This window comes from Saccharopolyspora spinosa NRRL 18395, assembly GCF_000194155.1.
Lineage (GTDB): Bacteria > Actinomycetota > Actinomycetes > Mycobacteriales > Pseudonocardiaceae > Saccharopolyspora > Saccharopolyspora spinosa.
Window position 1 is genome coordinate 118,596 of record NZ_GL877880.1, and the last position, 51,905, is coordinate 170,500.

Here is a 51,905-nt window from a genome sequence, read left to right on the forward strand (position 1 = left end):
TGCGGCCGGCGGACTTGAGGTTCTCGCAGGCGTGGGCCACGCGGGCGGCCATCGCCTGCTCCGCCACCTTCAGGTAGCTGCGCGGGTCGTAGGCCTTCTTGTTGCCGACCTCGCCGTCGATCTTCAGCACGCCGTCGTAGTTCTTGAACATGTGGTCCGCGACGGGCCGGGTGAAGGCGTACTGGGTGTCGGTGTCGATGTTCATCTTCACCACGCCGTAGGAGACCGCCTCGTGGATCTCCTCCAGCAGCGAACCGGAGCCGCCGTGGAAGACCAGGTCGAACGGCTTCGAGCCGGCCGGCAGGCCCAGCTTCTCGGTCACCACGTCCTGACCCTGCTTGAGGATCTCCGGGCGCAGCTTGACGTTGCCCGGCTTGTAGACGCCGTGCACGTTGCCGAACGTGGCGGCCAGCAGGTAGCGGCCCTTCTCGCCGGCGCCGAGGGCGTCCACGGTCTTCTCGTAGTCGCCGGGCGCGGTGTAGAGCTTCTCGTTGATGTCGTTGGCGACGCCGTCTTCTTCGCCGCCGACGACGCCGACCTCCAACTCCAGGATGATCTTGGCCTGGGCGGCGGCGGCCAGCAGTTCCTGGGCGATCTCCAGGTTCTCGTCCAGGTCGATCGCGGAGCCGTCCCACATGTGCGACTGGAACAGCGGGTTCTCGCCGCGGTTGACCCGCTCCTGGCTGATCTGGATCAGCGGCCGGACGAAGCCGTCCAGCTTGTCCTTCGGGCAGTGGTCGGTGTGCAGCGCGATGTTCACCGGGTACTTCGCGGCCACCACGTGCGCGAACTCGGCCAGTGCGGTCGCGCCGGTGACCATGTCCTTGACCTTGGTGCCGGAGGCGAACTCGGCGCCGCCGGTCGAGAACTGGATGATGCCGTCACTCTCGGCCTCGGCGAACCCGCGCAGCGCCGCGTTGAGCGTCTCCGACGAGGTCACGTTGATGGCCGGGTAGGCGAATTCGCCCGCCTTCGCCCGGTCCAGCATCTCCGCGTAGACCTCGGGGGTCGCGATGGGCATCGGTCGTCCTCCTCGGGTGGGGTCTTGTCATGGGTGACGGGATCGCGCAGCATCCTACGAGCTCGTGCCCGCTACCAGCGGGCACTTCCGGCCCGGTGCCACACTTTCGCGTCACAGTGCCCCAGCGGGGGCTGTTTTGGAAAGCCGGTGACAGGATTCAGAACGGGACGAATCCTGTGGATATCCTCACACGCTGCAGGTTCGGCGGCCAGGGGGCCCACCGATTTGATCTTGAAGCTGTTACGCCCATGCCCCGGTGAGCAGGTTCCACTCGCGGACGGTGGTCTTGGCGATCACGCCGGCCTCCGTGTAGGGGTCCGCGTCGAGGACTTTCTGGAGCTCATCGGCGTCGGCCGCCTCGTAGATCAGCTGCGCGCCTAGGTTGTCGGCGAACGGGCCGCCCGCCAGCAGCACGCCGCGGTCAGCGAGCTCGCGGCAGTACTCCCGGTGCGCGGGACGCACCCCCAGGCGGCGCTCCTCGTCCTCGCCGTACACCAGATCGACCACGAACTTGGCCATCCCGACACCTCCGTTGCGGATCACCGATCGATATCGACGCTACCCGGTCGTGGTACACGCGCCAGTGGCCAGCCGGTAGGTTGTCCGATCATGGCCGGTGATTCGCACAGCGCCGAACGGAGCGTCGAACGGACCCTCGGGCATCTGCGCGCGTTGGACAGCCCGTCCGCGCAGATCCCGGCGCAGCCGCTGACCCTGGAAGACCTGTACCGCCAGCAGCGCATGCGGATGGTGCGCCTAGCGATCCTGCTGGTCGACGACCCGGCGACGGCCGAGGACGTGGTGCAGGAGGCGTTCACCGGGCTGTACCGCAACTGGTCCGGGCTGCGCGACGCCAAGGCCGCGATCGGCTACCTGCGGACCGCAGTCGTCAATGGCAGCCGCTCGGTGCTGCGGCGCCGCAAGACGGCCCGCGAGTACCAGCCGCCGCACCAGACCGACGCACGGTCGGCGGAGTCGCTGGCGATGTTGACCTCCGAGCACCAGGCGGTCGTGGTCGCGCTGGGGCAGCTGCCACGCCGGCAGCGCGAGGTGCTGGTGCTTCGCTACTACGGGGACCTCTCGGAGGCGGAGATTGCCGACGCCACGGGGGTGTCGCGGGGGACCGTGAAGTCGACCGCGAGCCGCGGGCTGGAGGCCCTGCAGAAGCTGATGGGCAACTGATCGAGAGGGAAGTCCGCGAAATCCGGGGCGAACAACACACCGATTTGGTGTAGACCACTGGGTGGCTGGTAGCGGAGGATCGTCGGCGTGACCGCACACGCCATCGCCGTAGACGTCGGCGGTACCGAGATGAAGGCAGCCCTGGTGACCGTCGACCGCGATACCGCGCGGCCGTTGCGCCACACGCGGCGCCCGACCCCGCGCGGCGCGGACGGTGCCGCGACCGCCGATCTCGTCGTCGAGGCCGTCGCCGAGGCGGTGTCCGACCTGCGTTCCGGCGCGGACGTGGTGGACGCCGTCGGGGTGGTGGTGCCCGGCGTGGTCGACGAGGTCCGCGGCGTCGGGGTGTTCTCCGCCAACCTCGGTTGGCGGGATGTGCCGCTGCGCGACCGGCTCGCCGCCCGCATCGGACTGCCGCTGGGTTTCGGCCACGACGTCCGCGCCAGCGGGCTCGCCGAGGTGCGCTTCGGCGCCGCCCGCGGGATGCGCGACGTGGTCGTGCTGCCGATCGGCACCGGGATCGCCGCCGCGATGGTGCTCGACGGCCAGCCCTACGCCGGGGGCGGCTTCGCCGGCGAGATCGGGCACGTCGACATCGGGCACGGCGAACCATGCGGGTGCGGGAGCAGCGGATGCGTCGAGGCCGTGGCCTCGTCGGCGGCGGTGGCCAGGCGCTACCGGGCGCGGACCGGCCGGGACGTCTCGGGGGCAGACGTCGCCGCCGCGGTGCGGGCAGGCGATCCGGACGCGCAGGCGGTGTGGCAGGACGCGATCGATGCGCTGGCCAAGGGCCTGCTGGTGCTCGTGACGGTCGCGGCGCCCGAGTGCATCGTGCTCGGTGGCGGATTCGCGCAGGCCGGGGAGCTGCTCGTCGCGCCGCTGCGCGCCCGGTTGGACGGCATGCTGGCGGCGTACCACCGCCGCCCCCACCTCAAACTGGCCGAGCTCGGCGACACCGCGGGCTGCCTCGGCGCAGCTCTGCTGGCGACGGAAGGGTTGAAAACAACGTGAACGATCCCGAACTGATCCTCGCCGGTGGGCAGGTCGTCACCGCCGACGGAGTGCTGGACGGAGGCTGGGTCCGCGTCTCCGGCGGGAAGATCGCCGCGGTCGGCACCGGCCCGGCGCCGACCGGCCCCGCCGTCGACCTGGCCGGGCGGTGGCTGGTGCCCGGCTTCGTGGACATCCACTGCCACGGCGGTGGCGGCGGCTCGTTCACGGGCATCGAGGTCGACCAGTCGCACGCCGCGATCAACACCCACCGCGCGCACGGCACGACGACGATGCTGGCCAGCCTCGTGTCGGCGCCGCTGCCCGACCTGACCAAGCAGATCAGCGCGCTCAGCGAACTGGTCACCGACGGCTCGCTGGCGGGCATCCACCTGGAGGGGCCGTTCCTGTCCGCGGCGCGCTGCGGCGCGCACGACCCGGCGATCCTCCGGCCGCCGGAGAAGACGGCCGTCCAGCAGCTGCTGGACGCCGGGCGGGGCGCGGTGCGGATGATCACCTTGGCACCGGAGCTGCCGGAATCGCTGAACGCCATCCGGCAGCTCGTGGACTACGACGTGATCGCGGCAGTCGGGCACACCGACGCGGTGCTGGACCAGGTGGTTCCCGCAGTGGAGGCGGGCGCGACGGTGGCCACGCACCTGTTCAACGCCATGCGGCCGCTGCACCACCGGGAGCCGGGCCCGATCGGGGTTCTGCTCGAGGACGAGCGGGTGACCGTCGAGCTCATCTGCGACCTGGTGCACCTGCACCCGGCGGTCGTGAAACTCGCCGCCTCGCACGCGGGCACCGGGCGGACGGTGCTGGTCACGGACGCGATCAGCGCCACGGAGGGGGGCGACGGCACCTACGAGCTGGGTAGTCTGCCGGTCACCGTGATCGACGGCGAACCGCGCCTGGCGGACGGCTCGCTGGCAGGCAGCACGCTGACGATGGACGTGGCGTTCCGGAACGTGGTCGAGTCCTGCGGGCTGACGGTGCCTGCGGCGGTCGCGGCCTCGTCGACGAAACCGGCCCGCCTGCTCGGCCTCGGCGACCGCATCGGCGAGATCCGGCAGGGGCTAGCGGCGGACCTGGTCGTCCTGGACGCCGACCTGGAGCTGGACGCGGTCATGAAGGACGGCACCTGGGTGACCGAACCGAACTGAGACCACCGGCCACGCCCGGTGCTCCGGTTCGACCGCAGTTTCAATTGAAACTGCACGGTCACCAACCCCCAGAACGCTGTGCGCTAGGTCGAACCCAGTTTCAATTGAAACTGCACACCCACCAACGTCCGGAACGCTTTGGGATGGGTTGGTCGCCGCTCGCTACGCTCGGGGTGTGACCCGACCTGACCCCGCCCACCTCTTGTCGGCGGCGCTTCGCGCCCAGGCCGGGGGTAGCCCGGGCCCGGCTGCGCCGCCTGCCCCGCCCGCTCCGCCCCGCAAGCGCCTCCCGGTGGTCGGCGTGCTGCTGTTCGCGCTGGTCCTCGGTCTCCTGGCCGGCGGCATCGTCGGGGCGCTGACGCTGCTCCATCCCGTGTGGTGAAGGCCATGTTCACGCGACCGAGTGACCCGCGGGGTTGTCCGGCATAGTCGGCGGGTTGCTCGCCCGGAGGCTGCGCCGGGGGCGGTCACGGTACCGTTGGCAAGCGTGACGACCGAACTGCCCGCGATTGTCGACGCCGCCGCGAACACTCCCGCGCTCGCTCTGCTGCCGGACTGGCTGGATCCGGAGCACATCATCCAGTCGATGGGGCCGTTCGCCCTGATCGGCGTGTGCCTGATCATCTTCGCCGAATGCGGCCTGCTCATCGGCTTCTTCCTGCCCGGTGACTCGCTGCTGTTCGTGACCGGCCTGTTCGTCGCGACCGGCGCGATCAACACCCCGATCTGGCTGGTCTGCCTGCTGTTGGCCGTGTGCGCGTTCGTGGGCAACGTGACCGGTTATTGGATCGGCCGCAAGGTCGGGCCGTCGATGTTCAACAAGCCGGACTCGAAGCTGTTCAAGCGGGAGCACGTGGACAAGACCCACGAGTTCTTCGATAAGTACGGGGCGCGCGCGATCATCCTGGCCCGGTTCGTGCCGATCGTGCGGACGTTCATCACCGCGGTCGCGGGCGTCGCGCAGATGGACCAGAAGAAGTTCTTCAGCTTCTCCGCGATCGGCGGCATCGCGTGGACCGTGAGCATGACGGTGCTCGGTTTCTTCCTGGGCAACATCCCGTGGATCAAGAGCAACCTCGAAGCGATGGCGATTCTGATCGTGCTGGTCTCGATCATCCCGATCATCATCGAGTACCTGAAGAGCCGTCGCGAGAAGGCCCGCAACACCGCAGGCTGACCAGTCGTCACGTTCGCGCGGATCCGATTCGTCGGGTCCGCGCGAACTGCTTTCCGGGTCAGTTCTGGGAAAATCGCCACCCAACACGGCAGAAAGCGAACCAGATGGAGCTCTCCCAGGTCCGCCTCCTCGTCACGGACTTCCCAAGTTGCTACCGCTTCTACCGGGAGGTGCTGCGGCTGGAACCGCAGTTCGAGGCACCGGACGGGCCGTACGCGAAGTTCAGCCCGGACGGCGGCACGGCGGCCATCGCCTTGCAGGACCGTGCGCAGATGGCCGAGGTCCTCGGCGAACTCGGCGAGCCGCCTACGGCATACCGGTCGCTGGTCGTGCTGCATCTAGACGACCTCGACGGCTACTGCGCGGAGATCACCGCGCGTGGCGCCGAACTGCTCAACGGCCCGGCACCGATGACGGACCGGATGCGCGTCGCGCACCTGAAGGACCCCGCCGGGAACCTGATCGAGCTGCAGGAGTGGCTGGCCACCCGCGGTTGATCACCAGGCTCCGGCGAGGTCCGCGTGCTGCTCGATCCAGGTGTGCATCACGATGCCCGCGGCGACCCCGGCGTTGATCGAGCGGGTCGAACCGAACTGCGCGATGGACACCACCAGGTCCGCGTCCTGCCGCGAGTCGTCCCGCAGGCCCGGGCCTTCCTGGCCGAACAGCAGCACGCAGCGGCGCGGCAGCGCAGTCCGCTCGATCGGCACCGCGCCGACGGTGTTGTCCACCGCCACCAGCGCGAGGTCATGCTCGGTCGCATAGCCGCGCAGCGACTCCACGTCGGGGTGGTGGTGGATGTGCTGGTACCGGTCGGTGACCATCGCGCCGCGCCGGTTCCAGCGCCGCCGCCCCACGATGTGCACGGCCTTCGCCGCGAACGCGTTCGCGGTGCGCACCACCGTGCCGATGTTGTGGTCGTGCTGGAAGTTCTCGATGGCCACGTGGAAGTCGTGCCGCCGCAGGTCCAGGTCGGCGACGATCGCCTCGCGCCGCCAGTACCGGTAGTGGTCCACGACATTGCGCCGGTCGCCGTGCTCCAGCAGCTCCGGGTCGTAGCGCTCGTCGGTCGGCCACGGCCCCATCCAGGGACCGACGCCGACCGTGGTGCCCCACTCGGTGGGACCGACTTCCTCGCTCACGCCAACCCGAGGTCGGCCAGGCCGAGCAGCGAGCGGTAGGGCAGCCCGGCGGCTTCGATCGCCTCGCGCGCGCCGGTGTCGCGGTCGACCACGGTGGCCACCCCGACGATCTCGGCGTCTGCCGCGCGCAGCGCCTCGACGGCGGTTAGGACGCTGCCGCCGGTGGTGGAGGTGTCCTCAACCGCGAGCACCCGGCGACCGGTGACGCCCGGGCCTTCGATCAGCCGCTGCATGCCGTGCGCCTTGGTGCTCTTGCGGACCACGAACGAGTCCAGCGCGGGGCCTTCGGCGTGCATCATCGCAGTGGCGACGGGGTCGGCACCGAGCGTGAGGCCGCCGACGGCGACGTAGTCCCAGTCGTCGGTGAGCTGGCGCAGCAGGCTGCCGATCAGCGGCGCCGCCTGGTGATGCAGCGTCGCGCGGCGGAGGTCGACGTAGTAGTCGGCTTCCTTCCCGGAGGACAGGGTGACCCGACCGTGCACGACGGCGATTTCCCGGATTAGGCGGGCAAGCTCGGTGCGCTGCTGTTCATCCACTTTGACCACGAGTTTTCAGCATACCGGCCGGGTTGCCGGGGCCCGTGGGCGGCGGCTCAGGTGCGGTCGGGGACGGTGCGCGTGACGATCATGCGCTGGAGCTTCTGCGGCACCAACCGGCCGAGGGCGACCAGCGCCTTGTACTGCACGCCGGGCACCGACACGATCTTGCCGCGGCGCAGGTCGGCCAGGGCCTCGTGCACCACCTGGTCGGCCTGCAGCCAGAAAGCCCTGGGCAGGTGCCCCATATCCAGCCCGGCCCGCTGGTGGAACTCGGTCTGGGTGAAGCCCGGGCACAGTGCCATGACCCGCACCCCGGTTCCGGCCAGCGACACCGACAGACCCTCGGAGAAGGCGGTCACGTAGGCCTTGGTCGCCCCGTAGGTGGAGCCGGCGACCGGGAAGAACCCGGCGACGCTGGACACGTTGATCACGTCGCCGCGGCCGCGCTCCCGCATCCCGCGCACCGCCGCGTGCGTCAGCGCGAGCACCGCGGCCACGTTGACGTTCAGCTGCCGCTGCAGCTCGGCACCGGTGGTTTCCCAGAACGAGCCGGCCGTGCCGAATCCGGCGTTGTTGACCAGCAGGTCGACCGGGCGCTCGGCGTCGGCGAGACGCTCCTCGACCCTGGCGCGCTGCTCCGCGTCGGCAAGGTCGGCAGAAAGCACCTCGACCCGGACCCCGTGCCGGGCCTCCAGGCGATCGGCGAATTCGGCGAGCCGTTCGGCGTCGCGGGCCACCAGGACCATGTCGTGGCCTTCGGCGGCGAGCCGGCGGGAGAAGGCGCGCCCGATGCCCGCGGTGGCGCCGGTGACGAGTGCGATAGCCATGAGCCGAACCTACCGAAGAGTTCGCCTGCCCCGCCCACCCGCCGGGGGCACCGCGCTTTCAATGAGCGTTTCCAACCTCTTCTTGCGCAACGGTGCGGGTAGCGGAACCTCAGCAGCCTTCCAGACTCCGGGATCCGGCTTTGTGTACGACCAGCCCGATTTCCATTGAAATTGCGGACTCCGAGGGGGTCAGCGCGAGCGGTCTGCCGACGGCTCCGCCTCGGCGTCGACGAGTTCGGTCTCCTCGGCCGCGTCGTTCGCGCCGTCGGTCACGTTCGGGTCGGTGTCGAACGGGTCGATCAGGTCGGCGAGGTCGCCGAGGTCGCGCAGCAGGCGCTCTAGGCGCGCCGGGTCGGCGTCGTCGGGGTGCAAGGCCGCGAGCACCCAGTCGTTCTCCAGCCACACCACCGTGACGTCGTGCCCGATCTCCTCGGTCGCATCCACCAGGTCCGGCGTCACCAGCGGCCGGGCCGCCGCCACCTCGGTGACGAAGGCGTACCGCGAGCCGACCGGGCCGAGCAGGTCCAGCCCGGAGTCCTGCGGCACCGGCACGTCGGGCAGCCACAGCTCAATGGTGGCCGGACAGCTCCGCCGGCAGCGGATGGCGACCAGCACCGCGGCGATCTTGCCGTTGACGTCGAGGTCGAGGACGTACACCTGGCGGCGCCCGTCGGTGGTGAAGGTCGAGCCGGCCACCACGTCGGTGGCCGTCACGCCGTTGCACTGGGCGAGCACGCCGCGCTCCCACCTGGTCGGCAGGACCTGGTCGGCCTCGGCGAACTGCCAGCCGCGCAATGCGGCCCAGCGGCGTCGCTCCCGGTTGTTCGACGCGCGCTGGGATCGGTCGGCGATCAGCAGCGCGACGCCCGCACCGATAGCGACGACGGCGATGACGAACCAGAGCCACGCAGGTATGCCCACACTGCGCAGGGTAGTCCGATCATCGCCGAACACGAAGATCACCTGGACATCCGGTGCGGAACCGCCCCATCGGTTGAACCTGACCTGGGAAAACACATCACGGAGAGGTGCGGTCGGGGCGATGTGCTTCGACCGCACCGCCGATCAGGTGGTTCAGCCGCCGATCGTCTGGCCGATCAAGTCCCGGACCGCCACCGGGTCGGCGAAGATGTCGGGCTCGTCGCCGCACACCTGGACGTCCTCGGTGCCGCCGAACCGGCTAGTGACGCCGATCTGGCTCCCAGCGCCGGGCCGAGTCGCGGATCAGCGCCGGACCGCCGGAGTCGCCCTGGCAGGCCGACACATGGTCACCGGGGCGGCGCAACAGCCAGCAGGTCGGCGCGCAGCTCGGCCCGCTGTTCGGCGGGCAGCCCGGTCAGGCCCCTCTCGATGGACTCAAGCCGAACCCCGAAATCCCCTGAACCGCAAAAAGCCCCAGGCGCCCGGCGCTGACCTGCGAAAACCAGCCCTAGGCTGGCCGGTCAGGAAGAGGCGAAGTTGTCGCAGAGGGTCTGCCACTCGTCCCGCTCCGGGGCGGGCCCGGGCAGCTCCGCGCCTCCCGAGCGCAGGCCTTCGAGCACCAGCCCCAGGTAGCGGGCGCGGAGCTCGGCACGGCGGGACTCGCTGGTCGGCAGTGCCGGATTGAGGTGCTTGAACAGCATCAGGATGTCCGTCCAGTCCACGTCCGAGCGCAGCTCGCCCGCCCGCTTGGCGGCGTCGACCAGGGCCTCGATCTCCGTCGCGACGCGCTGCTGCAGCTCCCGGAACTCCCCGGAGTAGGTGTGCTGCTGGTCCATCGGCGGCAGCACGGTACCGATACCGGCGCCTTCCCGCAGGCAGCGGCGCATGAACCGGACGAGGGCCTGCCACGGATCGGCTTCCTCGGTGCGGGCCGACTCCGCCTCGTCGACGATCCGCCGGAACGCGGTGATGCGGACCTGCTCGATCAGTTCCTGCTTGCTCGGGTAACGCCGGTACACGCTCGCCACACCGACCCCCGCGCGCTTGGCGACCTCGGCCATCGGCGCCGCGAAGCTCTGCTCGGCGAACACCTCGCGAGCTGCGGCGATGACCTGGTCGTCGTACCGCGCGGATCTGTTCGGTGTGGCCATTGCCACAGCATACGCCGGACCGGAATGATCCGTTCCGCTGCCGGGTTGGACCGGACCGGAATCATCCGTTCCGCTCCGGCGGACTGCGCTAGCAGGCCGCAGCGGCCGTTGGAAGCTGAGGAAAGGCATGACCACCACGGAGCTCGTCCAGCCCCGCAGCGGCACCCGAGCGCTCCTCCACCGCGGCACCCTGTCCCGGCCAGCCTCGTTCTGGTTCATCGGCGCGCTGTACACCCTGTTCCTGATGGCCTCCACCGCGCCGTCCCCGATGTACTCGATCTACCAGCAGCGCTGGCACTTCACGACCACGGTTCTCACCGAGGTCTTCGCCGTCTACGCGGTGGCCATCCTGCTCTCGCTGGTGCTGTTCGGTTCCCTGTCCGACCACCTAGGTCGAAGGCCGGTGCTGCTGGCCGGGCTCGTGCTGGAGATCGCCTCGATGCTGGTGCTCGCGGTCGCGCCGGGCGTCGGCTGGCTGCTGGTGGGCCGGGCGCTGCAGGGCCTGGCCACCGGGTTGGCGACCAGCGCGATCAGCGGCGCCCTGCTCGACTTCCAACGCCCGGGCTCGAACCACGGATCGCTGATCAACGGAGTTTCCGCAGGCCTGGGCATGGCGCTCGGCTCGCTGCTGGCGGGTGCCCTGGTGCAGTTCGTGCCCGGACCGACGCTGACCAGCTACCTGCTTCTCATCCTCGGTTTCGTGCTCGCGATCCCCGGTGTGCTGCTGATGCCCGAACCGGTCGCGCGACGCGGCGCGCTGCGCGAGGTGCTGCGCCCGCAGCGGCCGACGGTGCCAGCGGGCAAGGGCTGGACGTTCGCGCTGATGGCGACGACGCTGCTCGCCTCGTGGATCGTCGGCGGGATGTTCATGTCCCTCGGACCGTCGGTGGCCAAGGGCCTGGTCAGCGGAAACCCCTACCTGGTGGGCGGTTTGGCGGTCGCGGTGCTGGCCGGGTTCGGCGGGCTGGCGCAGCTGCTGCTGTCCGGGTGGGCGGCCCGGCGCGCGGTTCGGTTCGGCGCGCCACTGATGCTCGTCGGGCTGGCCGGGATGGCGGCCGCCGCACTGGAGCAGGGCGCTGCGTTGTTCTTCGTCAGCTCGGCGGTGCTCGGCACGGGCTGGGGCCTGGTGTTCATGGGCGGTTTCCGGATGCTGACCGGCCTGGCGGCCCCGGAACACCGAGCGGCGACCGCGGCGCTGATCTACGTCGTGGCATACCTTTCGGCCAGCGTCCCCAGCGTCGCCCTGGGATTCCTCAGCACGGTCTTCGGCCTGACCACGGCAACGCTGGCCTTCACCGCGACGGCGGCGATCTTCGTGACGACGGCGGGCCTCTCCACCTTCGCCCGCCACTGACCGCCACCCCGGCGCGTCCGCCGCGGTCGCGCGCGTGAAGGGCGCCCTGACCGACTTGGTCGGCAAAGGTGTCCTTCACCCGCCATGACTCCACTGTGGACAGTCTCAGCGATCTCGAAGAACTGCTCGACGAGGAGCTCGACGACGAAGCGGACGAGGATTCGGAGGATGCGGCGATCGATGTGGAGTTCCACGTCGGCGGAGCCCATCGCCTGCTGCTGACCATCGCGGTCAGAATGAGGAGCACCCGTGACCCGGTTCGCCGGGCGCGGGTGCCCCTCGCCTGTCCAGGTCAGGCCGGGGTGACCACGAGGGATTCGTTGTCGTCCGTGGTGTCGACCCGGATCTTGTCACCCTCCCGGATTTCTCCCGCCAGGAGCTTCCGGGCCAGTTGGTCGCCGATCGCCGACTGGACCAGGCGGCGCAGCGGTCGGGCCCCGAAGACCGGGTCGAAACCGTTGAGCGCCAACCAGTCCCGGGCCGCCGGTTGCACATCGAGGGTCAACCGGCGCTGCGCCAGGCGCTGGGCCAGGCGCTCCACCTGGATGTCCACGATGGACGTCAGTTCGTCCGTGGACAGCGAGTGGAACACCACCACGTCGTCCAGCCGGTTCAGGAACTCCGGCTTGAAGTGCCTGCGCACCACCGAGCGCACCGCCTCCTCGCGCTCCTGCTCGCTGAGGTTCGGGTCCGCGATCGCCTGCGAGCCGAGGTTCGAGGTCAGCACCAGGATCGTGTTGCGGAAGTCCACCGTGCGGCCCTGGCCGTCGGTGAGCCGCCCGTCGTCGAGCACCTGCAGCAGCACGTCGAAGACGTCCGAATGGGCCTTCTCCACCTCGTCGAACAGCACCACCGAGTACGGCCGCCGCCGCACCGATTCGGTCAGCTGCCCGCCCTGGTCGTAGCCGACGTAGCCGGGCGGGGCGCCGACCAGCCGGGCCACCGAGTGCTTCTCGGCGTACTCGCTCATGTCGATGCGGATCATCGCCCGCTCGTCGTCGAACAGGAACCCGGCCAGCGCCTTGGCCAGCTCGGTCTTGCCGACGCCGGTCGGCCCGAGGAACAGGAAGGAGCCGGTCGGCCGGTCCGGGTCGGCGACCCCGGCGCGCGTCCGGCGCACCGCGTCGGACACCGCCCGGACCGCCTCGGACTGCCCGACGACGTGCCTCTCCAGCTCGTCCTCCATCCGCAGCAGCTTGGCGGTCTCGCCCTCCAGCAGGCGGCCAGCCGGGATCCCGGTCCACGCGCTGACCACGTCCGCGACGTCGTCCGCGGTGACCTCTTCCTGCAGCATCGCCTTGCGCTCGGATTGCGTCTGCGCGGCGCCTTCGAGTTCCTTCTCCAGCACCGGAATGCGGCCGTAGCGCAGCTCGGCGGCCTTGCCGAGGTCGCCGTCGCGCTCGGCGCGCTCGGACTCGCCGCGCAGCTGCTCCAGCTGCGTCTTCAGGTCGCGGACCGTTTCGATGGACTCCTTCTCCTGCTGCCACCGCGCGGTCAGCTCGGACAGCTTCTCGCGTCGGTCGGCGAGTTCGGCGCGCAGCGCGGCCAGCCGCTCCAGCGAGGCCGGGTCGTCCTCCTTGGACAGCGCCATCTCCTCGATCTCCAGCCGCCGCACGGCGCGTTCGACCTCGTCGATCTCCACCGGTCGGGAGTCGATCTCCATGCGCAGCCGGGACGCGGCCTCGTCGACCAGGTCGATGGCCTTGTCCGGCAGGAACCGGGCGGTGATGTAGCGGTCGGACAGGGTGGCCGCGGCGACCAGCGCGCCGTCGGTGATCCGCACGCCGTGGTGCACCTCGTAGCGCTCCTTGAGGCCGCGCAGGATCGCGACGGTGTCCGCCGGGCTCGGCTCGCCGACCAGCACCTGCTGGAAGCGTCGCTCCAGGGCGGCATCGGTCTCGATGTGCTTGCGGTACTCGTCGAGCGTGGTCGCGCCGACCATGCGCAGCTCGCCGCGCGCCAGCATCGGCTTGATCATGTTGCCGGCGTCCATCGCGCCCTCGCCGGCGGCACCGGCGCCGACGATGGTGTGCAGCTCATCGATGAAGGTGATGACCTGACCGGCCGATTCGGTGATCTCCTTGAGCACCGCCTTGAGCCGCTCCTCGAACTCGCCGCGGTACTTCGCGCCGGCCACCATCGAGCCGAGGTCCAGCGCGACGACGCGCTTGCCGCGCAACAATTCCGGCACGTCACCGGCGACGATGCGCTGGGCCAGGCCCTCCACGATGGCGGTCTTGCCGACGCCGGGCTCACCGATGAGCACCGGGTTGTTCTTGGTGCGGCGAGACAGCACCTGCACGACGCGCCGGATCTCGGCGTCGCGGCCGATCACCGGGTCGAGCTCGCCCTTGCGGGCGCGGTCGGTGAGGTCTTGGCCGTACTTCTCCAGCGCCTTGTAGGTGCCTTCGGGATCCGGGCTGGTCACCCGCGCCGACCCGCGCACCTTGCTGAAGGCCTCGGTCAGCGCTTCCGGCGTCGCGCCGTGCTTTCGCAGCAGGTCGGCGACCCGGCCGCCGTCGGCGGCGAGCCCGACCAGCAGGTGCTCGGTGGAGACGTACTCGTCGCCCATCTCGGTGGCGAGCCGCTGGCTGTGCGTCAGCGCCCTGACCGCGTCGCGGGAGAGCTGCGGCGCGGACACCGTGCTGCCGCTGGCCGTCGGCAGCTTGTTGATGAGCTGCTCCAGCTCGCGGCGCACTTCCGTCGGGTCGGCGCCGACAGCGGTCAGCAGCGGCGCGGTCAGCCCGTCGCCCTGGGCGAGCAGCGCGCCGAGCAGGTGTCCGGGGTCGACGTCCGGGTTGCCTGCCACGGTCGCGGCCTGCACCGCGGACGAGATCGCCTGCTGGGTCTTGGTCGTCGGGTTGAACGCGTCCATTCCTCACCTCGTCGCCGGGCGGCTGGTACGAGTCCGTCATCGCTCGCACCCATCATCTTATACATCGTCAACGTGAGAAAAGTTGAGCGAGTTCCACTCAAGGCAGGTGAGCTCAGGCACGCGGGTTCGGGAGAGGTGTCGAGTTGGGCGGAACGCCCCAGGCTGGTCGTCATCATCGGCGGCAGCAAGACCATCGGTGCCGTCACCAGCCGCCCGCTCCCGGCGATGGCCATCAACCGCCAGCCTGATCGTCATCGACGTGAACTCCGACGCCGTGCCCGCCGTGCCCGCCGCGATCGGCGAGATCGGAGGGATCGGCGGGATCATCTCCGGCGCGTTCACCCCGGAAGCAGGGTTCGGCGGCATGATCGGCGTGCTGATCGCCACGGTGCTGCCGTGGTTCCCTTACGGCCGCACGCCGGCCGTCGCGATGTTCGCCATCTAAACGATCATCGCCTGGGGCTACTACGGCGTCCGGCCAGCGCGCGTGGCTGTTCGTCTTCGGTGGGGGCAAGACAGCGAGCGCACCTACCACGTGGTGTGCAGCCTGTTCACCGTGGTCGGCTCGGCGCTGACACCAGGCAGCGTGCTCAACTCCGCCGGCGCGGTGCTGCGCGCGCTGCCACTGTTCAACATCCTCGGCCCATACATCATGGTCCCAGCTGTGGAGCGGGAGTTGGCTTCGTACTGGAGAAGCTTCGCACCGGCGAGGTCCGGAAGTTCGAAAAGGTCTGACGCGCAGGGATTTCCGCCGGTTCGGTCCGCGATTTCATTGGAGATCGAGGGTCCGATTTCCAATGAGCCGTTTTCATCCTGGCCGATCCGCCGCCACGACGCTGGAAATCCCACGGTCCGGGGCTGCCGCAAGCGGCGCAGCCGCCGCCGGCACCGCCGCGGGTTCTCAGCGGCCTTCTCGCGAGGACAGCCCGGATGCCGCGTATTGGTCTCATACGCAGGTCCGGGATCCCACAGCCGAGAAGACCGCTGAGGTTCCCTACCCGCACCGCAAGAAGAGGTTGGAAAACGCCCATTGAAATTGGGGAAACCTCAGTCCTCGCGGACGGCTTGGATGTCGATCTCCACCTTCAGCGTCGTGCCGATCGCGGCGATACCCGTTTGCAGGGCCTGGTTGAACGTCATCGCGAAGTCCTCGCGACGCAGCTGCGTCGTCGCCGTCGCCGAGGCCCGGGTGCCGCCCCACGGATCCGGGCCGACCCCGGCGAACCGGGTGTCCAGCCGCACCGGCCGGGTCAGCCCGCACAGCGTCAGCTCGCCGTCCAGGTCCCAGCGGTCGCTGCCGCGCGGGCGCAGCCCTGTGGACCGGAAGGTGATCTCAGGGTGCCGCTCGACGTCCAGGAAGTCCGGGTTCCGCAGGTGGTCATCGCGCATCCCGTTGGCCGTGTCGATGCTGGCAGCCACGATCTGGACATCCACTGCGGACGATTCCACCGGGTTGCCGATGCGGACCTCGCCGGCGAACTCGTTGAACCGACCGTGGATGCTGCTGATCCCCAGGTGCTTGGCGGTGACCTGGATCGACGAGTGCACCGGGTCGATCCGCCACAGTCCGGGCGCCGGCAGGTCGGCCCCGCCGGCCCGGCGCAGCTCGACCTCACCGAGGGTGGCCGCCGTGCCGTCGTGCACCAGCGTGGTCCGGCCCCCCCCCCCCCCGCCGTGACGATGGCGGTGTAGGTGCCGGACTTCAGCCCGGCGGCGACCACCGAGCCCTGCGCGTCGCCCTGCACCCTGGCGACCTGGGTGCCGGTGCCGTCGATGACGGTCAGCACCGCCTCCGGCACCGGCCAGCCGTCGCCGCCGCGCACCGTCGCGGTGACCGCCCCCGAACCGGCCGGTGCGGTTCCGGGCTCCACGGCCTGCCGTTGGCCGAGATCCATTTCGAACATCCCCTCTGCGAGTTGAAGGTTTTTGGTGGGCGGCCCCGTCCGCCCGAGTGGTGGGGCGAACGGACCGTTGACGCTCGTCAACGACGCGAACGGTCCGTTCGCTTCATCCCACCCGCTACCGCTGCTCAGTCGGCGTGCGGGTAGCCGAGCTCGACGTCGTGCGTGCTCTGCTCATCCGAGAGCCGCAGCGAGGTGGCGGCCGGCGGATATCCGGTAGCGATCACCGTGTACTCGCCGTCCGGCAGGTCGGTGAAGGTGTAGTTGCCGTCGATGTCGGTGGTCGCCGCGGCCACGACCGCGCCGCCGGTGTCCAGCAGCGTCACCCGCGCATCCGGCACCGCGACCCCGAGGTTAGCCGACCGGACCACGCCGCTGAGCTGCGTGCCGGACTGCAACGCGACGTCCAGTGTGGACTGGTCGCCGTCGGCGACGGTGACCGAGTTCGCCACCGGCCGGTAGCCGGGCGCGGTGACGGTCAGCGCGTAGGCCCCACCGACCAGGTCGGGGAACAGGTAGTGCCCGTCCGGTCCGGTGGCAGCGCTGGCCACGACCTCGCCGCGGACGTCGGTGAGCACCACCATCGCCCCGGCAACGCCCTGCCCGCCGACGTGCACAAGCCCGGTGAGCCGCCCGGCACCGAGCAGCTGAACGTCGTGGCGCACCGGGCGGTCGCCGACCACGACCATCGACGCGGTCGGCTGGTAGCTGCCGCCGGAGGCGATCAGCACGTAGGTGCCGCCGTGGTCGACCACGAGCCGGAACTGCCCGTCGTGCGCGGTCCGGGCGCGCTCAACCTGCCGGCCGTTGGCGTCGGTCAGGGTGAGCACCACCCCGGCGACCGGAGTGCCGACGGAGTCCTGGACGGTGCCGTGCACGAACAGCCCGCCACCGCCGCCCGGGGCTGTCAGGTCGCCGGCCAGGTGCTTGCCGTTGGTCGCGTAGCGACGCGGCGCGACCGGCTCTGACCAGGCATCCGAGCGACCATCCACAAAGTTATCCACAGGTTCGGCGGCCAGTCGCGCCGAGTGCGCCCCCACGCCCCCAACCTGGGCAGAGCCGTTCGCAGCGGGACGCGCCACGGCCGAGTTGTCCACAGGTCGGGTGAGGTTGTCCACAGCGTCGTCGTGCGCGGCCACGGCAGCCGCCTCCTTCTCCTCGTGACTGTCGATCGTGGTACGCAGGGGAGTCTCGCGGATGAAGATCACCGCGAGGAAGGTGACCACCGCGATGCAGGCGGAGACGAAGAAGATGTCGCCGATCGCGTCGCCGTAGGCCGCCCGCACGATGGTCTGCACCGGCTCCGGCAGGTGGTTGACGTCCAGCGAGCCACCGCCGCCCGAGCCTTCTGCCTGCGCCGCGCCGGGGATCTTCGACAGGCCGCGCATGATGTAGTCGGAGACCTGGGTGGCCAGCACCGCGCCAAGGACCGAGACGCCGGCCGAACCGCCGAGGGTCCGGAAGAACGTCACGACCGAGGTCACCGACCCCATGTCCTTGCCGCTGGTGGAGTTCTGCACCGCCAGCACCAGGTTCTGCATCAGCATGCCGACGCCGACGCCCATCAGGAACAGGTAGACCCCGACGAGCACCAGGTCCGTTTCGTGGTCGATGGTACTCAGCAACGACATCGACGCGATCATCACGATCGAGCCGATCACCAGGAACGGTTTGATCTTGCCGGTGACCCGGGAGATGATCTGGCCGGACACGGTCGAGGAGATGAACAGGCCGCCGACCATCGGCAGCGTCATCAGACCCGCGGTCGTCGGGGTGAAGCTCCGCGCGATCTGGAAGTACTGGCCCAGGAACACCGCGCCGCCGAACATCGCGGTGCCGACCGCGACGGTGCCGATGGTGGCCAGCGTGACCGTCGGGTTGCGGAACATCCGCAGCGGCACGATCGGCTCGCTCACCTTGGTCTCGATGATCACTGCGATGATCATCGAGAGGAGGCCGCCACCGACGAAGGACGCGGTCTCCACCGACCACCATTCGAACTGCTTGCCGGCCAACGAAACCCACACCAGCAGCAGGCTCACGCCGCCGACCAGGAACAGCGCGCCGAACCAGTCGATCTTGACCGGGCGCTTGATCACCGGCAGCTTCAGCGTCCGGCCCAGCACGATGAAGGCGATCACCGCGATCGGCACGGTCACCCAGAAGCACCAGCGCCAACCCAGCCACGAGGTGTCCACGATCAGGCCGCCGGCCAGCGGCCCGCTGACCGTCGCGACCGCGAAGGTGGCGCCGATGTAGCCGCTGTAGCGGCCGCGGTCGCGCGGCGAGACCATCGCCGCGATCACGACCTGGATCAGCGCCTGCAGGCCGCCCATGCCGATGCCCTGCAGGGCGCGGAAGCCGATGAGCGTCTCCATCGACTGCGCGAACCCGCCGAGCACCGAACCGATCGTGAAGATCGTGATGGCCAGCTGGTAGAGCAGCTTCTTGCTGAACAGGTCGGAGAGCTTGCCCCAGATCGGGGTGGATGCGGTCGAGGTGAGCAGCATCGCCGTGACCACCCAGGTGTACTGGCCCTGGGTGCCGTTGAGGTCGGCGATGATCCGGGGCAGCGCGTTCGAGACGATCGTCGAGCTGAGGATGGCGACCAGCAGCGCCAACATCAGACCCGACATCGCCTCCAGGATCTGCCGATGCGTCATCGACGATCCCGCGGCGGGGTCGTCGCGTCCGTCCCGGCGGGCCGGCGCTGTCGCGTCCGGCGCCGTCTCCGTCGAGCTGGTCATCGAGTTCCTTCCTTGGTCACGGAGTCGGCAGCGCAGACTCCGTCGTTGATCGTGTAGCGACGGATGTCGTCCATCGCTTCCCCCAGCAGTCCGGCGAGTTCGCGGACCTTGTCGTCGTCCCAGTGGGCCAGCGCTTCGCCGATCCACTCCGCCTTCCGGCGTTCCAGCTCGGCCACGGCGCGTTCGCCGTCGGGTGTGGCGCGCAGCAGCGCTACTCGCCGGTCCGCCGGGTCGGGCCGACGGGTGATGAGGCCGGCGTGTTCGAGCTGGCCGACCTGGCGGCTCACCACGGACGCGTCGACGATCCGGTGGTGGGCGAGGTCGGAGGCCCGGCATTCGCCGCGGAAGACGAGTTCGGTGAGCAACCCGGCGGCGGCGTACGGCATGTGCTCTGCCGTGAACTGACCCCGCTGCATGGCCACCTGTTTGAGCCCGAGCATCGCTCGAAGCGGTCGGAGCAGCTCGGCGCAGGTCTCGTGTGTCGGTCCCATGAGCCCAATCCTTTAGTTGCTGCACGCAACTATAAACCCACTTAGTTGCGCAACACAACTTGTCGGACTGTGACCCCACCCACCGGAAGGATCATGAACCGGGCGAAGGGCATCCGGTCGGGAAATGCGAGCGGGGCACCCGTGCCCCGGTTACCGGGTCACGGGTGCCCCGCACCTCGTGAAACGCGCTCACATCATGGCGTTGAGCTTGCCCAGGAGCCGGGCTAGGTCCTTGAGGTCCTGGGTGGACCAGCTGGCGAACTGGCCGTGCAGGTGCTTGCGGCGCTCGGCGCGCACCTGCGCCAGCCGCTCGCGCCCGAGGTCGGAGAGCTGGATGCGGCGGGCCCGGCCGTCGTCGGGATCCGGCACCCGCTCCAGCAGGTCCAGGTCCACCAGGGTCGCGATCTGCCTGCTCACCGTGGACTTGTCCAGCCCGGTGCGGTCCGCGACGTCCATGCCGCGCAGCGGCCCCGCGTCGTCGACCATCAGCAGCAGGCTGTACGAGGCGGGATCCAGGTCCGGGTGCACGTGCGCGGCCACGGCGGTCGACAGGTTCCGGGCGCGGCGGAACATCAGCACCAACTCGCGCTCGACGGACTCAGCCGCTGAACGCCGGTCGACGCCTTCCTCGCGCACCCCGCCGGTCGAACCCCGCGCGTCGTCCTCGATCACAGCTCTCCAACCCGCACCGCCGACGACCACGGCGGCACCAACCGCCGACTCGCAAGCCAACGCTCGTCCGTTTCGCCCTACTCTAAGCGCCTGTCCCGAGTAGCGGAACCTCAGACGCCGCCTGGACTGCGGGATCCCCAACTCATGTATGGACCCAATACGCGGCATCTGAGCTGTCCTCACCAGACGACGCCCGAGAGCCCGCAGCGGTGCCGGTTGCGAGGGTGGGCTCAGCTGTCGTGGCCGCCCACCGGTTCGGGCCGGTGCCACGGCCGGGGCATGCCCTTGGACTCGAAGTAGTCGCCGCCCTTTCGCTTGACGTCGTCGGTGCCCCAGGTGCGCTGGCGCAGCATCGGCACCATCCGCGGGATGTGCTTGCGGCAGTGGATGTAGGCCTCCTCGATCTGCACCACGACCCAGCGCTCGGGCGTGCGGCCGCGGTCGAACTCGGCGGGCAGCGCGGGGTGGATGGCGCGCAGGTCGGCGTCCTCGGCGATGCGGGCCTTGCCGTTGACGTGCAGGCCGATCAGGTCGGTCACGAAGTCCACCAGCAGGATCCCGATGTGGGGGTTCTCACTGATGTTGCCCAAGCTGGCCAGCACGCCGTTGCCCCGGTACTCCGGGTAGCAGAGGTGCCGGTCGTCGAGGACCTCCATGAAGCCGGCCGGGCCGGCACGCAGGCTGGAGTCGCACGCGCCGCGCCGGTCGGAGGTGGCCACGAATGCGATCTCCATCCGCCCGATGAACTCCTTCATCAGCGGGTTCAGGTGGTCCAGCACCTGGTCGTCGTAGAACTTCCGGGCGCGCTTCTCGGTGCCGTAGGCGCGCTGGAGCAGGTGTTCACCCGCCGAGCCGGGCAGCGGGACCGGACCGTCCTCGACGAACGGATCGCTCAGTGGCGCGTCGGGCTCCTGGCCGCGCTGCTGAATCGGGGCCGTGAGCTGCCAGGACTCGTTCGGGGTGGTGGGCGGCCCTGAGAGCTCCAGCGCCAAGAGTGCCGCGTCGGCGGTACCGGTCGGGGGTAGGTGGTCGGGGATCACACGCATCACCGTGTCACGTCCACCTCTCTGCTAACAGCGGCAGAGACTAGGTTCCCCCGGTAGATCCATGCATTATCTACGTGAAGTAGTTATGAAACCCTCAAAAGTGGCATCAAGGCAGACGCGTCACGAGGCACGAGTTAGGGTCCACCCTGTGTCGGGGGACGCTTGCAAGTAGTGGTGTGCCTGCCTGGGTACGACCGCCAACGTGGAGAAGACTGCCCCGAACCATGACAGCGAACGCCGTACTGAGCCCCGGACCCCCGAACCACGAGCCGTCGAACTCCGGTGTGAGCAAGATGGTTCGCCTCATCCGCGAGAGCTTCGCAGTCGTCGAGCCGCACACCGACGATGTGGCGAGGTTCTTCTACGGCATGCTCTTCAGCCTCGCACCGGCCACCCGCGACCTGTTCGCGGTGAACATGGAAGTGCAGCGCAGCAGGCTACTGCGGGCGCTCGTGCACGTGATCCAGATGGTCGACAGGCCAGACGAGCTATTGCCGTTCCTGCACCAGCTCGGCCGCGACCACCGCAAGTTCGGCGTGGTCACGGCGCACTACGAGGCGGTGGGCACCGCGCTGCTCGCCTCGATCAAGAGGTACGCCGGCGACGCCTGGACCGACAGCGTGGAGCGCGCCTGGGCCGAGGCCTACACCGTGATGGCCTCCGCGATGACCGAGGCGGCCGCCGCCGACGACGGCCCCGCCTGGTACACCGGCCAGATCGTGCACCACGAGCGGCTCAGCTGGGACGTCGCGGTGATCCGCGTCCAGCCCGACCACCCGGTGCCGTACCAGCCGGGCCAGTACGTGAGCGTGGAGGTGCCGCAACGGCCCCGGCTGTGGCGCTACCTGAGCCCCGCCAACGCGCCGAGCGACGACGGGATCCTGGAGTTCCACATCAGGTCAGTGGAAGGCGGCTGGGTCAGCCGCGCGATGGTCGGGCACGCCCGCCCCGGCGACCAGTGGCGGATCGGCTCGCCAATGGGTCGGCTGACCGTGGACCGGGAGACCTCACCGGACGTCCTGATGATCGCCGGCGGTACTGGACTGACCCCGATGCGCGCGATCATCGACGACCTCGCGCAGTACGGCGAGAACCCGCGCGTGCAGCTGTTCTACGGCGGCCGGACCCGCGAGGACCTCTACGACCTGGAGAACCTGCAGCGCGTCGCGATGCACAACCCGTGGCTGACGATCACACCGGTGGTGGAGGACGACCCGGGCGTCTCGGGTGCGGAGCACAGCACGCTCGCCGAGGCGGTGACCCGCTACGGCGCGTGGCAGGACTGGGACGTCCTGGTCAGCGGCTCGCCGGGGATGATCCGGGCCACGGTCTCCCAGATGCTCGTCGCGCGCACGCCCCTCGACTACATCCGCTACGACCCGTTCACTCTGGACTGAGCACCGCCTGACGACCGAGCGACCGAGGGGCGTCTTCGACCGATCTGGTCGAAGACGCCCCTCATTCGTCGGCAGCGCGCGGTTCGAGCAGCAAGTCGGCGGCTCGGGCCAGGACCTCGCGGCGGGTGCGCTCGCCGTGGTCCACGACGAGGTAGTGGTGGCCGGTCACCAAGCAGAAGAGCAGCATGCTGCGGGCTTCGACCTCCTCGGGGTCCGAGCAGTAGCTGCCGAACAGCTCCCGCAGGTAGGCCATGCGCTTGTCGTCGACGCGGCGGAGGCGCTCGGCGACGGTTTCGTCCCACCGCGCCCAGTCTCGGACAGCGAGGTCGATCGGTAGCAGGCGGTCGTCGGAGAAGGTGAGCATGCCCGCCCGCCAGATCTTGGTCCGCGCGTCTCCGCCTTCGCCCTCCACCTGGTCGATGACCTCGCGGGTGCTTTCCCGTTCCCAGGTGTCGAGCATCTCCTCCAGCAGCGCGTTCCTGTCGGCGAAGTGCCCGTAGAAACCGCCTTTGGTGACGCCGAGCGCCCGCGCGAGGTTTTCGATGCGCACCGCGTCCGGACCGCCCGCCGCGAGCGCCTGCAGCCCCTGCTCGATCCAGCTGCTGCGTGGGGTGCGTGTGACGGCGGCCATGTCCTCAGTATCACCGACAGCGTTGACACCGCGCCGGGTCGGGCCAGTACGCTCCATCTATACGGAGCCGTATAGATGGAATTTCGTTGGGACAGAACGAAGGAGGCGGCGGGATGACCGTCGGCATGATCGCCTTCCACTATCCGAGGCCCGCGCATTTCGACGAGTTCGTCGCCCGGGTGCACCGGGTCCGCGACGCCTTCCTCGGAACTCCGGGATGCATGTCCGCCGACGTGTGGACCACCCCGGACGACGAGGCCGTGGTCTCGACGGTCACGTGGGAGTCCGACGAGGCGTTCGCGGCGTCGTTCGCCGCCGTCAAGGAGTCGGCGGGTGACGACATCGTGTTCGACGAACGCGAAAGCCGCGCCCGCGAAATCACCACGCTCCGCTCCAGGTAACGCGCCAGGACGCGGGCGGAGCCAGCCGACAGGCGGCACTAACGCGAAAGGCGCCTGATGGCCTGCTCGCGGCCATCAGGCGCCTTTCCAGCGTTGCTGTCGCCAGCGGTCAGCGCCGTTTGCGGTCTGGTTTCCAGACGACCAGGGCCGTTTCCTGGCGGATCGGCACCAGGTCCCGGCGGTAGGAGGCGTGCACCGCGGCCGCCGCCTGTTCGGCCGCCGCATGCGCCGCCGCCACCTCTTCGGCCAGTTCCTGGACCTTGGCGCGGAGCGCGTCGACCTCGTTCTCAAGATCGATGATCCGCTTGATGCCCGCCAGGTTCACGCCCTCCTCCTGGGAGAGGCGCTGCACCTCGCGGAGCAGGGCGATGTCTCGCAGGGAGTAGCGGCGGCCGCCCGCAGGGGTGCGCCCGGGCGAGACCAGACCCAGCCGGTCGTAGCTGCGCAGGGTCTGCGCGTGCAGCCCGGACAGCTGCGCGGCCACCGAGATCACGAACATCGGCGTGTCCTCGTTGGCCCCCGGCGGGAACCCGAAGCCCGGATCCATTGGGCGACCGGCCATGACTACCTCCCGAGCAGCTCGTTCAGGTCGCGGCGCGGATCGTGGTCGGCGGTCGCCTTCGCATAGTCCGCCAGCGCCTCGGCCGCCTTGTCGTCCAATTTGGACGGAACCACGACCTGCAGCGTCACCAGGAGATCCCCGCTGCTGCCGTCCTTCTTGCCCACGCCCTTGCCGCGCACCCGGAAGGTGCGGCCGCTGCCGGTCCCGGCCGGGACCTTCAGCGACACCTTCCCGTCCAGGGTCGGCACGGTCAACGTAGTGCCCAGCGCCAGTTCGGGGAAGGTGACCTGAACCGTGATCGTCAGGTCATCACCGGAACGTCCGAACACCCGGTGCGGGCTGACGTGCACCACGACGTACAGATCGCCCGCGGCGGCGCCCTGCCGACCGGGTTCGCCCTGTCCCGCCAACCTGATCCGCTGCCCGTCGGAAACCCCGGCCGGGATCCGCACCGTCAGCGTCCGGCTGCGGGTGCTGACCCCTTCGCCGCGGCAGTCCGGGCACGGGTCGTCGATCAGCTGGCCGCGACCCCGGCAGTCCGGGCACGGCTCGCTGAACGCGAACGCACCCTGGTTGCGGGTCACCAGCCCGGAACCAGAGCAGGTTGTGCAGGAGCGCGGCCGGGTGCCCGGCTTGGCACCCGAACCGTGGCAGGTCGGGCAGCTCACCGGGCTGGACAACCGGAGCGGAACCGTGGCCCCGCGCACCGCCTCGACGAAGTCGATGCGCACCTCGGTCTCCACGTCGGCGCCGCGCTTCGGGCGGTTCGCCGTGGTGGCACCGGGGCGGCGACCGCCGAACAGGCCGCCGAAGATGTCGCCGAGCCCGCCGCCGCCACCACCGCCCCCGGCACCGCCGAAGAGGTCACCGATGTCGAAGCCGCCGGTGCCACCCGGACCGCCGAAACCACCGAAACCGCCCTGGCCGCCGCCGAAACCGCCAGCGCCGAACAGCTTCCGGGCCTCGTCGTACTGCTTTCGCTTGTCCGGGTCGGAGAGCACCCCGTAGGCCTCGGAGACGGCCTTGAACTTGGCTTCGGCCTGGGCGTTTCCGGGGTTGGCGTCGGGGTGGTTCTCCCGCGCCAGCTTCCGGTACGCTTTCTTGATCTCGTCGGCCGAAGCCGCGGAGGAGACGCCCAGCTCGGCGTAGAAATCCTTGTCAAGCCATTCCCTGGCGCTCACCGGGCGCTCCTCCCTCCGTTCCTCATCAACCCTGCTCGGACTGGTTCTCGCCGGTCGCCGGTTCGGCGGGCTCGGCGGCCGGCTCGTGGTCGGTCACCGCGACCATCGCCGGCCGCAGCACCCGGTCGCCGAACCGGTAGCCGCGGCGCAGAACGGTCGTCACAGTCGGCCCGTCCACGTCCGGGGAGGTGCTGTGCTGCACCGCCTCGTGCATCGACGGGTCGAACTCGTCGCCTTCCGCGCCGAAGGGCTCCAGCCCGGCCGAGTTCAGCGTCGCGACCAGCTTGTCCGCCACGGCCTTGAACGCGCCGTTGAGGTCGCCGTGGGCCTCGGCGCGGTCGAGGTCGTCGAGCACCGTCAGCAGGTCGGCGGCCACCGACGCCTTCGCGCCGGCGATCACCGCTTCGCGGTCGCGTTCCACCCGCTTGCGGTAGTTCGCGTACTCCGCGGTGACCCGCTTGAGGTCGGCGGTGAGCTCGTCGACCTGCTGCTGCAGCCCGACCGAGCCGCCCGCCGCCTCTTCGGGCTCGGGCTGCTCGGCCGCAGGCTGCGCGGCCTCCTGCTCGGCGTTCCCGACGATGTCCTCGTCGAGGGTGCCGGACATGCTTTCGGCCACCTGCGCCTCTTCTCCGTTCGGAGCGGGCACCCGGCGCTGGCCGGTCACGGGGTCGATGCGCCGCCGATCCCGGACCACCACCGGCTCCTGCTCGCCTTCGTTGCGCGACATTTCCGGCCTGTCCGCAGTCACTTCTTCTTCTCGTCCTCGTCGTCGACGATCTCCGCGTCCACCACGTCGTCGTCCTTCGACGAGCTCGCCCCGGCGGCACCGGCGTCACCCGCACCGGCCGTCGCGGTGGCACCCGCGTCGGCGTACAGCGCCTGGCCGAGGGCCTGCGACTCGGTGGCGAGCTTCTCCACGGCTGCGGAGATGGCGGGCACGTCGTCGCCCTTGAGTGCCTCGTTCACCTCGCCGACGGCGGCCTTGACCTTGTCCTTGACGTCGGCCGGCAGCTTCTCGTCGTTCTCCTTGAGGACCTTCTCGGTCTGGTAGACCAGCGTCTCGGCCTGGTTGCGGGCCTCGGCCTCCTCGCGACGCTTCTTGTCCTCGTCGGCGTGCGCCTCGGCGTCCTTGACCATCCGGTCGATGTCGTCCTTCGGCAGCGCGGAGCCGCCGGTGATCGTCATCGACTGCTCCTTGCCGGTGCCCAGGTCCTTGGCGGACACGTGCACGATGCCGTTGGCGTCGATGTCGAAGGTGACCTCGATCTGCGGCAAGCCGCGCGGCGCCGGCGGGAGACCGGTGAGCTCGAACATGCCGAGCTTCTTGTTGTGCGCGGCGATCTCGCGCTCGCCCTGGAAGACCTGGATCTGCACCGACGGCTGGTTGTCGTCGGCGGTGGTGAAGGTCTCGGAGCGCTTGGTCGGGATCGTGGTGTTGCGCTCGATGAGCTTGGACCTCACCGCGCAGCACACCGGCCTGCAGGCTGGCGCCGACGGCGACGACCTCGTCGGGGTTGACGCCCTTGTTCGGCTCGCGGCCGCCGGTCAGGTCCTTGACCAGGTCGGAGACCGCGGGCATCCGGGTGGAACCGCCGACCAGCACCACGTGGTCGATGTCGTCGAGCTTGACGCCGGCGTCGCGGATGACCGCCTCGAACGGCTTGCGGCAGCGCTCCAGCAGGTCAGAGGTGATCCGCTGGAACTCGGCGCGGGACAACGTCTCGTCCAGGAACAGCGGGGTCTTGTCCGCGTCGACGGTGATGTACGGCAGGTTGATGTTCGCCGTGGACGAGCTGGACAGTTCGATCTTGGCCTTCTCGGCGGCTTCCTTGATCCGCTGCATGGCCATCCGGTCCTTGGTCAGGTCGATGCCCGACGAGGACTTGAACTTGTCCACCAGCCACTCGACGATGCGCTCGTCCCAGTCGTCGCCACCGAGGTGGTTGTCGCCGCTGGTGGCCCGCACCTCGACGACGCCCTCGCCGATCTCCAGCAGCGAGACGTCGAAGGTGCCGCCACCGAGGTCGAAGACCAGGATGGTCTGTTCCTTCTCGCCCTTGTCAAGGCCGTACGCCAGCGCGGCGGCGGTCGGCTCGTTGACGATGCGCAGCACGTTGAGGCCGGCGATCTGGCCGGCTTCCTTGGTGGCCTGCCGCTGGGCGTCCTCGAAGTAAGCCGGCACGGTGATCACCGCGTCGGTGACGTCCTCGCCCAGGTACGCCTCGGCGTCCCGCTTGAGCTTCATCAGCACGCGGGCGCTGATCTCCTGCGGCGTGTAGGGCTTGTCGTCGATCTGGACCTTCCAGTCGGTGCCCATGTGCCGCTTGACGGACCGGATGGTGCGGTCCACGTTCGTGACGGCCTGGTTCTTCGCTGGCTGCCCGGTGAGGATCTCGCCGTTCTTCGCGAAGGCCACGACGGACGGCGTGGTCCGCGAGCCCTCGGAGTTGGCGATCACCGTCGGTTCACCGCCCTCCAGGACGGAAACGACGGAGTTGGTCGTCCCCAGGTCGATGCCGACCGCTCGCGCCATGCTGCTTTCCTCCCGACTTGTTGCCTGTACGCCCAAGCGCCATCCCCGGCCCTTGAGCTTTGCTCACTCAAGTTTTACCCACTGCCCATCATCATCGTCAATCCGGATTGAGCGCGGGCCACTCAAGCTTTCTGCCAGAACAACGGCTGACCAGCGACGGAAGTTCCGGCGGCAACGCGCGACGTGACATTGCCGACAGGCGGCGGGTCGCGGCCAGGACCGCTTTCGCGGATGCCAACGCCCCGGAGCAGCTTCGTTTCGGGGCCTTCATCCTCGCCGCGGCCACAGCGCGCACAGCCCTGCAGAGTCGGCCCAGTCCTCCGCCCCGCAGCCCGGTTCGCTGAGCTCAGTCGAGACCGGTGGGGCACCGGTCGAGAACGGCGGCGGCTCCGCCGGATCCTCGGGACCACGGCCAGCCGATACGTCGGCTTGTCGACATGCCGGCGTCGGAGCGGGGTCAGGCCTCCTTGACGCGGATCTCGCCGCTGCCGCTGGACAGCGTCAGACGCTTCACGGCGGCCGGGTCCTGCGCCACGTCCACATCGACGCCGCCGGAGCCGCTGTCCGTGTCGACGCGGTAGCGGTCGCCGGGCACCGTCAACTCGATGCCGCCGCTCCCGGTGGACACCTCGACGGTCTGCGGGCTGACCAGTTCCAACTCGACGTCGCCGGACTGGGCCTTCGCGACGACGCCCGGGCCGCGCAGGCCGCGCCCGCTGATCCCGCCGCTGCCGGTCTCGACGCCGACCCGGCCGCCGATCTCGTGCAGCGTGATCTCCCCGGAACCCGTGTCCGCATCGACCGGACCGTCGACGTCGCTCACCGACACGCCACCGGAACCGGTGTGCGCCCTGACATCGCCGCCGATCTCGGCCAGCGTGATCTCCCCGGAGCCGGTTTCCGCGTCGACCGGACCGCGGACCCGGGTCACCGACACGCCGCCGGAACCCGTGCGAACGTCAACCGGACCACCGATCTCGCTCAGCAGCACCTCGCCGGAACCCATCTCGGCCTGCACCGACTGCATGCCCACCGCGTCCAGCCGACCGGAGTCGAGCTTGCCGCGAACCGGCACCGAGGTCGGCAGCGTGACCTGGTAGTCGACGGTGCAGTTCCAGCCGCAGTCGGTGGGTAGCACCAGCGCGCCGCCCTCGACGCGGTGCTTGATCTCGGTGGCGTCGCCCCCGCCGCCGCCCCCCAAGAAGGCGCTTTCCCAGCGGTGGACCCGCTGCACGATCTCGGCGCGAGCGCCCGGTGCGTGGCGCACCTCGACGTCGCCGGCACCGCCGGCGAGTTCGACGCGGTCGATCCCGTCCAGTCCGGTGGAGCGCTCCTGCATGGATGAGGAGGGCCACCCGAACAGCGCTGCTCCCCCGATCAGCACCAGCGCCGCCCCGCCCACCGCGAGCCCAACCCGAGCCATCGCCATCCCCCAAGTTTGCCGACTTCCGCGGACGAAGTTACGCACCGCGTCCAGCCCGGACCTCAGGGATACCCCCGAAACACCCCGGGAGTTTCCCCGAAACCGACCTCCGGCGTAGTCCCCGCAACCTTCGACTCAGCCATCTGGCGGCATTTCCGGCACGCTGCCAGGGGAAGATCGCGGCTTGTGCCGCACCCGACGCAACCCCGCTCTCGCCGGGATGTCTCCTGATCGGGCGCAACGAACAGGGCTAGGAGACGCACCAATGTTCAAGAATTCTCGGGGGATTCGAATCGGCATGTTCGTCGTCGCGGGGGTCGCCGCCCGCGACGCGACGGCGGACATCCACCTCGGACCTGTCGAGTTTCCCGCCGCAGCCGGGAGTTTCACGCTCCGAAGACGTCGTCGTAGGCGGCTTCGAACGCCGCCAGCGACTTCGCGTCGAAGAGCACGAAGCGCACCTCGTCGACATCGGTCGGGGTCTCGCGCACCGCGCGCATCGCGATCCGCGCCGCCTCGTCGAGCGGATACCGGTAGACGCCGGTGGAGATCGCGGGGAAGGCAACCACTTTCGCGCCGAGTTCGTCGGCGATCCGCAGGGATTCCCGGAAGCAGGAAGCCAGCAGCCCGGACCGGTCCTCGGCGGCGACGTAGGTGGGGCCGACGGTGTGGATCACCCAGCGCGCCGGGAGTTCGCCGGCGGTATTCCTGGAGGATCGCCGGCCCGCCGCGCCGGTGGATCGCGCCGTCCACGCCACCGCCGCCCAGCAGCGAGGAGTTCGCCGCGTTCACGACTGCGTCGACTTCCTGCTCGGTGATGTCGCCCTGGACCAGCGTGACCCGCATGCGGGGAGTGTGCGCCCACGCTCCCGGCCCCGCTCGATATGACCCGCATCACAACGTCCTGCGCAAACCCGCGGCCTTCAGCTGATCAGCCGATCGAATCCCGCAGGTAGTCCACGGGTTGCATGAGGAAGCGCAGCGTAGGTTCGAGGTCGTCGGCGGTGGGCGGCTCGTCGGCGATGAGCGCCTGCATGAGCAGCCCGTCGATGGCGGCGAACAGCGCCCGGATCACCGGCTCGTCCCCGCCCGCGCCGTCGTTGATGAAGCCGGTGGCGACCTCGATCCAGCGGCGGGCGGCCGGGCGCAGCGCCGGGCGGCGGGCAGCGAGTAGGTAGAGCTCGTATTCGCCCAGGGTGCGTTCGCGCTGGTCGCGCACCATCGACGCCAGCGCCTCGGCGATCACCCGCGGCCAGTCGGAGTTCTCCCGGGCCTGCCCGCGCAGCCGGTCGACCTCGACGATCAGGGTTTCGCAGCTCTCCAGCAGCGTGGCCACCAGCAGGTCGTCGATGCCCGCGAAGTAGTAGGCGATCGACGCCGGGGGCACCTCGGCCTCGCGGGCGATGTTGCGGTGGCTCACCGCTCCCACGCCGTCGCGGGCGACCACCCGAAGCGTCGCGTCGATGATCGCGCGACGGCGGCGTTCACCCTTGGCGCGGCGGCCGTCGGTCTCCGCCTCGTCGGAGTTTCGCCGCGCCGCCGTCAATGCGCGCCGCCCAGTTCGAGCGCGACGACGCCGCCGATGATGAGCACGATGCCGCCGATCTGCACCGCGGTGATCCCCTCTCCGAGGAACACCGCACCGATGATCGCCACCAACGCGACCCCGGCTCCGGCCCAGATCGCGTAGGCGACGCCGACCGGCAGGCCGAGCTTGAGCACGGCGCTGAGCGCGCTGAAGGCCACCCCGTAGCCGACCAGGACCAGGATCGACGGGACGGTCTTGCTGAACCCGTCGGACAGCTTCAGCGACACCGTGCCGAGCACCTCGCTCAGGATCGCCACCGCCAGCAGCAGGTAGGCCACATTTCCTCCCAGAAACTTGAACGACCGCCCTACTTGTTCAGGATACGGGTGGCCGACGGCGCGGGTACGCGGGTTTCTAGTGGTCGAAGTGGGACTTCTCGTCCTTCTTGTCGTCGCTGCCGCCGGAGATCATCGAGGCCACGTTGACCGCCGCCCAGATGCCCATCGGGATCATCGGCCAGAAGAAGTGCGGCTCACCGGAGGCGATGGAGGTCACCGCCCAGATCGCGACCAGGATGAAGGTGACGCTCGCCCAGTCCCGCCACTCCTTGACCATCTTCTTCTTGTCCCGGTCCTGCTTGACGATCTCGGGGGACGGCTTCGCGGGCACCGGCTCCGGCAGATCAGCGACCAACGACTGCAGCTCGCCGAACGTCGTCGACGCGTAAGCGCGCTGCAGGCGCTCGTCGAACTCGACGATGGAGAGCCGGCCCTCGTCCAGCCCCGTGCGCAGCCGCTGCGCGATCGCCTGCCGGTCCGCGTCCGACGCGCGCATCGATCCGCTGCCCGATTCGGTCATGCCAAACCCCCTGATCCGCGCCCACCTGATGACATAACTGAACAGACCGTTCGCCCAAACGAATACGTGGCGAAAATCGCACAATCGATCCCGATTTTGCCGTGACCGACGTCGGAAACGTCCGGCGCTCGGCAAAATCCCGCCGTCGCGTCGCACTCGTCTAACAGGAACAACTCGCGAAACGCCAGCAACATCACCACGTCCCCCGCGGCGGGCGGACCATCTGCGGAGACCAGGATAGCGGAAAAACTTGTACGACTGCACAACTAGTTTTTCGTCCAGCGGTCTCGCAGAATCACCGACTGTTCCCAACAACGGCGACGCCCGTATAGTTACCGACGGGTAACACGGCGTACGCTGCTTGCACCACCACCGCACCCGGAGGAAAGGCACCCGACCTATGGGCGCTGTACAGATCACGCTCGGCGGGATCGCTGTCGTGCTCGGCATCGTCGCTTGGGGCATGTTCGCCGCGACGATCGCCAAATTCGTGCGCATCATCCGCCTCGGGCAGCCGGACGGTACCCGCAACGGCCCCGCCCTGGCCCGCCTGGCCACCGTGGTCAAGGAATTCGCCGCGCACACGCGGATGAACAAGTTCCGCAACGTCGGCATCTGGCACTGGCTGGTCATGTGGGGCTTCCTGATCGGCTCCCTGGCGCTGTTCGAGGCCTACGGCGAGGTCTTCGTGCCGACCTGGGGTTGGCCGATCCTGGGCGACCTGGCGATCTTCCACCTCCTGATGGAGGTTCTCGGCGTCGGCACGGTCGTCGGCATCCTGGTCCTGATCGCGATCCGCCGGCGCAACCACCCGCGCCGCGCCGGCCGCGTCTCGCGCTTCCAGGGATCCAACTTCGCCTGGGCCTACTTCATCGAGGCGGTCGTCCTCATCGAGGGCGTGGGCATCCTCGGCGTCCGCGCCGCGAAGTCCGCGCTGGGCGTGCACGAGATGCCGCTGTGGGCCGAGTTCATCTCCGGCCCCACCGGATCCCTGCTGCCGGCCAGCCCGAACCTGGTGTCGTTGTTCGCCTTCGTCAAGCTGATGAGCGCCACCGTCTGGCTGATCGTGATCTCCAGGACCATGACGATGGGCATCGCGTGGCACCGGTTCAGCGCGTTCTTCAACATCTACTTCAAGCGCGAGGCCGATGGGAATGTGGCGCTGGGTGCGGTGAAGCCGATGATGTCGGCGGGCAAGCCGCTGGACTTCGAGGAGGCGGATCCGGACACGGATGTGTTCGGTGCGGGCAAGATCGAGGACTTCTCGTGGAAGGGCTGGCTGGACTTCACCACGTGCACGGAGTGCGGTCGGTGCCAGTCGCAGTGCCCGGCGTGGAACACCGGCAAGCCCTTGTCGCCAAAGCTGCTGATCACGTCGCTGCGCGACCACGCCTACGCCAAGGCCCCGTACTTGTTGGCGGGCGGCCGCAAGGACATGGCCGGTGACGAGGTCGGCATCACCGGTGACAACGCCGAAGCGCGGTTGGCGAAGGTCGACGTGCTGGCGTTGGCGGAGGCGGAGAAGCCGCTGATCGGCGGACCCGAGGAAATGGGTGTCATCGACCCGGATGTGTTGTGGTCGTGCACGTCGTGCGGTGCCTGCGTGGAGCAGTGCCCGGTGGACATCGAGCACGTCGACCACATCGTGGACATGCGCCGGTACCAGGTGATGATCGAGTCGAACTTCCCGACCGAGCTGGGCGGGATGTTCAAGAACCTGGAGAACAAGGGCAACCCGTGGGGCCAGAACGCCAAGGACCGCCTGGCGTGGACCGAGGACCTGGACTTCGAGGTGCCGGTCTTCGACGGCGAACTCGCCGACGACGTGGAGTACCTGTTCTGGGTCGGTTGTGCGGGCGCGTTCGAGGACCGGGCGAAGAAGACGACCCGCGCGGTGGCGGAGCTGCTGCACATGGCGGGTGTGAAGTACACGGTGCTTGGCCCGGAGGAGACCTGCACCGGTGACCCGGCGCGGCGCGCAGGCAACGAGTTCATCTTCCAGATGCTGGCCCAGCAGAACGTCGAGGTCCTCAACAGCGTTTTCGAGGGCCGGGAGCCGGGCAAGCGCAAGATCGTCGCGACGTGCGCGCACTGCTTCAACAGCCTGGCGAATGAGTACTCACAGCTGGGTGGTGACTTCGAGGTGGTGCACCACACCCAGCTGCTGAACAAGCTGGTGCGGGAGAAGCGCCTGGTCCCGGTCGCCCCGGTGGCGGAGGACGTGACCTACCACGACCCCTGCTACCTGGGTCGGCACAACAAGGTCTACACCCCGCCGCGGGACCTGGTCGGGGCCTCGGGTGCGACGTTCCGGGAGATGCCGAGGCACGCGGACCGCTCGATGTGCTGCGGCGCGGGTGGCGCGCGGATGTGGATGGAAGAACGCATCGGCAAGCGCATCAACGTCGAACGCGTCGACGAGGCACTGGGCACGGCGCCGACGAAGATCGCGACCGGCTGCCCGTTCTGCAAGGTCATGCTCTCCGATGGCCTGACGGCCCGCCAAAGCGAAAAGGTCGCCTCGGAGTCGGTCGAGGTCGTCGACGTGGCCCAGCTGCTGCTGTCGGCGGTCAAGCGAGGCGAGAAGTCCGCGGAGGACACAGCCGCACCTGCGGGCAGCTGACGCCAGAAACACCGAGGGGCGCCTCCCACACGGGAGGCGTCCCTCGTCTTGTCACGAGACTTTCCAAGGCCCGAGCCACCACGGACTTCCGCTTCGGCCCGCTTCTGCTCACCGCGATCCCGCAGCGCCCCTGCCACATTGGCCCGTGTGACAAACGTCGCCGTGGATACGGCCGGGTTGCACCGCCACGCGGATCATCCCGTCGTCCAGCGGGTTTTCGATGTTGGCGGGTTACTAGGCGATCGCACCCCACAAGATCGAACCCACGGTATCCGGTCGCGCACAGCGAGTTGCCGATTCCGGCGTCATATGCCAGTGGTGTGTCAGTCCCGGTATCGACCGGTACCGGATGCGGAGGAACGATGGGCGAGCTCAGCGATTGCGAATTGGTCGAACTGGTTCGTTCCGGCGAGAAGGGGGCCTACGGGCAGCTCTACCAGCGGCACGTCACCGCGGCCTACAGAACGGCATGGCAGCTCTCGCGATCCGAAGCCGAAGCCGACGACCTCGTGTCCGAGGCATTCGCCAACGTCCTCGACAGCCTGGCCACCGGCGGCGGGCCCACCACGGCGTTCCGCGCGTACCTCCTGACCACGCTGCGGAATCTCGCCTACGACCGCTCCCGAACCGCCCGGAAGGTCCAGCTGGTGGCGGACGCCCGGAACTTGGCAGTGCACGACTCGGTGGCTCCCGTCGAGGACTCCTCGGTGGACGCGGCGGAGCGCACGCTCGCCGCGACGGCCTTCGCCCGACTGCCGAAGAACTGGCAGAAGGTGCTCTGGCACACCGAGATCGAGGGGCGGACCCCCGCCGAAGCGGCCCCGCTGCTCGGGTTGCGCCCCAACGCGGTGTCGGCGCTGTCCTACCGCGCGCGCGAAGGTCTGCGCCGGGAGTACCTGAACGCGCACTTGGCCGAGGTGTCCGACCAGCGCTGCCGGACGGTGATCGACCGCCTTGGCGGCTGGGCCCGCAACGCGCTGTCGAAGCGCGACGAGATCATCGTGGAAACCCACCTGAACGGCTGCGATCGGTGCCGGTCGCTGGCCGACGAGGTCGCCGAGGTCAACAGCGGCATCCGAGCGATCATCGGGCCACTGGCGCTGAACCAGCCGCCCGACACCCCCGCCCTCGGCCGACGACCGCACGGCGGAAAGCCGCAGAGCCTCCCACCCTGACTGCTCCTCCTGCTCAGCGCCCTGGTCCTGGCCATCGCGATGGCCTTCGCACTGTCCAACCCCGTGCCGCCCAACGGCATGCCCACCCAGCCGCAAACCGCATCCACAGTGGACGATCATTTCGAGGGCAGGCCGGTGGAGATGCGTTGATCCCGGAGGTCAGAGGCATGCTGCATGAAGTCGATCTGCTGGGTGAGGCGTGCGTACGGTCGTGAGCGCGAAAGCCGGTAAGAGCCGGTTTTCGCACTCACGACCTCAGCGCCCCGCAACCCGCGCGAGGAACGCCGCCCAGGACGAGGCCGGGAAGGCCAGCACCGGACCACCCGGATCCTTCGAGTCCCGCACCGCAACAGCAGGGCCAGCGAACGCCACCTCGACGCAGGCGTTTCCCGTACCGCTTCCGCTACGGCCGCTCTTACGCCACTTGGCTTCTGCGGATGCAACCTCGACGCAGGCGCCATTATTTCCGCCGCCGCTGCGGCTGGTCTTGCGCCACCTGACGTCGATCAGGTCTACCGCGTACATGCGTCTCGCCTCGCTCACTCCGAGCTCATAGAGTCCGAGCGACCTGCTCGATCCGCTCCATCGACTTCTCACGAGACAGCGCAATCTTGCGCAGGTGCTCAAACACCAGACTAGCTTCCTGCACCTCAGGCTCTTTCTCGACATGGATCGAGCCGGTGGGATAGGCGATGTACAGCAGGTCTTGATCCTCTGGCTCTGGGAAGCTGAGGATGATGAACGAACCCTCCATTCCTGGATGAGGTCCGGTTTCCCGCCCAATCACACGGAGCTCCACCTGCCTGTACTCGGCCGTCTGCAGCACGTGCTTCAGCTGGTCGCGCATCACGTCTGGGCCGCCGATCGGGCGCCCGAGCGCAACCTCGTCCAATACGGCAACCAGCCTCAACGGCTGCTCGCCATCCAAGATCCTCTGCTGTCTGATCAACCGGACCGAAACCTGGTTCTCGAAAACCTTTTTCGTGCGCCGCACCCGGTCGGCCTTGAAGATCGCCCGCATGTACTCCTCGGTCTGGAGCAGGCCTGGGATGTACATCAGCGACAGCTCGCGCACCGTGCAGGCTTCGGTCTCCAGGTCGACGTAACCCCGGTCCTCCACTCCGTAGGCGCGCCACCAGCCGCGTTCCCGCGCCGCTCTCGCGAGGTCGAGCAGGTCCGGGTCGTAGGCGTCGTAGAGGTCCATCATCGAGCGGATCTCGTGCACCGATGTCGCTACCTCGCCGGTTTCCTTGCGGCTCAAGGCGCTCGTCGACATGTCCAGGCCTGCTGCGGCCTTCTCCTGCGTCATACCGGCTTCTTCACGCAGCTGGCGAACTCGGCGCGCGAGTCGACGGCGACGGAAAGTGGGGCTCGTGCGTGCCAACGGGACCTCCCCGACCGGATCCTGATCGATCCATGATCCCAGCGGGAACCCGGAATCGGGATTCCCGCATCCGGTAATCCCGATCCCGGATTCCCGTGTGGACGCTGGTGGCACACCCAATCAACCGGGAGGTGCAGCCATGACACCGAAAATCTTCGGCCTGGCCGAGAAGACCGACACCGGCGAACCCGACCCGACCCGCGTCCGCATCTGGGGCATGCAGCTCCCGGACCGCGCGATCATGTACTGGCGCGAGGACCACCGGAACCAGTTCGCGGTCTTCGAGGACGCGGCCAGCGCCGAATCCCGCTTCGGCACCCTCTTCGACCTCACCCTCATCTGGCCATGACGCCGGTCGGGGATGGAGCGAACGGACCGTTCGCGTCGCTAGACGGAGTCAGCAGGCCGTTCGCTCCACCCACCAAGCACGCACCCAAGCGGGCCGAACCTGTCACCCGCGCAACGACGCGAAGAACGCCGTGACGTCGTTGGCGAACAGGTCGGGTTCCTCCATCGCCGGGAAGGTTCCGCCACGGTCGTACTCCGTCCAGCGCACGATGTTGTTGATGCGTTCCGCGAACGGGCGGACCGGCGCGAGGATGTCCTTGGGGAACACCGCGACACCGTGCGGGACGGTACCGTTCTGCAGCTCCGCGATGACACCTTCCTCCTCCGCCTTGGCGGAATTGTCCGGAGTCTCCACAAAGGACCGAGCGGCCGAACCCGCCGTGTTGGTGAGCCAGTACAGCATCACCGTGGTCAGGATCCGGTCGCGGTCGATCGCGTCTTCCGGCGTGTCCTCGCAGTCGGTCCACTCCTTGAGCACGCCGACGATCCAGCCGAGCAGCCCGATCGGCGAGTCCGCCAGCGAGTACGCCAACGCCTGCGGCTTCGTGGACTGGATCAGCTTGTACCCGTACAGCTCGTCGGTGTAGCGCTGCCACGCGCCCATCCGAGCGTGGTCGGCGTCGCTGAGCCCGGCCATCTCGTCCGGGTCACCGCCCGGGAAGGTGATCATCCCGTTGGTGTGCACGCCGATCACGTTGTCCGGCGCGAGAATCGCGAGCTCGCGGGAGATCCACGTGCCCCAGTCGCCGCCCTGCGCCCCGTAACGCTCGTAGCCGAGACGGCTCATCAGTTCCGCCCAGGCCCGGGCGACCCGGTTGGCGCCCCAACCGGTGGCGCGGGTCGGCCCGGACAGGCCGTAGCCCGGCAGCGACGGGATGACCAGGTGGAACGACTCGCTGAGCGGCCCGATGACATCCAGGTACTCGGCGATGGAACTCGGCCAGCCGTGCGTGAGGATCAGCGGCAGGGCGTCCGGCCGGGGCGAGCGGACGTGCAGGAAGTGGATGTTCTCGCCGTCGATTTCGGTGGTGTACTGCGGGAATTCGTTCAGTCGTGCCTCCTGCGCCCGCCAGTCGTAGCCGCTGCGCCAGTACTCCGCCAGCTCCCGCAGGTAGCCCAGCGGCGGGCCGTAGCTCCAGCCCAGCCCCGGCACATCGTCGGTCCAGCGGGCCCGGGCCAGCCGTTCCCGGAGGTCGTCCAGGTCGCGCTGCGGGATGTCGAGGCGGAACGGGGTGATGTCACGAGAGGCCATGCACACTCCTTCGTACGTTGTACGGTACTTAATACGCGCAAGGCTCCCGCGTTGTTCCCGAACCGGGAAAACAATTCGAGGGGCGCCCCCAAGCGGGACGCCCCTAGGGCATCGGACCAGGTCAGTCGCCCATTTCCGCCAGGGAACGGCCCTTAGTCTCCTTCAGGTACTCCACCACGAACGCGACCGGCACGACCAGGGGAAATGCCACCCGGAGGGCGGCGCAACACTACCGAAAGTAGTCGTCGTGTCAGGAAACACCCGCCGCCGGCGCTGCCCCCCGGGGCGCGCGATCTGGCCGAAATCGGCGAGGCGGGAGACTGGCGATCATGTCGGGAATCGGAGCGCCGCAGAATTCGGCCGCGAAGCTGCACGCCTGGCGGATCGAGGATCGCGAATACGCCCGGCACGAGGCGCGCCGTGGCCGGCGCTTCGCGTTCCCCAGCCTCGCCCCGACCAGGACCGCGCTGGTGGTCATCGACATGGTGCCGTTCTTCGTGACCGGCAACCCCTACTGCCGCGGCATCGTGCCCAACATCGACCGCCTGGCCCAGGTCCTCCGCGCGGCCGGCGGCACAGTGACATGGGTCCTTCCGGCGGTCACCGACCGGACGCCGGCAGCAGAGGAGTTCTACGGCCCGGAAGCGGCAGAGGCGTTCCGCACCGCGGGCGGCACAGGTCCGCTGGCGCAACGCGTGTGGCGGGAGTTCACGATCCACGACGACGTGCTGGTCGAGAATTCCGCGCCCAGCGCTTTCTTCCCCGGCCGGTGCGCGCTACCGGAGCTGCTGGTGCGGCGCGGAATCGACACGGTCCTGATCACGGGAACGGTCACGAACGTCTGCTGCGAATCCTCGGCCCGCGACGCGAGCACCCTGGGCTTCCGCGTGATCATGATCGCGGACGCCAACGCGGCCAGGCGCGACGAGGACCACAACGCCACGCTGCACACCATCTACCGATCATTCGGCGATGTTCGCCCCACCGCTGAGGTGGTGGCGATGCTCTAAGGAACCGGAGTCAGCGACGGGTGTCGGTGCGCCGGAAGTTGAGGTAGGCACGCGACGGCGTCGGCCCGCGCTGCCCCTGGTAGCGCGACCCGGCCTCCTTCGAGCCGTACGGGAAGTCCGCGGGGCTCGACAACCGGAACAGGCAGAGCTGACCGATCTTCATCCCCGGCCACAAGGTGATCGGCAGATTGGCCACATTGGAAAGTTCCAGGGTGATGTGACCGGCGAACCCAGGGTCGATGAACCCGGCGGTCGAGTGCGTGAGCAACCCCAGCCGCCCCAGCGACGACTTGCCCTCCAGCCGACCGGCCAGGTCGTCCGGCAACCGCACCGACTCGAAGGTCGACCCGAGCACGAACTCGCCCGGGTGCAGCACGAACGGATCGTCGTCGGGCGTTTCCACCAACGACGTCAGCTCGTCCTGCTGCTTCGACGGGTCGATGTGGGTGTACCGGGTGTTGTCGAAGACCCGGAAGAAGCGATCCAGCCGGACGTCGATGCTCGACGGCTGGATCATGGCGGCGTCGAACGGATCAAGTTCGAGCCGACCGTCATCGAGCTCTTTACGCAGGTCCCGGTCACTCAGCAACACGCCCCAAGCGTATCGGGAGCCCGATTACGATCTTCGCCCACCACCGTGTTAGGCTGATAACGCCTCAAAGCAAGCTGAAGAGGTACGCGGATGTAGTTCAATGGTAGAACATCAGCTTCCCAAGCTGAATACGCGGGTTCGATTCCCGTCATCCGCTCCAACAGAGTTTTAGCACGTCAGGAGGGGTGCTCCCGATCTTCGGGAGCACCCCTTCTGACGTCTCAGACCCGCTTCATGCTGCCCGCGTGCGGTCAGCTCGCGGGAGCCATGTGCCGACCGGAGACGCCGAGCTTTGTCACGGTTTCAGTCCACTTGATCATTTGATTGAGGTTTCCGCGCGCCGAGCCCTTCGGGCCGGTGAACACCAGCGATTCGGGAGCAGCCTTGACGTACTTCTCCAGTGCTCCATTCGCTCCCGCCGAATCGCCGTCGGTCCGGTGATCGTCCCGACCCCGGCACCGACTTCGGCGGGCCGACGACGATCACCCTTCACTTCCGTGTGCGCCACCCGCACATGGATCGAGCTGGCATCTTGTCGCCGAGGAGGCGCGAACGCCACTCTCGCTGCATGGGGCTGGATCCGGCCAACAAGCGACCCGCCTATCGTCAGGTTGCCGACAACCTGCGACGCGCGATCGTCTCCGGCGCGCTTGAGCCGGGCGACCAGCTGCCGTCGGTCTCCGCACTGACCTCGGAGTACGGCATTGCAGCGATGACCGCGCGGCGATCAAAGAGCTGAGCACCGCCGGGCTCACCGTGGTCGGCAGGGCCAAGGCGCGTTCGTACTCGAAGGCGCGGCAGCCAATGCCGACATCACCGTCGACGACTTGGCCGGCCTGTTCCAACAGCTCAGTTCGGTTGTCGAGCTCACCGAGCGGGTTGCCTCCCTTGAGGCGAATCTTCCTGCTGAGCAGTCGAAAGACGATTCTCCAGCGCGGAAACGCGGTCGCTGAGGTCTGCCACCTGACCCACGATCTTCAGCACCATTGCGCGTAGTCCTGCCAAGTTTGTGTTGTGGTTTCTACCCATGTGGTGATCCCGTCCTTGGGTGGTTGGCGGGGCAAGCCGGGGGAATGCCGCCCCGCCAACCGTGATCAGCCCGTTGAACATTCGGGAGGGCGGGCTGACCAAGCCTGACGACCCGCACGCCGCCATTCGCGGTTCTTCCGCCAGCGCCGCAGGAACTTCACGAACACGTCAACGTCCGCCCTCCCGCTCGTCGAACCTCTCGAACCCGGCCACTGCGGCGGCAATCGTTTCGTTGAGCCGCAACAGATTCCGCCGAGCCATCGTGTAAACGATCGGAGTCGCGCAGTCGATGAGCACATCAACCGTGTTGAAATCCGGCCACACCTGCGCCTCGATCCCAGTGCGGTCCACGACCAACAAGCGCTTCGGCTTGCCGACCGGCAACGCCACGCCGTTCAGGAACTCCGCAGGCAACGGCCGTCCAAGCGGATCAGTCATGACAGGTCCTCACGCGGCCACATACTTGCCGGGGCCTCCGTATCGAGCGGCACCGTGTTCGGCGAGCCCGCAGCCGTGATGCCAGTGAAAGCAGCGCACCGCCGCGCCTCATGCTCGAACTGCTGACCAGCACGAACCAACTGCGCCGCAAACTGCGCAGCCCGCAACACCGATCCCGTGTCCTGGCCGATCGTGACCATCACGCTTGCCGACGGATCATGAATCGCCAACATCGGTGTCCCTGTCGCGTAGATCAGGCACTCGGCGTACGTGCCGTCGTCCGGCTGCACCGTGACAAAGATTGGCATCTCGGTCCTCACGCCTTCCCCGGCCGTCCATCGGTTGCGGCCAACGCGTCCATTCCGTCCTTGAGTGCCTGCCGCAGCGTGTCCACCGCGCCCCGGTCGACCAGCAATGCAACCGGAAACGCCTTGCCGAACCTGACCTCGACCCGATCGGCAAACGCCAGAGCGCGAGCCCGGATAGGAAGCTCCGTCGTGACGTGCACATGCACCATGTCTCGCATCTCCCGACCTATTTCTCCGCTTCGCAAACGTGGGGCGGGTAGCCGTCCGGGGTATTCATCGTGCTCCTTGGTCCTCCCTGCGTTACGCCGAGTCGTTCTCGGCGTCTGACCACCACTTTCGGCGAAATCACGGGACACGAGCACCACATAGCGGGACTTCTAGGGACGTCCTTGCTAGCGTTCAAGAAGTCCCTATTCGTCCCTTTGGGGTTGAAATGCCTAACGAGCGGCTACGTGATGCTCTGCTGCGCAACGGAATCAAACCTGCAGAGGTAGCCGAGGCGACCAAGGTCGACCCCAAGACGGTCGAACGGTGGATCACACGGTCCAGGACCCCCTACCCCAAGCACCGTCATGCCGTGGCCGCGATGGTGCGCGAGTCCGAGACCTATCTCTGGCCCGATGCCATCGAGCCAGAACGCAGTTCGGAAGTCAGCGGTTCAGAGATCGTCAAGGTCTACCCGCACCGCCACGCCGTACCCCGCGACCTCTGGACGCAGCTACTCGACCGCGCCACCAGCGAAGTCGAAATTCTCGTCTACGTCGGCATGTTCCTCACCGAGGACCGCGCCATCCTTCGGAAGCTCACCGACAAGGCCAACAACGGCGCCCGCATTCGGCTCCTGTTCGGCGAACCGACAAGCGCGGCGATCACCCGCCGCAGCGCCGAAGAGAACATCGGGAAGAGCACCATCTCGGCGAAGATCCGCCAAGCCCTCGCGTTCTTCAAGCCGATCTCCACTGTTGCTGGGATCGAGGTCCGGTGCCACGGGACGACTCTGTACAACTCGATCTACCGCTACGACGACGACATGATCGTCAACCCGCACGTCTACGGCTTCCAGGCCCCGCACGCCCCGGCCCTGCACCTGCGGCGACTGTCAGCGGGGGACCTGTTCGAGACCTACTCCGAGAGCTTCGAAGCAGTCTGGAACGCAGCCAAACCGCCGAAGTGGTAGACACGCTGACGTGCCCAAACGCGACTACTACAACGACCCCGACGCCCCGCCGGCCAACAGCATCGTCGTCGCGGTCGCTGCGTTCGTCCAAGACGACGCAGGCCGCGTCCTGATGATCCGCCGAACCGACAACGACCAGTACGCCATCCCAGGAGGCGCACAAGACATCGGCGAGACCGTCGCCCAGGCTGCCATCCGCGAGACCGTCGAAGAAACCGGAATCGACATCGAAATCACCGGCCTAATCGGCGTCTACTCCGACCCCGGCCACGTCATCGCCTACGACGACGGAGAGGTCCGCCAAGAGTTCTCCCTCTGCTTCCGCGCCCGACCCATCGACGGCACACCCCGCACCAGCAGCGAAAGCAAAGAAGTCCACTGGGTAGACCCCGCCGACATCGCCATGCTCAACATCGGCCGCGCTAACCGCCTACGCATCGAGCACGGTCTCCAACAGCGCCAAGAGCCCTACATCGGCTGATCAGCCGCGACCAGGCCCGCAGCAGCGAGCCGTCGAGTCGTCCGCTGCACCGCGGCCTCAAGTTCGTCATGGCCCTCGGTCAGGAACCGCCGCGTCACCGAGCCCGGCTCGTACCGCCGCTCGATCTCAGCGATCCGCTCCGAGAACGTCAACCGCTCCCCATCCCGCGCCACAGTGCACACAACCGCTCATCGGCACCGACTGACCGCAGGAACCGCGCGCGATCCACTGGATGGAATCCAGTGTCTACGAGCTGCGCTGCATAACCGACGTCGTGCAGGACCGCCGCAGCCACCAGCAGCTCGGAATCAGGCTCGTAGCACCCAGAGATCCGAACCGCCGCACTACCAACGCCCTGCACATGCTGCCAACGGCGCGGCAACGATGCCGCCAAATGATCTTCGGCCGATCCACGCGCCAAGCAACGAGACCCATCTCGTGCACCTTACGGCCTAACCGCATGCGAGGACACCAATCCGGCTGACCTGCCGCTCACCTCGTTCAACCTTGCTGACCCAGTTCTCAGATTTCTCCATCAGCCCAGCAAGAACGGCCCGCGACAACCCACGACGACGCCGGTAGAACGCAACCCGTTCCCCGATGCTCAGCTCCTCACCAGCGCCCCGCACGTTTCCAACCCTAGCAGAAATTCTGGAACACGAGATCGACTCCTAGTTGACGGCCAGATAGTATTTGTTTCGCAACGCCTCAACTATCTGTGTATATATGGCCTCGCAGAGCTTAATAGTGCCGTTAACCGCTTCTTCTATATCATTCTCGCCAATAGGCTGGAGTCCACCGTGTGCAATTCGGTGCCGTCGACCACACAGGACCTCACTGATCCAATTCTCCCGATTTAGATAGACATCAAGATATTCAAGTCCGCTGATATTTAACAAAAAGCGGAGCTCTTTTCCGCCAATGTTTCCTACTTTGAGAAGTTTGTCGATATCAACATCAAAGCAATCTTCATCCCTCCAATTAGATTCGAACAAGACCGTTAAAGCGCGAGAAAACCCCTTATCTTGAGGCTGTGGTTTATCCAGCACCGAGATGAGGGTAAGCGCCTTTAGTTCATCCTTAAGGAGGAGCGTACGCTGCTTTGTGCTCTTCAGATAATTCAAATACTCGCTGATTGCCTCCTTTACAAACCCTTCCCAGTGAGCGTAAATGAGCACGTGGCCAGAGCGGCGCAACATACCGCCCTCTTTCCCCTTAACCAGATCACACAGCAGTTGGAGATCAGTGATCTCCTTCTTCCTGTGTGCAAGACTATTATCGAGGCCTTCGGTCAACAGGTCTAATCTGGTCCCCACAGTAGCTACTCCGGTTTAAGCAGATCGCGTCCTGTTGGAACTGTAATCCTCATTCGCTCGTCAGCTCGCTTGCCGGTGGCGAAGCCGCTTCCGAGCCCACCCCTTGTCCAGAAGTCGATGATTGTCTTCCTGATGTCGGGCGTCACTCCGCTATTCCGATAGGCGTCAATATGATATCCAATCCCCAAGCCAAAGACCTCGAACCCCGTGTTCTGAAATGCTGCCGTGAACCGTCCCTTACTAGCGTCGTATTTACGGAAGGATTCATCCTGCGCAGCGTTCGCCAGCATGTCGAACGTGACACGGAAACGCTCGCCAATTTCCTCGAGGTCTACATCGGAATTAGCAAGCTCCAAAGATTCGGAAGTTAGAAACTCGCCAATATATCCCATAGAGTGAAGGCGTTCCGGCGCAAGATTACTAATCAAAAGGAAACGCAGAGCCAATTCAAAGTCGTACTGCTCCTCGAGTTGGCGATCTGTCAAAGCGCATGTTTCAACAAAGCTCGGATATTTCCTGATGGAGTTGAGCCAGGCATAGAACTCCCTATTTGTGGCGATCAGAAGACAGCTGCGAATTTCCTGGGCAGTCAGCGCAGTACCAAGCGAGTTCAAACGCTGAAATAGATCGTATTTCGCGTCAGCCGAGGACTCTCGCTTAATAATCTTTAGGTCGATTTTTGATCGCTTAATGTCCAGCCTTTGAGCCTGAGTAAGAGATCGAGATGGGTCACTATCCTTCCAGCGCTTGCCATCTAGAGCTGGCAAATATCGCGTACCCTCAAGCACTAGAGGATCAAAGCGAGTTCCTTGATCGTCAATTAAGGCACCCTGCAACTGCAGCAAAGTCGAGATCCGTTGAACACCATCCACAACATCCCAGGTACCATCCTGGTTTTGCGCAACGAAAACCGAGGGAATTGGAATACCTAGCAAGATACTTTCAACAAGACTGCTTTTTTGAACATCTGTCCAGCGATAAACACGCTGAAACTCAGGATGAACGTCTAGCTCGCCATCGTTGTAAAGGTTGGTGATTTCCCCAACAGACATGCTGTAGCCATCTGTCGAGATCTCCCTTCGCCGGGCGTCGATTTCTTGTTGCAGATCCCTCAAGGCCCCTCCTGTCCGTGTACCAGTCAGAGATCATACTTGGCCATCCCATTGTCGTTGCCGAATTGCGCTCTAATGGATCAAGGCGCCGCCTGCGGCGGCGCGGGCCGGGCGGCTTGGCTCGGCGCTTGCGCGTGCGGCCTGGCGTCCGTTCGCGCGCCGGCCACCGCCCGGCCGCCGACCGAAAACGGAGATGATCCACGAGCTCATCGGCCACGGATTCCAGCGGCAGATGTCGGACGACCGCCGAGCCTGCCGGGGCTTGGTGCCGCTGGTCCTGGCGCTCGCTGCCGCGCCGCTTCCGGTCCTCGCTTCGCTCCGGTCCGAGTCGGCTTGCCAACAAGGGGTGTGGTCGCCTTCCAATCGGTGCCAGCCATCCGGCCCCGTTCGCGGATGCCATGTCCGGCCCGACAGCGGTCATCTCGCCGCCCCAAAAGCCGAACCGTCACCCAGGCCTATCGACCGTCTGCGCGTGCTGTCCGCGTGCTACAAGCCGAGGCAACGAGGGGACAATAGCGGTCACTCGGGGCCGGACTCCAACCCAGGTGAAGCGCCATCACCCACGATGTTGTTCTGCTTGCCAAGCTGAACACGCGGGTTCGATTCCCGTCATCCGCTCCAACAGAGTTTTAGCACGTCAGGAGGGGTGCTCCCGATCTTCGGGAGCACCCCTCCTGACGTTTCAGACCCGCTTCGTGCTGCCCACGTGCGGTTAGCTCGCGGGAGCCATGTGCAGACCGAAGACGCCGAGCTTTGTCACGGTTTCAGTCCACTTGATCATTTGATTGAGGTTTCCGCGCGCCGAGCCCTTCGGGCCGGTGAACACCAGCGATTCGGGAGCAGCCTTGACGTACTTCTCCAGTGCTCCATTCGCTCCCGCCGAATCGCCGTCGGTCCGGTGATCGTCCCGACCCCGGCACCGACTTCGGCGGGCCGACGACGATCGCCCTTCACTTCCGTATGCGCCACCCGCACATGGATCGAAGGTCAGGTTGCCGACAACCTGCGACGCGCGATCGTCTCCGGCGCGCTTGAGCCGGGCGACCAGCTGCCGTCGGTCTCCGCACTGACCTCGGAGTACGGCATTTCAGCGATGACCGCGCGCGGCGATCAAAGAGCTGAGCACCGCCGGGCTCACCGTGGTCGGCAGGGCCAAGGCGCGTTCGTACTCGAAGGCGCGGCAGCCAAGTCCAACATCACCGCCGACGACTTGGCCGGCATGTTCCAACAGCTCAGTTCGGCTGTCTAGCTCACCGAGCGGATTGCCTCCCTTAAGGCGAATCGTCCTGCTGAGCAGTCGAAAGACGATTCTCCAGCGCGGAAACGCGGTCGCTGAGGTCTGCACCTGACCCACGATCTTCAGCGCCATTACACGTCGCTCTGCCAAGTTTGTGTTGTGGTTTCTACCCATGTGGTGATCCCGTCCTTGGGTGGTTGGCGGGGCAAGCCGGGGGAATGCCGCCCCGCCAACCGTGATCAGCCCGTTGAACATTCGGGAGGGCGGGCTGACCAAGCCTTTACAGGTAGACCCGCACTCGGCGACGACCCGCACGCCGCCATTCGCGGTTCTTCCGCCAGCGCCGCAGGAACTTCACGAACACGTCAACGTCCGCCCTCCCGCTCGTCGAACCTCTCGAACCCGGCCACTGCGGCGGCAATCGTTTCGTTGAGCCGCAACAGATTCCGCCGAGCCATCGTGTAAACGATCGGAGTCGCGCAGTCGATGAGCACATCAACCGTGTTGAAATCCGGCCACACCTGCGCCTCGATCCCAGTGCGGTCCACGACCAACAAGCGCTTCGGCTTGCCGACCGGCAACGCCACGCCGTTCAAAAAACTCCGCAGGGCAGAGGTCGCCGTTCTCTGGGACTTCGGGAGGCACCGCACCTGGCTGTTCTCCAAACAGGTCAACAGACACGCCTTGTCGGGGGACCAGAGGATCATCACGGACCGTCAATCTCTCATCGCCCACCGCAAGGGAGTCCGTGTGAGTCGCATCGAAGAACTTCGGCACCAGCTCGCCGGAATTGCAGATGACCTTTACGCCGACCAACTTGCCGAGACTGCCAGACGGCTAGCCGAGATCTCTGCCGATCTCGTCGACACGCTCACAGCCACGGCCAATGACCACGCCAGCGCCGCCAGCGATGCCGTGACCAGCGCAGCCGACGAAACCGTGAAATGCGCCCGAACCGCCGCCGAGGCAGCCGCAGACCTCCGCACCTACGCCGAACACCTCTAGGCAGGCCCGATGTCTCGACTCGAAGACCTCGCCGCGCGCCTAACTGCCATCCTCGCCGCCCTGCCGACCACCCAACTCACCCACGCCCACGAAAAGCTCACCGCAGCGGCCAACCGCTTAACTAGCATCGGCACAGGAAGCCAAAACGAGCTGCTTCACCGATCCCAACAACGCCTCGCCGACGCCGCGCACCACGCCGACCAGGCCGCCGCCAACCTGCGTACCACTGCCGAACACCTCACCTCCTACCTTGCAGATCCTGTCGGCATTAGCGCGCCCGACACAACGAGCTGGAAGCCACCGAGCTACCGGCCAACCATGAACGCACCCGCCAGACCCGCACCACTGCACCGCCGACACCTCGCTGCCCTGCCGGAACGCTCCAACCGACGCAGTCCCACAACCGGAATCCTCACCACCGCCGACGGCACAAAGCTCGACATAGTGCGAAGCGGCCGACATGGCCCAGGAACCGGAGGACCTGGCCTGATTGGAAGATGGCAGCACATGGCCTCCGCAAACGACCACGCCGAAGGACACGCTGCCGCCCTGCTGAGGGAGCACGCCTTCACCGAAGCCACTCTGTACGTCAACAACCGCCCCTGTCCGGGCGAACTCGGATGCGACGCCACACTGCCCGCACAACTGCCCGCGGGAGCCCGCCTTACGGTCTACTGGCCGGGCGGATACCAGGTCTACGAGGGAACAGGAGAAGGACTCCAGCGATGACGTTCACCGTGATGTACCACCCCGATGAACTCCCCGCCGAGATCACCACGGTTGCCGAACTCGATGATCTCCTTGACCGAGTAACGGCCGACGCGATCGAAGAAGACGTACCCACCTACGCCGAAATTGTCACCGCTGACCGCCTGCGCATCCTGCAAATCGGACTCGGCCAACGTGACTACAGCTCGCTGATCTACTGCAATAAGCCCGCCGACATCCTTGAAGCCAGCAAGGGCACACTGCCCATGCCGGACGACGCCGGGTTCGACTACGGCGGCACCTGGACCGACGCACCTATCAATTCCGCAATCCCGATCACCACAGCCCGCCAAGCCGCGCGAGACTTCCTCTCCAGCGACGGCCACCGCCCGGCCAACCTTGAATGGCATGAACCCCAGTACGGCCGACCTGAACCAGGTATACCCGGCAGCGTGACCTGATGTTGAAACCCCAAATACAGACCGGACGCCCGTAGGCCGAGGCCAACCACCCCTTCCCGGACTTTCCTGCCGCTTCCCGCTCTGTGAGTGCGGATTCGATTCACGTCATCGGCTCAGGATGCTGCTCATCTGCCAGCACGCCCAGGCCAAGGCCCGCTGCCACGGCAACGGCAAGGGAAGCGAGCCGACCGCAATTCCGCTGGGCGGCGTGGTCCCGATCCTGGGCCACTCCCCAGGTCATGTCTGCGACAGGGGGAACAGTCGTGCCGGACCGGAGGCCAGCGGTCGTCTTGCAGGACCACGAAGAACATAGCGGAGGCCAGCAGGGGAGTCGGCCAACAACATGCCAACAACATCGGGAGGTCAACAGGGGGGCAAAACCAGGCACCACGGGCACCTCCGTACCGAAGGTCGGAGCCGATTTCCTGGGCTGTCCGCCTGCTTCCCAAGCTGAATACGCGGGTTCGATTCCCGCTGCCGACAATCCGCTCGTAACGAGGAGTCCCGTGTCTGCTTGAGCAGACCGGGGCTCCTCGCCTTTTGAATGGCCGAGCCCCCAAGCACCCGCCAACGGGGTGGTGGCTGCCTCCCGCTGGCTCCTAACGATGGGTGCCGTACCCGGCCTGCTCATCGACCAGCCCCCTCTAACGGAGCGAAGCTCCGCAGTGCAGAGGTCGCCGTTCTCTGGGGCTTTGGGGGCACCGCACCCACCCCGGCAACACCGGTGCCCCGGGGCTCACGGTTGTCCCGCCACCGCGACGGCCACGACCCCACCGCGGCCCTGCGGGCGTTTCAGGTCCCCACCGCCGACCGCCCCCACAACGACTCCAGGGCCTCGCCGACCTCGTCGGCCACCGTCACCAACGGCCGGGGCTCGCCGACCTTCACCGCGGTCTTGCCGAACGCGGTGGCGTAGCTGTCGTGACTAATGACTGTCGTGGTTACGGTATGCCGATTCCCAGGATTGGAGTTTGCGGCGAATCTCGTTATCGAGAGACGTACGTTCGCTTGGTCGGTCCTCGTAACGAGTGCGCAGCGTGCGCATCGTCGTGAGCAGGTCGCGTTCTTGCGCTGGCTCGTAGAAGCCGACACCGCAGATCAGGGTGACCGCCTGATACGGGGTGATGGCCTCCTCCCGCAGAGATCCCGCGGCGTTGAGGCACGCCATCGGGAAGTAGGCGTCAAGCGTGGCGCGACCGACCAGAACCGTGGGCGGGATCCGCAGCAGCGCTGGCGCGGCGATCTCCTCGTCGCGCGCGGCGTGCCGCTGCGGATCCGCAGCGACCTCGGCCAGTGGCTCCCGGAGTTGGGCGAGACATTCCAATCCCGCCTGCTCCCACACGCTGGTGCTCCGGCGCTGGATCGGGTTGTCCAGAAAAACCAGCACGGACCGATAAGACTCCACGACGCCGCTAGGTGGCTGGTGTTTTGGGTGGCTAAGGATCGGTGTGTCTCTCCCGGTTGGGGTGATCGTTTTGGCAGGATGGTCGGGTGACGTTGGGACGTGCGCCTCGCCAGACCGACTTGCTGCGGTCGACCGTGGACTACTGCCAGGACCGCGTCCCGGCGGATTCGATCTACGGTGTGCTGCACCGGGAGTGCTTCGCGTTGTTCCCGGATGAGATGTTCGCTGACCTGTTCACCGATGTGGGTCGCCGGTCGGTGCCGCCGATGATCGTGGCGGTGGTGATGGTGCTGCAGCGTATCGAGGGTTTGTCGGACCGGGAGGCGGTCGAGCGGTTCGCTTTCGACGCCCGCTGGAAGTACGCCGCTGGTGGCCTGCATTTCGACTATCCCGGGTTCGTGCACACCGTGCTGGTGGACATGCGGGCCAGGCTGGCCCGCTCTGCACGGCCGGACCGGGTCTTCGAGGCAGTTCTGGACGTGGCCCGGCAGGCCGGGCTGGTGGGCCGCAAGCGTGTGCTGGACTCGACCCCGTTGTATGACGCGGTGGCCACGATGGACACCATCACGTTGATCCGCTCGGCGATCCGCGGCCTGCTGGCTGCCGCCGATGCCGGACAGGCCGCCCGGCTGCGGGCGGTGATCACCTCCGGGGATGACTACGCCAGCACGGCGAAACCACAGATCGACTGGGACGACCACGACGCCCGGGAGGAATTGATCGACTCCCGGGCCCGGGACGGGTTCGCGATGCTGACCCTGCTCAACGACCATGAGCTGGGCGAGGGCGTGGACAAGGCCGTGCGGCTGCTGGCCACCGTGCTGGGCCAGGACTTGGCCGATGACGGCGACGGGGTGTTCCGCATCGCCCGCAAGGTCGCCCCGGACCGGATCATCTCCACCGTGGACCCCGAGGCCCGTCACGGGCACAAGACCAGTGCTCGCGGTTTCGACGGTTACAAAGGGCATGTCGCGATCGACCCCGATGCCGAGATCATCACCGCCACCGAGGTCACGGCCGGAAACAGCGGTGACGCCGAGGCCGCCGAGACCCTGCTCACCGACATCCTGCCCTCTGAAGCTGAAGCTGAAGCTGAAGCTGAAGCTGAAGCTGAAGCTGAAGCTGAAG

Annotated in this window: 57 protein-coding genes, 1 tRNA gene and 3 pseudogenes (1 of these 61 only partly in view); 24 read left to right on the forward strand and 37 right to left on the reverse strand. The window is 67.5% G+C overall.

Translation table 11 applies throughout. From position 1 onward, the window contains the following. Together fbaA and SSPN_RS0131135 are read right to left on the reverse strand one after the other, a co-directional pair. Positions 1 to 1,021, reverse strand: the 5' portion of a protein-coding gene (fbaA, locus tag SSPN_RS0131130; protein WP_010312779.1) for a class II fructose-bisphosphate aldolase. It extends 14 nt beyond the left edge of the window; only the first 1,021 of its 1,035 coding nucleotides appear in the window; the start codon lies at positions 1,019 to 1,021; the stop codon falls past the left edge of the window. Between the two features lie 240 nt (positions 1,022 to 1,261). After that, positions 1,262 to 1,540 (reverse strand): YciI family protein, encoded by a 279-nt coding sequence (locus SSPN_RS0131135; protein WP_029535903.1) that lies wholly within the window; start codon positions 1,538 to 1,540, stop codon positions 1,262 to 1,264. 90 nt (positions 1,541 to 1,630) lie between these two features. On the opposite strand from SSPN_RS0131135, the gene SSPN_RS0131140 reads away from it, so the two are divergent. The 6 genes from SSPN_RS0131140 (at position 1,631) to SSPN_RS0131170 (ending at position 6,033) form a co-directional block, all read left to right on the forward strand. Continuing rightward, positions 1,631 to 2,203 carry a SigE family RNA polymerase sigma factor gene (locus SSPN_RS0131140; RefSeq protein WP_010312781.1) on the forward strand — a complete coding sequence of 191 codons (573 nt, stop codon included), beginning with the start codon at positions 1,631 to 1,633 and terminating at the stop codon, positions 2,201 to 2,203. Between the two features lie 87 nt (positions 2,204 to 2,290). Continuing rightward, positions 2,291 to 3,214, forward strand: coding sequence for an ROK family protein (locus tag SSPN_RS0131145; protein WP_010312782.1), 924 nt, complete (start codon positions 2,291 to 2,293; stop codon positions 3,212 to 3,214). Beyond that, positions 3,211 to 4,359: an N-acetylglucosamine-6-phosphate deacetylase gene (gene nagA / locus SSPN_RS0131150; protein WP_010312783.1), complete on the forward strand. Its 1,149-nt coding sequence runs from the start codon at positions 3,211 to 3,213 to the stop codon at positions 4,357 to 4,359. The genes SSPN_RS0131145 and nagA overlap by 4 nt, the downstream gene beginning before the upstream one ends. 175 nt (positions 4,360 to 4,534) lie before the next feature. Beyond that, on the forward strand, positions 4,535 to 4,741 hold the full coding sequence (locus SSPN_RS52395) for a hypothetical protein (RefSeq protein WP_083822234.1): 207 nt from the start codon (positions 4,535 to 4,537) through the stop codon (positions 4,739 to 4,741). Between the two features lie 105 nt (positions 4,742 to 4,846). Then, a complete protein-coding gene (locus SSPN_RS0131165; RefSeq protein ID WP_010312785.1) occupies positions 4,847 to 5,536 on the forward strand; it encodes a DedA family protein in 690 nt (229 codons plus the stop codon). Between the two features lie 104 nt (positions 5,537 to 5,640). After that, on the forward strand, positions 5,641 to 6,033 hold the full coding sequence (locus SSPN_RS0131170; RefSeq protein ID WP_010312786.1) for a VOC family protein: 393 nt from the start codon (positions 5,641 to 5,643) through the stop codon (positions 6,031 to 6,033). Here SSPN_RS0131170 and SSPN_RS0131175 read toward each other — a convergent pair whose 3' ends face one another. From SSPN_RS0131175 to SSPN_RS0131195, 5 genes are all read right to left on the reverse strand, one after another. Beyond that, the gene (locus SSPN_RS0131175) at positions 6,034 to 6,621 is read right to left on the reverse strand and encodes a TrmH family RNA methyltransferase (RefSeq protein WP_083822235.1); all 588 of its coding nucleotides are present in this window, start codon (positions 6,619 to 6,621) and stop codon (positions 6,034 to 6,036) included. Between the two features lie 53 nt (positions 6,622 to 6,674). Continuing rightward, positions 6,675 to 7,223, reverse strand: coding sequence for an orotate phosphoribosyltransferase (gene pyrE, locus SSPN_RS0131180; protein ID WP_010312788.1), 549 nt, complete (start codon positions 7,221 to 7,223; stop codon positions 6,675 to 6,677). A gap of 47 nt (positions 7,224 to 7,270) precedes the next feature. Beyond that, a complete protein-coding gene (locus tag SSPN_RS0131185) occupies positions 7,271 to 8,044 on the reverse strand; it encodes an SDR family NAD(P)-dependent oxidoreductase (RefSeq protein WP_010312789.1) in 774 nt (257 codons plus the stop codon). Positions 8,045 to 8,233: 189 nt separating this feature from the next. Further along, positions 8,234 to 9,007, reverse strand: a complete 774-nt coding sequence (locus SSPN_RS0131190; RefSeq protein ID WP_044576206.1) for a type III secretion system chaperone family protein — start codon at positions 9,005 to 9,007, stop codon at positions 8,234 to 8,236. Positions 9,008 to 9,486: 479 nt separating this feature from the next. After that, positions 9,487 to 10,116 (reverse strand): TetR/AcrR family transcriptional regulator, encoded by a 630-nt coding sequence (locus tag SSPN_RS0131195; protein WP_010312793.1) that lies wholly within the window; start codon positions 10,114 to 10,116, stop codon positions 9,487 to 9,489. Between the two features lie 127 nt (positions 10,117 to 10,243). On the opposite strand from SSPN_RS0131195, the gene SSPN_RS0131200 reads away from it, so the two are divergent. Further along, on the forward strand, positions 10,244 to 11,470 hold the full coding sequence (locus SSPN_RS0131200) for an MFS transporter (protein ID WP_010312794.1): 1,227 nt from the start codon (positions 10,244 to 10,246) through the stop codon (positions 11,468 to 11,470). Between the two features lie 292 nt (positions 11,471 to 11,762). On the opposite strand, the gene clpB is transcribed toward SSPN_RS0131200, so the two are convergent. Further along, positions 11,763 to 14,345: an ATP-dependent chaperone ClpB gene (gene clpB / locus SSPN_RS0131205; RefSeq protein WP_010312796.1), complete on the reverse strand. Its 2,583-nt coding sequence runs from the start codon at positions 14,343 to 14,345 to the stop codon at positions 11,763 to 11,765. Positions 14,346 to 14,541: 196 nt separating this feature from the next. Here clpB and SSPN_RS0131210 point away from each other — a divergent pair, with 196 nt between their 5' ends. Then, positions 14,542 to 14,790 carry a hypothetical protein gene (locus tag SSPN_RS0131210; RefSeq protein WP_010312798.1) on the forward strand — a complete coding sequence of 83 codons (249 nt, stop codon included), beginning with the start codon at positions 14,542 to 14,544 and terminating at the stop codon, positions 14,788 to 14,790. Between the two features lie 602 nt (positions 14,791 to 15,392). Here the strand turns inward: SSPN_RS0131210 and SSPN_RS46720 are convergent. Beyond that, positions 15,393 to 15,989, reverse strand: a complete 597-nt coding sequence (locus SSPN_RS46720) for a YceI family protein (RefSeq protein ID WP_010312801.1) — start codon at positions 15,987 to 15,989, stop codon at positions 15,393 to 15,395. A 48-nt stretch (positions 15,990 to 16,037) separates the two neighbouring features. On the opposite strand from SSPN_RS46720, the gene SSPN_RS60630 reads away from it, so the two are divergent. Further along, positions 16,038 to 16,265: a hypothetical protein gene (locus SSPN_RS60630; protein WP_010312802.1), complete on the forward strand. Its 228-nt coding sequence runs from the start codon at positions 16,038 to 16,040 to the stop codon at positions 16,263 to 16,265. Between the two features lie 109 nt (positions 16,266 to 16,374). Here SSPN_RS60630 and SSPN_RS0131225 read toward each other — a convergent pair whose 3' ends face one another. The 4 genes from SSPN_RS0131225 to SSPN_RS0131240 form a co-directional block, all read right to left on the reverse strand. Beyond that, the gene (locus tag SSPN_RS0131225; protein ID WP_044576208.1) at positions 16,375 to 18,909 is read right to left on the reverse strand and encodes an MFS transporter; all 2,535 of its coding nucleotides are present in this window, start codon (positions 18,907 to 18,909) and stop codon (positions 16,375 to 16,377) included. 80 nt (positions 18,910 to 18,989) lie between these two features. Beyond that, on the reverse strand, positions 18,990 to 19,484 hold the full coding sequence (locus SSPN_RS46725; RefSeq protein ID WP_010312804.1) for a MarR family winged helix-turn-helix transcriptional regulator: 495 nt from the start codon (positions 19,482 to 19,484) through the stop codon (positions 18,990 to 18,992). A gap of 189 nt (positions 19,485 to 19,673) precedes the next feature. Then, positions 19,674 to 20,156: a MarR family winged helix-turn-helix transcriptional regulator gene (locus tag SSPN_RS0131235; protein ID WP_029535906.1), complete on the reverse strand. Its 483-nt coding sequence runs from the start codon at positions 20,154 to 20,156 to the stop codon at positions 19,674 to 19,676. A gap of 230 nt (positions 20,157 to 20,386) precedes the next feature. After that, positions 20,387 to 21,202 (reverse strand): pyridoxamine 5'-phosphate oxidase family protein, encoded by an 816-nt coding sequence (locus tag SSPN_RS0131240; protein ID WP_010312806.1) that lies wholly within the window; start codon positions 21,200 to 21,202, stop codon positions 20,387 to 20,389. Between the two features lie 293 nt (positions 21,203 to 21,495). Between SSPN_RS0131240 and SSPN_RS0131245 the strand changes: the two genes are divergently transcribed. Beyond that, positions 21,496 to 22,599, forward strand: a complete 1,104-nt coding sequence (locus SSPN_RS0131245) for an FAD-binding oxidoreductase (RefSeq protein ID WP_029535908.1) — start codon at positions 21,496 to 21,498, stop codon at positions 22,597 to 22,599. 61 nt (positions 22,600 to 22,660) lie between these two features. Here the strand turns inward: SSPN_RS0131245 and SSPN_RS0131250 are convergent, their stop codons facing one another. Further along, positions 22,661 to 23,230, reverse strand: coding sequence for a TetR/AcrR family transcriptional regulator (locus tag SSPN_RS0131250; RefSeq protein WP_010312808.1), 570 nt, complete (start codon positions 23,228 to 23,230; stop codon positions 22,661 to 22,663). 113 nt (positions 23,231 to 23,343) lie between these two features. Between SSPN_RS0131250 and SSPN_RS0131255 the strand changes: the two genes are divergently transcribed. After that, positions 23,344 to 23,631, forward strand: coding sequence for a putative quinol monooxygenase (locus SSPN_RS0131255; protein WP_010312809.1), 288 nt, complete (start codon positions 23,344 to 23,346; stop codon positions 23,629 to 23,631). A gap of 109 nt (positions 23,632 to 23,740) precedes the next feature. Here SSPN_RS0131255 and SSPN_RS0131260 read toward each other — a convergent pair whose 3' ends face one another. The 9 genes and pseudogenes from SSPN_RS0131260 to SSPN_RS0131300 all read right to left on the reverse strand — a co-directional run bounded on the left by SSPN_RS0131260 (position 23,741) and on the right by SSPN_RS0131300 (position 31,716). Next, complete coding sequence (locus SSPN_RS0131260) at positions 23,741 to 24,193, reverse strand: heat shock protein transcriptional repressor HspR (RefSeq protein WP_044576061.1); 453 nt, start codon at positions 24,191 to 24,193, stop codon at positions 23,741 to 23,743. Positions 24,194 to 24,195: 2 nt separating this feature from the next. After that, complete coding sequence (dnaJ, locus tag SSPN_RS0131265; protein WP_010312814.1) at positions 24,196 to 25,374, reverse strand: molecular chaperone DnaJ; 1,179 nt, start codon at positions 25,372 to 25,374, stop codon at positions 24,196 to 24,198. Between the two features lie 25 nt (positions 25,375 to 25,399). Continuing rightward, positions 25,400 to 26,101, reverse strand: coding sequence for a nucleotide exchange factor GrpE (gene grpE / locus SSPN_RS0131270; RefSeq protein ID WP_044576064.1), 702 nt, complete (start codon positions 26,099 to 26,101; stop codon positions 25,400 to 25,402). 17 nt (positions 26,102 to 26,118) lie between these two features. Next, positions 26,119 to 27,907, reverse strand: a pseudogene (locus tag SSPN_RS46730) (Hsp70 family protein). A gap of 457 nt (positions 27,908 to 28,364) precedes the next feature. Further along, positions 28,365 to 29,330 (reverse strand): DUF4097 family beta strand repeat-containing protein, encoded by a 966-nt coding sequence (locus SSPN_RS0131280; RefSeq protein ID WP_029535909.1) that lies wholly within the window; start codon positions 29,328 to 29,330, stop codon positions 28,365 to 28,367. Positions 29,331 to 29,716: 386 nt separating this feature from the next. After that, a pseudogene (locus tag SSPN_RS46735) lies at positions 29,717 to 30,176 on the reverse strand (macro domain-containing protein). Between the two features lie 85 nt (positions 30,177 to 30,261). Then, positions 30,262 to 30,876 (reverse strand): TetR/AcrR family transcriptional regulator, encoded by a 615-nt coding sequence (locus tag SSPN_RS0131290; RefSeq protein WP_010312817.1) that lies wholly within the window; start codon positions 30,874 to 30,876, stop codon positions 30,262 to 30,264. Continuing rightward, a complete protein-coding gene (locus SSPN_RS0131295; protein ID WP_010312818.1) occupies positions 30,873 to 31,196 on the reverse strand; it encodes a DMT family transporter in 324 nt (107 codons plus the stop codon). The genes SSPN_RS0131290 and SSPN_RS0131295 overlap by 4 nt, the downstream gene beginning before the upstream one ends. Positions 31,197 to 31,272: 76 nt before the next feature. Next, positions 31,273 to 31,716 (reverse strand): DUF1707 SHOCT-like domain-containing protein, encoded by a 444-nt coding sequence (locus SSPN_RS0131300; RefSeq protein ID WP_010312819.1) that lies wholly within the window; start codon positions 31,714 to 31,716, stop codon positions 31,273 to 31,275. A gap of 400 nt (positions 31,717 to 32,116) precedes the next feature. Here SSPN_RS0131300 and SSPN_RS0131305 point away from each other — a divergent pair, with 400 nt between their 5' ends. Further along, positions 32,117 to 34,339, forward strand: a complete 2,223-nt coding sequence (locus SSPN_RS0131305; RefSeq protein ID WP_010312820.1) for a (Fe-S)-binding protein — start codon at positions 32,117 to 32,119, stop codon at positions 34,337 to 34,339. Positions 34,340 to 34,701: 362 nt separating this feature from the next. Further along, on the forward strand, positions 34,702 to 35,514 hold the full coding sequence (locus SSPN_RS0131310; RefSeq protein ID WP_010312821.1) for a sigma-70 family RNA polymerase sigma factor: 813 nt from the start codon (positions 34,702 to 34,704) through the stop codon (positions 35,512 to 35,514). A gap of 255 nt (positions 35,515 to 35,769) precedes the next feature. Here the strand turns inward: SSPN_RS0131310 and SSPN_RS52400 are convergent, their stop codons facing one another. Together SSPN_RS52400 and SSPN_RS0131315 are read right to left on the reverse strand one after the other, a co-directional pair. Next, complete coding sequence (locus SSPN_RS52400; RefSeq protein WP_337466383.1) at positions 35,770 to 36,057, reverse strand: DUF397 domain-containing protein; 288 nt, start codon at positions 36,055 to 36,057, stop codon at positions 35,770 to 35,772. Between the two features lie 7 nt (positions 36,058 to 36,064). Next, positions 36,065 to 36,898: a helix-turn-helix domain-containing protein gene (locus SSPN_RS0131315; protein WP_029535911.1), complete on the reverse strand. Its 834-nt coding sequence runs from the start codon at positions 36,896 to 36,898 to the stop codon at positions 36,065 to 36,067. A 139-nt stretch (positions 36,899 to 37,037) separates the two neighbouring features. Here SSPN_RS0131315 and SSPN_RS0131320 point away from each other — a divergent pair, with 139 nt between their 5' ends. Next, positions 37,038 to 37,247, forward strand: a complete 210-nt coding sequence (locus SSPN_RS0131320) for a hypothetical protein (protein WP_010312825.1) — start codon at positions 37,038 to 37,040, stop codon at positions 37,245 to 37,247. A gap of 102 nt (positions 37,248 to 37,349) precedes the next feature. Here the strand turns inward: SSPN_RS0131320 and SSPN_RS0131325 are convergent, their stop codons facing one another. Beyond that, positions 37,350 to 38,498, reverse strand: coding sequence for an epoxide hydrolase family protein (locus SSPN_RS0131325; RefSeq protein ID WP_010312826.1), 1,149 nt, complete (start codon positions 38,496 to 38,498; stop codon positions 37,350 to 37,352). Between the two features lie 329 nt (positions 38,499 to 38,827). Between SSPN_RS0131325 and SSPN_RS0131335 the strand changes: the two genes are divergently transcribed. Continuing rightward, positions 38,828 to 39,508, forward strand: coding sequence for a cysteine hydrolase family protein (locus tag SSPN_RS0131335; protein WP_010312827.1), 681 nt, complete (start codon positions 38,828 to 38,830; stop codon positions 39,506 to 39,508). A gap of 10 nt (positions 39,509 to 39,518) precedes the next feature. On the opposite strand, the gene dcd is transcribed toward SSPN_RS0131335, so the two are convergent. Further along, positions 39,519 to 40,100, reverse strand: coding sequence for a dCTP deaminase (dcd, locus tag SSPN_RS0131340; RefSeq protein WP_010312829.1), 582 nt, complete (start codon positions 40,098 to 40,100; stop codon positions 39,519 to 39,521). Between the two features lie 86 nt (positions 40,101 to 40,186). Between dcd and SSPN_RS0131345 the strand changes: the two genes are divergently transcribed. Together SSPN_RS0131345 and SSPN_RS60635 are read left to right on the forward strand one after the other, a co-directional pair. Further along, positions 40,187 to 40,260: transfer RNA gene (locus tag SSPN_RS0131345), tRNA-Gly, on the forward strand. Between the two features lie 240 nt (positions 40,261 to 40,500). Then, on the forward strand, positions 40,501 to 40,839 hold the full coding sequence (locus tag SSPN_RS60635) for a GntR family transcriptional regulator (RefSeq protein WP_237710851.1): 339 nt from the start codon (positions 40,501 to 40,503) through the stop codon (positions 40,837 to 40,839). 458 nt (positions 40,840 to 41,297) lie between these two features. Here SSPN_RS60635 and SSPN_RS0131355 read toward each other — a convergent pair whose 3' ends face one another. Genes SSPN_RS0131355 through SSPN_RS0131365 form a run of 3 tightly spaced genes read right to left on the reverse strand, consistent with a single transcriptional unit; the run spans position 41,298 to position 42,093 of the window. Further along, a complete protein-coding gene (locus tag SSPN_RS0131355; RefSeq protein WP_010312831.1) occupies positions 41,298 to 41,567 on the reverse strand; it encodes a hypothetical protein in 270 nt (89 codons plus the stop codon). Beyond that, positions 41,564 to 41,887 (reverse strand): hypothetical protein, encoded by a 324-nt coding sequence (locus SSPN_RS0131360; RefSeq protein ID WP_010312832.1) that lies wholly within the window; start codon positions 41,885 to 41,887, stop codon positions 41,564 to 41,566. The genes SSPN_RS0131355 and SSPN_RS0131360 overlap by 4 nt, the downstream gene beginning before the upstream one ends. After that, complete coding sequence (locus SSPN_RS0131365) at positions 41,884 to 42,093, reverse strand: hypothetical protein (RefSeq protein ID WP_029535912.1); 210 nt, start codon at positions 42,091 to 42,093, stop codon at positions 41,884 to 41,886. Before SSPN_RS0131365 ends, SSPN_RS0131360 begins: the two co-directional genes overlap by 4 nt. 215 nt (positions 42,094 to 42,308) lie before the next feature. On the opposite strand from SSPN_RS0131365, the gene SSPN_RS0131370 reads away from it, so the two are divergent. Both SSPN_RS0131370 and SSPN_RS0131375 read left to right on the forward strand, forming a co-directional pair. Then, positions 42,309 to 43,052, forward strand: coding sequence for a DUF5919 domain-containing protein (locus tag SSPN_RS0131370; RefSeq protein ID WP_010312834.1), 744 nt, complete (start codon positions 42,309 to 42,311; stop codon positions 43,050 to 43,052). Between the two features lie 10 nt (positions 43,053 to 43,062). Beyond that, entirely contained in the window at positions 43,063 to 43,533 is a 471-nt protein-coding gene (locus tag SSPN_RS0131375; RefSeq protein ID WP_010312837.1) for an NUDIX hydrolase, read from the forward strand. Here the strand turns inward: SSPN_RS0131375 and SSPN_RS60640 are convergent. From SSPN_RS60640 to SSPN_RS50055, 5 genes and pseudogenes are all read right to left on the reverse strand, one after another. Next, on the reverse strand, positions 43,521 to 43,715 hold the full coding sequence (locus SSPN_RS60640; protein ID WP_237710881.1) for a hypothetical protein: 195 nt from the start codon (positions 43,713 to 43,715) through the stop codon (positions 43,521 to 43,523). The two genes, SSPN_RS0131375 and SSPN_RS60640, sit on opposite strands and share 13 nt — an antisense overlap. Further along, positions 43,682 to 43,894, reverse strand: a complete 213-nt coding sequence (locus tag SSPN_RS60645; protein WP_237710871.1) for a hypothetical protein — start codon at positions 43,892 to 43,894, stop codon at positions 43,682 to 43,684. The genes SSPN_RS60640 and SSPN_RS60645 overlap by 34 nt, the downstream gene beginning before the upstream one ends. 103 nt (positions 43,895 to 43,997) lie before the next feature. Then, a pseudogene (locus SSPN_RS52410) lies at positions 43,998 to 44,162 on the reverse strand (helix-turn-helix domain-containing protein); the annotation flags it as partial. Between the two features lie 42 nt (positions 44,163 to 44,204). Beyond that, the gene (locus tag SSPN_RS55695; protein WP_143539431.1) at positions 44,205 to 44,828 is read right to left on the reverse strand and encodes an MAE_28990/MAE_18760 family HEPN-like nuclease; all 624 of its coding nucleotides are present in this window, start codon (positions 44,826 to 44,828) and stop codon (positions 44,205 to 44,207) included. 26 nt (positions 44,829 to 44,854) lie between these two features. Continuing rightward, a complete protein-coding gene (locus SSPN_RS50055) occupies positions 44,855 to 45,964 on the reverse strand; it encodes a DUF262 domain-containing protein (RefSeq protein WP_029535913.1) in 1,110 nt (369 codons plus the stop codon). A 727-nt stretch (positions 45,965 to 46,691) separates the two neighbouring features. Between SSPN_RS50055 and SSPN_RS60650 the strand changes: the two genes are divergently transcribed. Beyond that, complete coding sequence (locus SSPN_RS60650) at positions 46,692 to 47,210, forward strand: GntR family transcriptional regulator (RefSeq protein WP_237710852.1); 519 nt, start codon at positions 46,692 to 46,694, stop codon at positions 47,208 to 47,210. A 353-nt stretch (positions 47,211 to 47,563) separates the two neighbouring features. On the opposite strand, the gene SSPN_RS0131405 is transcribed toward SSPN_RS60650, so the two are convergent. Beyond that, positions 47,564 to 47,746 carry a hypothetical protein gene (locus tag SSPN_RS0131405; RefSeq protein ID WP_010312844.1) on the reverse strand — a complete coding sequence of 61 codons (183 nt, stop codon included), beginning with the start codon at positions 47,744 to 47,746 and terminating at the stop codon, positions 47,564 to 47,566. 19 nt (positions 47,747 to 47,765) lie between these two features. Here SSPN_RS0131405 and SSPN_RS0131410 point away from each other — a divergent pair, with 19 nt between their 5' ends. The 3 genes from SSPN_RS0131410 (at position 47,766) to SSPN_RS0131420 (ending at position 49,372) form a co-directional block, all read left to right on the forward strand. After that, positions 47,766 to 48,203, forward strand: a complete 438-nt coding sequence (locus SSPN_RS0131410; protein ID WP_143539433.1) for a hypothetical protein — start codon at positions 47,766 to 47,768, stop codon at positions 48,201 to 48,203. A gap of 318 nt (positions 48,204 to 48,521) precedes the next feature. Next, positions 48,522 to 48,932 carry a DddA-like double-stranded DNA deaminase toxin gene (locus SSPN_RS60655; RefSeq protein ID WP_083822236.1) on the forward strand — a complete coding sequence of 137 codons (411 nt, stop codon included), beginning with the start codon at positions 48,522 to 48,524 and terminating at the stop codon, positions 48,930 to 48,932. After that, positions 48,929 to 49,372 carry an Imm1 family immunity protein gene (locus SSPN_RS0131420; protein WP_010312847.1) on the forward strand — a complete coding sequence of 148 codons (444 nt, stop codon included), beginning with the start codon at positions 48,929 to 48,931 and terminating at the stop codon, positions 49,370 to 49,372. The genes SSPN_RS60655 and SSPN_RS0131420 overlap by 4 nt, the downstream gene beginning before the upstream one ends. 925 nt (positions 49,373 to 50,297) lie before the next feature. On the opposite strand, the gene SSPN_RS0131430 is transcribed toward SSPN_RS0131420, so the two are convergent. Continuing rightward, entirely contained in the window at positions 50,298 to 50,759 is a 462-nt protein-coding gene (locus SSPN_RS0131430; protein WP_010312850.1) for a hypothetical protein, read from the reverse strand. 104 nt (positions 50,760 to 50,863) lie between these two features. On the opposite strand from SSPN_RS0131430, the gene SSPN_RS46755 reads away from it, so the two are divergent. Next, positions 50,864 to 51,905: transposase (locus SSPN_RS46755; RefSeq protein ID WP_010312851.1), on the forward strand; the 1,042-nt coding region annotated here is incomplete at its 3' end.

Excerpts from the sequence above, each read along its gene's own strand:
- SSPN_RS0131135 (WP_029535903.1), bottom strand. The coding sequence starts at position 1,540 with ATGGCCAAGTTCGTGGTCGATCTGGTGTACGGCGAGGACGAGGAGCGC.
- SSPN_RS0131140 (WP_010312781.1), top strand. The coding sequence starts at position 1,631 with ATGGCCGGTGATTCGCACAGCGCCGAACGGAGCGTCGAACGGACCCTC.
- SSPN_RS0131170 (WP_010312786.1), top strand. The coding sequence starts at position 5,641 with ATGGAGCTCTCCCAGGTCCGCCTCCTCGTCACGGACTTCCCAAGTTGC.
- SSPN_RS0131175 (WP_083822235.1), bottom strand. The coding sequence starts at position 6,621 with ATGGGGCCGTGGCCGACCGACGAGCGCTACGACCCGGAGCTGCTGGAG.
- SSPN_RS0131185 (WP_010312789.1), bottom strand. The coding sequence starts at position 8,044 with ATGGCTATCGCACTCGTCACCGGCGCCACCGCGGGCATCGGGCGCGCC.
- SSPN_RS0131195 (WP_010312793.1), bottom strand. The coding sequence starts at position 10,116 with ATGGCCACACCGAACAGATCCGCGCGGTACGACGACCAGGTCATCGCC.
- SSPN_RS0131200 (WP_010312794.1), top strand. The coding sequence starts at position 10,244 with ATGACCACCACGGAGCTCGTCCAGCCCCGCAGCGGCACCCGAGCGCTC.
- clpB (WP_010312796.1), bottom strand. The coding sequence starts at position 14,345 with ATGGACGCGTTCAACCCGACGACCAAGACCCAGCAGGCGATCTCGTCC.
- SSPN_RS0131225 (WP_044576208.1), bottom strand. The coding sequence starts at position 18,909 with ATGACGCATCGGCAGATCCTGGAGGCGATGTCGGGTCTGATGTTGGCG.
- SSPN_RS46725 (WP_010312804.1), bottom strand. The coding sequence starts at position 19,484 with ATGGGACCGACACACGAGACCTGCGCCGAGCTGCTCCGACCGCTTCGA.
- SSPN_RS0131240 (WP_010312806.1), bottom strand. The coding sequence starts at position 21,202 with ATGCGTGTGATCCCCGACCACCTACCCCCGACCGGTACCGCCGACGCG.
- SSPN_RS0131245 (WP_029535908.1), top strand. The coding sequence starts at position 21,496 with ATGGTTCGCCTCATCCGCGAGAGCTTCGCAGTCGTCGAGCCGCACACC.
- SSPN_RS0131250 (WP_010312808.1), bottom strand. The coding sequence starts at position 23,230 with ATGGCCGCCGTCACACGCACCCCACGCAGCAGCTGGATCGAGCAGGGG.
- SSPN_RS0131255 (WP_010312809.1), top strand. The coding sequence starts at position 23,344 with ATGACCGTCGGCATGATCGCCTTCCACTATCCGAGGCCCGCGCATTTC.
- SSPN_RS0131260 (WP_044576061.1), bottom strand. The coding sequence starts at position 24,193 with ATGGCCGGTCGCCCAATGGATCCGGGCTTCGGGTTCCCGCCGGGGGCC.
- grpE (WP_044576064.1), bottom strand. The coding sequence starts at position 26,101 with ATGTCGCGCAACGAAGGCGAGCAGGAGCCGGTGGTGGTCCGGGATCGG.
- SSPN_RS0131280 (WP_029535909.1), bottom strand. The coding sequence starts at position 29,330 with ATGGCTCGGGTTGGGCTCGCGGTGGGCGGGGCGGCGCTGGTGCTGATC.
- SSPN_RS0131300 (WP_010312819.1), bottom strand. The coding sequence starts at position 31,716 with ATGACCGAATCGGGCAGCGGATCGATGCGCGCGTCGGACGCGGACCGG.
- SSPN_RS0131305 (WP_010312820.1), top strand. The coding sequence starts at position 32,117 with ATGGGCGCTGTACAGATCACGCTCGGCGGGATCGCTGTCGTGCTCGGC.
- SSPN_RS0131310 (WP_010312821.1), top strand. The coding sequence starts at position 34,702 with ATGGGCGAGCTCAGCGATTGCGAATTGGTCGAACTGGTTCGTTCCGGC.
- SSPN_RS0131320 (WP_010312825.1), top strand. The coding sequence starts at position 37,038 with ATGACACCGAAAATCTTCGGCCTGGCCGAGAAGACCGACACCGGCGAA.
- SSPN_RS0131325 (WP_010312826.1), bottom strand. The coding sequence starts at position 38,498 with ATGGCCTCTCGTGACATCACCCCGTTCCGCCTCGACATCCCGCAGCGC.
- SSPN_RS0131335 (WP_010312827.1), top strand. The coding sequence starts at position 38,828 with ATGTCGGGAATCGGAGCGCCGCAGAATTCGGCCGCGAAGCTGCACGCC.
- SSPN_RS0131355 (WP_010312831.1), bottom strand. The coding sequence starts at position 41,567 with ATGACTGATCCGCTTGGACGGCCGTTGCCTGCGGAGTTCCTGAACGGC.
- SSPN_RS0131365 (WP_029535912.1), bottom strand. The coding sequence starts at position 42,093 with ATGCGAGACATGGTGCATGTGCACGTCACGACGGAGCTTCCTATCCGG.
- SSPN_RS0131370 (WP_010312834.1), top strand. The coding sequence starts at position 42,309 with ATGCCTAACGAGCGGCTACGTGATGCTCTGCTGCGCAACGGAATCAAA.
- SSPN_RS60655 (WP_083822236.1), top strand. The coding sequence starts at position 48,522 with ATGAACGCACCCGCCAGACCCGCACCACTGCACCGCCGACACCTCGCT.
- SSPN_RS0131420 (WP_010312847.1), top strand. The coding sequence starts at position 48,929 with ATGACGTTCACCGTGATGTACCACCCCGATGAACTCCCCGCCGAGATC.